Consider the following 56,119-nt stretch of genomic DNA (forward strand, 5'->3'; position numbering starts at 1 on the left):
GCCAAATCCAGCGCCTCCGGCGTTTGAGGAGCAGGGGTCCGGGGCGCAGCCCCGGGGAACGGGCGAAGGGCGGGTAGGGGACTCGGTGCCGCGCAGCGGCCGAGGGCGGCGCGCACGGTTCCGGGAGGCGGGCGCCTCCTGAAGGCTCAGGCGGGTTCACGCCGGTGCGGCGGCCGCGCGTTTGGGGTCCCGGATCGCGTGCCAGGGATGGGGACATGTCACAGCACACAGCATCCGCACCCACCCCGCCGCCCTCGACCGGAGCGCTCCCGGTCCCGGTCCTGTCCGAGGAGGTGCGCGAGGCGCTCGACCGCGGCCGGCCCGTCGTGGCCCTGGAGTCGACGATCCTCGCCCACGGTCTGCCCCGCCCCCGCAATCTGGCGGTGGGTCTGGAACTGGAGGAGCTGGTCCGGGCGGAGGGGGCCGTTCCGGCGACCGTCGCGGTCGTCGACGGGGTGGCGTACGCCGGGCTGGACAAGGCCCGGCTGGAGCGGATCGCGGGCGGCGAGGGCGTGCGCAAGCTCGGCCACCGGGATCTGGCCCCCGCCCTCGCCACCGGGGCGACGGGTGCGACGACCGTTTCGGCGACGGCCTTCCTGGCCGCGCGGGCGGGGCTGCGGGTGTTCGCCACCGGCGGGCTGGGCGGCGTACACCGTGACTGGACCCGGTCGCAGGACGAGTCGGCGGACCTCGCGCTGCTGGCGCGGACCCGGATCACGGTCGTGTGCGCGGGGGTGAAGTCGATCCTGGACGTGCCCGCGACGCTCCAGCGGCTGGAAACGCTGGGGGTGACGGTCCTCGGGTTCGGGACGGATCGTTTCCCCGGGTTCTACCTGGCCGATTCCGGCGAACCCGTGGACTGGACGGTCCACCGGCCCGAGGAGGTGGCGGCGGTGATGGCCGCTCAGGACCTCCTCGGCGGTGCGGAGTCGGCGCTGCTCGTGGCCAACCCCGTGGCGCGCGAGCACCAGCTCGACCCGGAGCTCCACGACCGGGTGCTGGCCGAGGCCCTGTCGGAGTGCCGGGAACGGGGCATCACGGGGCAGGCGGTGACACCGTTCCTGCTGGGGTTCCTGGTGCGCGCGACGGGCGGCGCCTCCCTGGAGGCCAACCTCGCGGCGGTACGGGGCAACGTGCGCCTCGGGGCCCGGATCGCCCGGGCCTGGGCGGCGCGGCCGTGACCGCGGCACCGGCCGCTCCCCCCGGGCCGGGGGCCCTGCTGGTCGTCGGGGACGTGGTGACGGACGTCGTGGCGGTGCACGGGGAGCCGCTGGCTCCGGGTACCGACACCCCGGCCCGGATCCGGACCCTGCCGGGCGGCGCCGGGGCCAACGCGGCCTGCTGGGCGGCCCGTGCGGGCGCCCCGGAGGTACGCCTCCTCGCGCGGGTCGGCGCCGACTCGGCCGGGTGGCACGAGCGGGCGCTGCTCGACGCGGGGGTCCGGCCGAGGCTGGTGGTCGATCCCGCCGAGCCGACCGGAACGGTGGTCGCGCTGGTCGGAGCCGACGCCGAGCGGACCTTCCTGACCGACAGCGGGGCCTCGCTGCGGCTCTCCCCCGCCGACTGGGATCCCGGGCTCCTGGACGGGGTCGCCCATCTCCACCTGTCGGGCTACCTGTTCTTCACCGACGCGAGCCGGGAGCTGGCCCTGGTCGCGCTACGGGCCGCCCGCGCCCGGAACGTACCGGTGAGCGTGGACCCGGCCTCGGCGGGGTTCCTGGCCGCGCTGGGCCCGCAGCGGTTCCTGGCCGCCGCGGCGGGGGCCGGCGTGCTGCTGCCGAACGAGGACGAGGCGCTGCTGCTCGCGGGGGCACAGGGGGCGGACGGGGCACAAGGGCCGGCCCGGGCGGCCGCGGTGGCGCGGGCGGCGGCGGAACTGAGCCGGCGGGTGCCGCTGGTGGTGGTCACCCGGGGCGGGGCCGGGGCGCTCATCGCCGAGGACGGCCGGGTGACGGCCGAGGTCGCGGCGGAGAGCGCCGAGGCGGTGGATTCCACGGGCGCCGGCGACGCCTTCACCGGCGCCTTCCTCGCGGCCCGGCTGGCGGGAGCGGGCTCGGCCTGGGCCGCGGGGGCCGGCTGCCGGGCGGCCGCGGTGGCGGTGACCCGGCTGGGCGGACGGCCGTAGGAAACGGAACGGGATCAGGAGGTGTCAGGAGGTGTACTGCTGGTCGAGGGAGTCGATGACGCCCGCACCGTCGAGGTGGTAGCGGAAGACGCGGCCCTGGTTCGGGTGGGCGATCAGCCAGTCGATGAGCTGCTGGAGCGTGATCGACTGGCTCACGGTGCTCGCCACGACGGGGGTGACGGCCGTGATCTTGGCGTCGTCGGCGATGTTGAGGAAGGTTTCCTTGCCGGTGGTCTCGAAGGGGGCCGCGTCCGCGCCCGGGGCTGCGCAGCCCCAGTTGCCGTGCTTGATGATCAGGCTGTGGACCCCGCCCTCGGGGGTGTAGCGGTAGACGGCGACCTCGTCGGGCGAGATCGGCATCTTGTGGTCGCAGGTGGAGCCGGGCGCCGGAGGCTTCTTCGTGCCCGCCGGGGTGGCGCTCGAAGTGGAGCCGGGCGCGGGCTTCTTCGACGGGGCCGAAGGGGACGGGGCCGAGGAGGGCGGGGCCGAGGCCGACGGGGAGGGGCTGCCGGTGGCCGTCGCGCCGGCGGAGGGGCTCGCGGGGCTGCCGGCCGCACCCGTCCCGTCGTCGCGGTTGCACGCCGTGAGGGCCAGGGTCCCGCACAGGGCCAGCGCGGCGAGCGCCGCCTGGGTGCGCAACCGTCTCGCGTCCCGAACCACCGTGCCGTGTCCGCGCATTGCCTTCTCCCTCTGCCAAGGCGCCACCGGGGTGGCCGCCGTCGAAGCGTGCCGTCAACGTAGCGCCGGGTTCCGGCCGGAGCGATGGCCGGAACCGATCGTCACCGTGCCGGAATCACCCTGTTGCGTTTCCCGTACCTCCGTGACGCGGAGGGGGTCCGCAGCAGTGCGCGCGACGGCCCCCGGCGTCAGCCGGCGGGGCCGGAGCGCAGGCCCGTCCAGGCCGGGTGGCGCGGATCGTCGGCCCGGACCAGGGCGTCGGCCCGGTCCGCCGGGCCGGTCTCGGCCTCGTAGCGCGCGAAGGCGGGGAGGGTCCAGCGGGCGGACTCCTCGGTGCGGCGGGCGAGGGCGCCCGGGGAGAGCCCGATGTGGACGCTGAGGTCGAAGGGGAACCAGTGCCCCAGCAGCAGCGGGCCGTGCACGATCAGCACGCCGCCGGGCGGGAGTTCGGCGTAGGGGCTGCGGGTCGCCCGGTCGGTGACCGGGTCCCAGAGGTCGGGCAGCACCCGGCCGGTGCCGCCGGGGTCGGTCGGGCCGAAGACCTCCCGCCAGAGCGCCGCCGTGTCGTACCAGCCGTCGAGGTAGGAGTCCACGTCCTCGCGGCCGAACTCGAAGCGGAGGGAGGCCGGGCGCAGGAAGCCCTCGGCCGCCACCACCAGGACCGAACGCCCGCGCAGGCGCAGCGCGTCGGCGAGCTCCCCGGCGAGCACGCCGGTACGGGCGGCGGGCGCCCCGTCGATGCCCACCCGGCGCCATCGACCCTCCGGGCCGGTCCCGGCGTCGCCGCCGGCCTTCCCGCCGCCCTTCCCGTCGTCCTTCCCCTGGTCCTTCCCGTCGTCCTCCGCTTCGCCCTGCGCTTCGTCGTCGAGGTGACCGGCGAGCCGCTCGGCCATCCGCTGCCATGTGATCGCTTCCAGCTGCACCAGCCCATTGTCAGTGGTGGCCCCTAACGTTTTTCAGGAGGGATCACCGGCGCACAGGGGCCGGCGGCCCGGCCTTGGGGAGGGGTCTGTCATGGCTCGGGAGACGACGTATCTGGAGCTGTCCCAGGAGGACGGCGGTGCCCACAAGTTCTACGAGGTCACCGTCGACGGGACCTCCGTCTCGGTGCGGTACGGCCGCATCGGAGCGGACGGCCAGCTGCAGAGCTCCTCCTTCCCGAGCATCGAGAAGGCGCGGGCGGCGGCCGCCAAGAAGGTCGGGGAGAAGGTCCGCAAGGGGTACGCCCCGGCGGTGCGGGGAGGCCGCGCCGCCCGGTCGGTGACGCGCCGCCAGGTGACCTCCACCCCGTCCACCGCGCGCGCCGCGGCCCCGGTGCTGTGGCGGTTCCGTACGGGGTCCTCCGCCTTCGGGATCCACGTGGACGAGGACCGCTGCTGGGTCGGCAACCAGGCCGGAGACGTCTACACCGTGAGCCACGACGGCGAGGTGCTCGCCCGGTACCAGCTGCCGGACGGGGTGAAGTGCCTGGTGGCGGACGAGTTCTGGATCTACGCGGGCTGCGACGACGGCACGGTGTACGACCTGTCCTCGAAGGTGCCGTTCGGGGCGTACGACATCGCGGCCGACGTGGACATCTTCTGGCTGGACATCCGCGAGGGCGTGCTGAACGTGTCCGACCGCAACGGCGGGCTGACGGTCATCGACCACGAGGACGAGTTCCAGTGGTCGCGGCGCTCGGCCGGTCCGAACGCGTGGATGGTGCGCGCGGACGAGCGGGCGGTCTACCACGGCCACGGCAAGGGGGTCACGGCCTACGCCCCGGACGGCGGCCGGGAGTTGTGGCACACGCAGACGGACGGGTCGGTGCTGTTCGGCTGGCAGGAGGACCACGCGGTGTACGCGGGGACCGGCCGCAACACCGTGCAGCGGCTGTCGAAGGCGACGGGCGCCCTGGAGGCCACGTACCGGTGCGACGCGGCGGTCTACTCGTGCGCGACCTCGCCGGACGGCCGGCACGTCTTCGCCGGCGACCTCGCCTCGTCCGTGTACTGCTTCGACGCCGACGGGCGGCGGCTGTGGAAGCTGGGTACCGGCAGCGGGGCCGCACTGTCGATGCAGTATCTGGACGAGCGGCTGTACCTGGTGACCACGGACGGTTCGCTGGTGTGCGTGGACGCGAGCGAGGCCGCGATCGCGGCCGCCCGGGAGGGATCGGTCCCGACGGCGGTGGACGTGAAGTCGGCGGCCGCCCTGCCCGTCTTCACCCCGGCCGCCACCCCCGCCGCGGTGGCGACGGTGTCCGTGGCCTCGGTGCCCGCGGGCGGTGTGGTCGTCGAGTGCGTGCAGCAGGGCCAGCGGATGCGCGTACAGGTGGTGTCGGGCGGGTTCGAGTCCTCCTGGAACGTGCAGTTCCCGCGCGGGATCCGGGAGCCCGGAGCCCGGTACGTGGTGGACGGCCTGCATCCGGCGGCCGGTGGCTTCTACCGCGTGCGCGGGGAGATCCGCCGACTCGTCTGAGCGGTGGCCCGGTTCACGGGGGCGGGGTCCCTGCGCCGGCCCTCACCGCGTCCGCGTGGGGCACGCGCAGGGTGTGGCCCTCGGCGGGGCCTCGGCGGGCAGCGCGAAGGGGTCGCCCTCGGCGAGGGCGGCGGTCACGCAGAGCACGACCCGCTCGGTGCCGAGGTTGTGGCCGAGGTGGACGTGGCGCCGGCCGGCGGGCTCGACGAAGCTCGTGCCGGTGTGGTGCACCTCGACCGTGCCGTCGCGCAGGATCCGGGTCAGCGTGCCGGACTTGACCACCGCCATCAGCGGGACGCGGTGGTAGTGCCAGCCCGTGCAGCCACCGGGCTCTATCGCGACCTCCCTCATCACGAGATCGGAGGCCACCTCCGCTTTCGGACGCCGGCCCGCAGTCCTCGGGCGCCCGGCCGTCGCCTGCCGTCCAGCCATGTTTCCCCTCCTCCATGGGCCGGCTGCGGCCCACTCGACCCACGGTAGGAGGACACCATGAGGTCAGGGAAGAGTCTGTGAAACCACAACTACCCGCTCCTACAAGGTGATATACGGCCGGAACGGCGGTATCACTTCGGCATGAGTCTGGTCGTTTTCGAGTCGACGAAGCAGATCCACTGCGCGGACTGCAGGCAGGGGCCGCTGCGCCGCCTCGTCCGCGAGGCGGGCGTGCCCCGCTGCCTGGACTGCGCCGAACTCGGACATCTCGTCTACCTGCCGCGCGGCGACACCGCCCTGACCCGCCGGGCCCACGAGGCCAGTTCGCTGTCGGCCGTCGTGGTCCGCTTCCACCGGCGCCGTCGGCGCTACGAGCGCATGGGGATCCTCGTCGAGGACGCCGCGCTGGCCCGGGCCGAGCGGGCCTGCCTCGCGGACGCCGAGGCGCGGGCCCGGCGCCGGGAGCGCGACCGGCTGCGCCGGGCGGCCGAGGACACCCGGTTCACGGCCGCCTTCGCCGCGGAGATCCTGCGCCTGTTCCCCGGGTGCCCCTCCGGCCGGGCCCGGGCCATCGCCGCGCACGCCTCGGTGCGCGGCAGCGGCCGGGTGGGGCGCAGCGCGGCCGGCCGGGCCCTGGACCCGCCGGCCGTGTACGCGGCGGTACGGGCGGCCGTGCGGCACCTCGACACCGAGTACGACTCCCTGCTGATGGGGGGCGTGCCCCGGTTCGCGGCCCGGGCCCGGCTGGCACCCCGGATCGACGCGATCCTGGACGGCTGGCGGACGGCCTCCGACACGTCCGACACGTCCGGCCCGTACGACGCGTCCGGCCCGTACGACGCGTCCGCGCGGGCTAGTTGAGCCGGAACCGGCGGTAGAGCAGCACCCCGCCGAGCAGCATCGCGCCGCCGCCGGACAGCAGGTAGCCGGCTCCCTCGGCCCCGGTGTGCGCGAGCGCCGCGGGGTGGTTGCGCGGCGGGGCCGGCGGGGTGACCGGCCGTACGGCTACGGGCGGCAGGACGGGCGGCTGAACGGGCTTGTCGACGACGGGCGCCGGCCCGTTGACCGAGGTGTTGCCCGAGGAGGCATTGCCGATGCCCACGACGCTCACCGAGTTGCCGCTGATGTTGAGCGGCAACTCGACGGGAAGCTGGAGTCCGTTGCCGGACAGCAGCCCCGGAGAATCCTTTCCGCGCCCATCGGCGACCGCACCCCGGCCGGGCCCTGCGTGGCCGCTGCCTGCGCCGTCACCGCCGTGCCCGCCGTGACCGCTCTGGCCGCCGTTCCCCGCACCGTTTCCGGCGCCGGGTTTTGACGGGTGCGAGGAGTGCGGCCCGGGATGGCCCGGCTGCCCCTGATTCCCCCCGCCCTGCGAGGCGTTGACACACCGGTTCCCGGTCGCCGAGTTGAGGACGCCGACCACGCTCACGGTGTTCCCGCACGCGTTCACCGGGGCGTGCACCGGCAGTTGCAGCAGGTTCCCCGACAGCACCCCCGGCGACCGCACGGCCTGCCCGCCCGCCTCCGCGTCGGCGTAGGCGAAGCCGCCCGCACCCGCGACCGCGAGTCCACCCCCCGCAACCACCGCCGCGATCAAGCCATTCCGACGACTGTGACGCATCAGATTTCCTGCCTTCCGGAAGGGTCCACGGGCTGTGCACCCGTACCGGAAACAACGCTGTAACCCCATTTGGGTTATAGCGCCGGTAGGCATTTCACTCCATCGTGTACTGGGTAATCCCTACTTCATGACTCGCCCGCTGCTCCTCCTCGACGTGGACGGCCCCCTCAACCCCTTCCGGTCCCGGCTCGCCGGGCTCCGCGGGTACACCAGCCACCGGATGCGTCCGAGCATCTGGCTGTCCTACCGCGAACCGGAATCCCGCAGTGCCAGGCGCGGCCTGCGGGTGCGCCTGCACCCGGCCCACGGTGCCCGGCTGCTGGCCCTGCCCTACGAACTCGCCTGGGCCACCGCCTGGACCCACGAGGCCAACACGCTGATCTCCCCGCGCATCGGACTACCCGCTGATCTTCCTGTCATCGATTGGCCGGAACCCTTCACCCGCGACCCCGACGGCCTGTTCTGGAAGACCCGCCCCCTCCTGGAGTGGGCGGCCGGCCGGCCCTTCGCCTGGGTCGACGACCTGATCACGCCCCGGGACCGCGCCTGGGTCGCCGCCCACCACCCTGCCCCGGCCCTGCTCCTGCGCATCCACCCCCGCCACGGCCTGCGCCCGCAGGACTTCGCCACCCTCGAACGCTGGGCCGCCGGGCTCAGCCCAGCAGGGCCGTGACCGGGTCCGGGGAGGGGGCGCGGCCCGTGGGCCACCAGTCGTCGTCCCCCAGGCGGTTCTCGTAGGAGTACCAGAGGGCGTCCCGGCCGAGCCGGAGCTGCTGGTAGGAGCCCGTGAGCCGGTTGCGGTCCGGGCGGAACGAGCCCTGGGCGGCGGCGAGGAGGGCCGGGCGGGCCCGGTCGAAGGGGCCCGCGGGCGGATCCCAGGGCTCTTCGAGGGCGAGCAGCCCGGGCAGACCGCCCTGCCGCCAGGCGGCCGCCCCCCGGGCCAGGTCGGTGGTGCTGCGCCCCGTGGCGCGGGCCAGCTCGCGGTAGAGCGTGCGGGCGGCTCCGGTGAGCCCGGCCGTGGGGTGGGCCGAGGCCAGCCGGACGGCGTCCTGCCAGCGGCTCAGCCCGGCCATCGGATCCTCGCCGGTGCGCAGCAGTGCCAGGGCGCGGGCGGCCGCGTCCCCGGCGAGCTGGTCCAGGGCGAGCGGGTCCGGGGCCGCCGGGTCGGCCGGATACGCCGGTGGCAGCCCGACCGCGGAGGGCGCCGCCAGCGGGGCGGGCAGCGGCGGCAGCACGGTGCGGACGAGCGCGGCACGGGCCGGAACACCGGGGAAGTCCGGTGTCCCGTCGGGCTGTTCGCGTGCGGCTTGGGCGGCGTTGCGCCGGGTGAGCTCCTCCAGCAGCTCCCGCTCACCGCGGCCGCGCAGCAGGAGCAGGACGAAGGGATCGGCGTCCAGGAGGCGGGCCGCGCGGTAGCACAGGGCCGCGGCGTGCTTGCAGGGCGGACGCGCGACGTCCGGGCAGGAGCAGCGCGGCACGAGCTCTCCCGCACCGGGCAGGACCGACTCGGAGAGGGACTCCGGAACCTCGCGCTCCAGCAGCGCGGCGAGCGCCGTCGGATCGGCCACCACCGCTTCCAGCAGCTCGCTCCACTCGGAGTCCGAGAGGGCGGGCAGGGACAGTTCGGTACGGTACGGCCGCGGCCGGCTGCCCCGTACGTAGGCCACGATCCGGCCCGGGGTGATGGTGACGGCGTCGACGTGGCCCTCGGCGGCGTACGTCCGGCCCCGGGCCAGGCGGGCTCCGTCGCGGGCCACCGTCTCCAGGGCGGACACCCAGGCCCGGCCCCACCAGCTGACGGCCTCCACCCCCGGCGGCACGGTCTCGAAGGTGCGGCGGCGGTCGTCGCGCGCGGTGATCATGCGGGCCTGCGCAGGGAGACGAGGTCGGCCAGCTCGCGGTCGGTGAGCTCGGTCAGCGCCGTCTCCCCGGAGCCGAGGACGGCGTCGGCCAGCGCCCGCTTGGCCTCCAGCATTTCGGCGATGCGGTCTTCGACGGTGCCTTCGGCGATGATGCGGTGGACCTGGACGGGCTGGGTCTGGCCGATGCGGTAGGCGCGGTCGGTGGCCTGTTCCTCGACGGCCGGGTTCCACCAGCGGTCGTAGTGGATGACGTGCCCGGCGCGGGTCAGGTTGAGGCCGGTGCCCGCCGCCTTGAGGGACAGCAGGAACACGGGGACCTCGCCCGCCTGGAAGCGGTCCACGAGCTCCTCGCGGCGCGGCACGGGCGTGCCGCCGTGCAGCAGTTGGTGGGAGATCCCGCGCGCCGTGAGGTGGCGCTCGATGATGCGGGCCATCGTCACGTACTGCGTGAACACCAGCACCGAGCCGCCCTCGGCCAGGATCGTGTCGAGCAGCTCGTCGAGCAGGGCCAGTTTCCCGGAACGGTGCGCGATCCGGGGCTCGTCCTCTTTCAAATACTGGGCGGGGTGGTTGCAGATCTGCTTCAGCGAGGCCAGCAGCTTCATGATCATGCCGCGCCGCTCGATGCCCTCGCTCGCGCCGATCACGGCCATCGCCTCGTCGACCGCCGCCTGGTAGAGGGAGGCCTGCTCGCGGGTGAGGGACACGGGGTGGTCGGTCTCCGTCTTCGGCGGCAGTTCGGGCGCGATCCCGGGATCGGACTTCTTGCGCCGCAGCAGGAACGGCCGGACCAGCGCGGCCAGTCGGGCGACCGCGGCCGCGTTGCCCCCGTCCTCCTCCGTCTGGTGCTCCACGGGCCGGGCGTGCCGGGCCCGGAACGCGGTGAGCGGGCCGAGCAGTCCGGGCGTGGTCCAGTCGAGGAGCGCCCACAGCTCGGAGAGGTTGTTCTCCACCGGGGTGCCGGTCAGCGCCACCCGCGCGGGCGCCGGGATCGTGCGCAGCGCCTTCGCGGTCGCCGAGTGCGGATTCTTCACGTGCTGGGCCTCGTCGGCGACGACCATGCCCCAGGGCTGTTCGGCCAGCCGGGCCGCTCCCGCGCGCATGGTCCCGTACGTGGTGAGGACGAATCCCCCGACGGGCCGGCTCCCGGCGGATTCGCCCCCGGCGGAGGGGCCGGCCAGGCCTTCGAGGCTGCGGCCGGCGCCGTGGTAGCGGCGCACGGGCGTACCGGGGGCGAACCTCTCGATCTCCCGCTGCCAGTTGCCCAGCAGCGAGGCCGGGCAGACCACCAGCGTCGGCTCGGGGCGGTCGCGGTGCAGGTGGAGCGCGATGAGGGTGACGGTCTTGCCCAGGCCCATGTCGTCGGCGAGGCAGCCGCCGAGTCCGAGCGAGGTCATGAGGTCCAGCCAGGCCAGGCCGCGGGCCTGGTAGTCGCGCAGGGTGGCCTTGAGGCCGGCCGGCTGGGGCAGCGGGGCCAGCTCCCCGGTCAGCCGGTCCCGCAGGGCGGCCAGCGCCCCCACGGGGACCGCGGCCACCGGCTCCCCCGCCACCTCGGCCGTGCCCGTCAGGACGGCCGCCAGCGCGTCGACCGGATCCAGCAGGCCCAGCTCCCGCTTGCGCGCCTTGCGCACCAGCTCCGGATCGACCCGCACCCACTGGTCGCGCAGCCGCACCACGGGCCGGTGGGCCTGCGCGAGCGCGTCCATCTCCCCCGGGGTGAGCCGGTCGCCGCCGAGCGCCAGCTCCCAGGAGAAGGCGAAGAGGTGCTCGGCGTCGAAGAACGCGGTGCCGTCGGTGGCGGAACCGGGCGCGGTGGACCGTACGACCGCGGTCGCGCTGAGCGTACGAGCCAGCTCGCGCGGCCAGTGGACCAGGACTCCGGCCTCCGCCAGCCGGGTCGCGGCCCGGCCCAGCAGGTCTTCGAGCTCGGGGTCCGAGAGGGCCAGGACATCGGGGACGGGCTGGTCCAGCAGCCGCAGCAGCGGCGGCCAGACCCGGGCCGCCCGGCGCAGCGCGAGGACGGCGTCGATCCGGGCACGGGGTCCGAAGCCGGCCGCGGCGGCGCCCGCCCAGAGCATCGCGGCATCCGTGACCAGGGTCGGGTCGGCGAGGCTGTGGACCTGGACGACGGCGGCCCCGGCACGGCGCACGTCTTCCTCCGGATCGATCCCGCTCTCGGCCTCGTCGAAGAGGCGGAAGGAGGACAGGTCGAGGCGGAGCGAGATCCCGACCCCGGTGTCCGCGCCCGAGGCGACCTGCGCGGCCCAGTCCCGTATCCCCGGTACCTGCTGCGGCTCCCGGGCCGCGAACGGCCGGCCCGCGGCGAAGGGCGCCGCGGGGGTCCGGGGCAGACCGTCGGCGACGGCGTCGAGGAAGGCCCTGACCAGCGCCTCCGGTTCGGGCAGGTGGAGCGGTCGGCGTCCGGCGAGCGGGGTGGCGTATCCCTCGTGGGGCAGGGCGGCGGCCACCGCGCGCAGGTGCGCGATGTCGGCGGCGTCCAGGGGCCCGGCCCGCCAGGCGTCCACCCCTTCGGGGGTCAGCCCGGGCAGCAGCCGGCCCCGCGCGACCAGGGACAGCGCCTGGACGGCGGCGGTCCCCCAGGCGCGGGTCGCGGGATGCGTGCCGTGCCCGCGGACGGCGCGCACGAGCACGGGCAGGGCGGCGGTGACCGTCAGCATGACGGCGGGCACCGTGCGGGTACGGACGCCCTCGCCGTGCGGACGGACCACCTGGAGCGTGCCCGGGACGCCTTCGGCGGGCAGGGCGTCCCCGTCTGGGGCCCAGAACGCGATGCGGCTCTCGCGGGGCACGGCGGCCGGCAGGAACACGGCGGCATGGCGCGGCAGCGCGGAAACCGGCACGGTCGCCTGCGCCGCCGCGTACCGCGTCGTCGGCATGGCTGCCATCGTGTCCCCCTCTCGCGCTCCCCGCGGCGTTCCCGGTCGACACGGTCTGCGTCGGCACCCTCGCGGTCAGACGGATCCCGTCTGCCGCCGAGTCTAGGCGGGACCACTGACAATGCCGCTGAGCTGCGCATTTCCCGGAGCTTCGGGAACGCGGGTCAGCGGGTCAGCAGGTCGGCGGGCTAGCGGATCCAGCGGGACTGTTCGTGGGCGTAGCCGTAGACCGAGCGGTTGGGGGCGACGGCGGAGAGCCGCCAGGGGCGGCCGGACTCGTCCAGGCGGAGGGTGCCGGAACCGGTGGGGCCGCTCCAGCGGAGGTCCAGGTACCAGTCGCAATCGCATCCGGTGCTGCTCGCCACCACCCGCAGGACGGCCGGTTCGGCGGCCGAGACCCGCATCGGGAAAGCGGGGGCCTCGATCTTCTCCCCCTGGTCGTTGCCGGCCGCCGGCCGGGCCAGCGGGCGCGGAGCGTCCAGGTTGACCGTGAACCCGGCCGGGGTGAGCCCTCCGCCGCAGCCCTGCGACATCTCGTACACGTTCCACGCCAGCGGGGCCCGCCGCCCCGCCACCCGTACCTCCAGAGCCTCCAGGACCACCGGGTCCGGCCCCTTGCCCAGCAGGGTGACCTCCACGATCTGCGTCCCCGCGTGGACGGCCCGGCGCCCCGCCGCCCACGCGGGCGCGTCCGCCTCCACCGGTGGCGGGGGCACCGCCGAGGGCGCAGGCGCGGCGAGGTACGCGTGATCGCAGCCCGCCGCCCACACGTGCGACCGTACGGACGCCCTCAGGGGCTGGGCCGCCGGGGCGGGGCCACCCGTTGCCGCGGGCCCGGTCGGCGCTCCCGTCGCCGTGCCGGTCTCCGCCCGCGTCGGTGCGGGAGCGGCCGGTGCTCCCGGCGTGGCCTCCGGCCCGGTCTCCGGCGCCGTCGGGTCGGCCGCCGGGCCCGTCCCCTCGGCGCCGCCCGTGGGCGTGCCCGTGGTCGCCGCCGTCGGTCCGGCCTGGGGCGCCCGGCCGTCCCGGCCCGTCTGCGGAAACCACCAGACGCCTACCGCGAGGGCCACGACCGCGGCCGCCGCCACCCCGGCGAGCATCAGGCGGCGCCCGGCCCGGGGAGGCGCGGGCGCATCCGGCGCATCCTGAACAGCCCGGACAACCGGAGCCGACGAAGCAGCCGGAGACGCCGGAGCCGCCAGAGCCGCCGGAAGAACCGGATCCGCAGCCACCGCCTCCCGGTCCCCCACGTCCACCGGCAGCGCTGCCACCGGCGGCGCTTCCACCACCGCCCGCCGCCGTGCGTCCGCCAGCAGCCAGGCCCGGTGCAGTTCCACCGCCTCCGCCGGTGTCGCCCCGCAGGCCCGGGCGAAGCGGTCGACCACCACGAACTCCGCCGGCAGCGCCTCACCGCTGCAGTACCGGTGCAAGGTCGACGTGCTCGTGTGGAGGACCCGCGCGAGAGCTCCGTAGCTCCGCCCTGCGCGCTCCTTCAGTTCCCTCATCGACCGGGCGAACGCCTGCGCCTCGGCCGATCTCCCCGTCCCGGAGTTCCGTTCCATGCCAAGGATGTTCCCGCAGCTGAGGGCCCGTACGGCCGTTCCATTGTCCCGAGTTCGTCCCGAAGCGTCGGCACGGGCCCGGGCCGGGGTACAGCCTTCTCCAGAAGCACCGCCACACAGACCGTCACGGACCACACGGGGAGTACCGACCATGTTCCGACGCACCGCCCGCACCGCCGCCGCCCTCGCGGCCACCGCGGCCGCCGCCACCGCCCTCGTCCTCACCGCCTCCGCCACCTCCACGGCCGCCGTCACCGCGCCCGGGTTCCTGGCCGGGGCCGACCTGCCCCCGCACCCCGGCTCCCCCTGGTACGCCGGGAAGGTCACCAAGGGGCTGCCCGAGTTCGCGCCGTTCTGCGTGGAGGGCGTGCTCCCCACCGCCGGGAGCTGGTACCGCGACTTCTCCACCGAGTTCGACACGGGCGCGGTGCAGGTGTCCGTACGTACGTCCTCCGACGCGGCGGCCGTCAAGCTCGCGGCGGCCCTGGAGCGCAAGGTGGCGGCCTGCGCCGCCGACTGGCTGCGCAAGACCCCGGGCGGTACGGCCTCCTGGCAGGACTACGGGAAGCTCACTGTCGAGGAGGGCGCGCACGTCTACGGGGTACACACCTCCATGCCGGAATCCGAGCCCGGCGTGCACCTGTACGGCATCGGCCGCGACGGCTCCACCGTGACCGTCGTGAAGTGGGGGCAGATGGGGTACCTGAACGAGGCCCCCCTCCCGGCCTTCAAGAAGACGACCGTCAAGGCCGTCAACAAGCTCAACCCCTGACGCCCCACCCCCGGTCCCGGCGGGGTGGGACCATGGAAGGAGCGGGGAGACCGGGGCGGGGGACGACCTGGAGGCGGTGATGGCCGTGCGCACCGGAAACGAGCCGGTGACCGCCCGCAGCGCGCTGCGGCTGCGCTTCTGGCTGAGCCTGTGGGGGATGGTCTGGTCCGGCGCCGGGGCGGCGGCGTTCTCGCTCGCCGCCCGGCCCGGGTGGGCCGCGGCCTGCGCCGTCGTCACCGTGCTCGCGGCCGTGGACCTGGCCGTGGTGCTGCACCGCATGCGTCAGGGCCCGCACTACCAGCCGGGCCGCGACGTCCCCCCGTACGAACCCCCCGGCCACTAGGCCCCCGGGCCTGCCCCGGCCCCGGCCCCGCCCGGCTACTTCTCGAAGCGGGCCGCCGCCAGGTAGTCCGGCTGGGGGTCGAGGGCGGCCGCGAGCCGGAAGTGCTTGCGGGCCTGGTCGGGCCGGCCGGCGCGCTCGTAGGTGCGGGCCAGCGCGAAGTGGGCGAACGCGTTGTCCGGCTCCCGCTCCAGCACGATCTCGAACTCCAGCTCCGCCGGCCGCAATTGGGCGGCGGCGAAGAAGGCCCGGGCGCGCAGCAGCCGGGCCGCGGTGTTCTCCGGGTGGGCGGCTATGACCGAGTCGAGCAACTTCACCGCACCGCGCGGGTCGCGCGCGGCGAGGAGTTGCTCCGCGGCCCGGTAGTCGATGACGTGCGTCTCGGGCGACGAGGACCGCGAGGGCGGCGGGAGCTGCGGCGTGGTGTCGGACACGGTCTGTTCCTTCCCTCTACAGGCGCGTTCAACGCCCCGCACACCGCCCGCTATTCCGTGAACACGTCACGGGTCATGCCTCACACGTCATGCCTCACGGGTCATCCGTCAGGCCGCGCCGCCCGCCGCCCGCGCCGTGAGCTCCTCCCACACCTTGCGCACCTGCGGCTCCAGCGCCTCCAGCGGCCCGTCGTTGTCGATCACGAGCGTGGCCACGGCCAGCCGCTGTTCCCGCGTGGCCTGCGCGGCCATCCGGGCCCGGGCTTCCGACTCCTGCATGCCCCGCAGCTCCGTGAGCCGGGTGAGCTGGGTGGCGGGAGCCGCGTCCACGACGACGACCAGGTCGTACAGCGGCGCGAGCCCGTTCTCCGCGAGCAGCGGTACGTCGTGCACCACGATCGCGTCGGGCCCCGCGGCGGCTTCCAGCTCGGCGGACCGGGCCCCGACCAGCGGGTGCACGATCCCGTTGAGGATCCTGAGCTTCTCCGGGTCCGCGAACACGATCGACCCCAGCCCGGGCCGGTCCAGCCCGCCCTCCGGGGTCAGCACGGACTCCCCGAAGGCGGCCACCACCGCCGCGAGCCCGGGCGTACCCGGCTCCACGACCTCCCGCGCGATCCGGTCGGCGTCCACGACGACCGCCCCGTACCCCGCCAGCAGCCGCGAGACCTCGCTCTTGCCGGCGCCGATTCCGCCTGTCAGACCAACTTTCAACATGCCCGGCAGACTAACCCCCGCGTCCTGGGCCCCGTACAGACCCCCGACGAGAACCCGCGGCCGGAACCACGGCCGGGCCCGCCGGCCGGGGCCCGCCGGCCAAGGCCCCCCAGCCAGAAACCCCGGCCGGAGGACCCGCCCTCAGCCCTCGCCCTCGCGCTCCGCCAGGAACCGCTCGAACTCGAGGCCGATCTCGTCCGCGGACGGGATCTCCGCGGGCTCCGCGATCATGTTGCCCCGGGTCTCGGCGCCGGCCGCCGCGTCGTACTGGTGCTCCAGCCCCTGCACCAGGCTGACCAGTTCCTCGTCGCCCTCCCGGATCTGCCGGTCGATCTCCGTCTGGGTACGGTGCGCTTCGGTGCGCAGCGCGTGCGCGACCGACGGCAGGACCAGCCCCGTCGCGGCGGTGATCGCCTCCAGGGCGGTCAGCGCGGCGTCGGGGTACGGGGAGCGGGCCACGTAGTGCGGTACGTGGGCGGCGACGCCCAGCACGTCGTGCCCGGCCTGGCCGAGGCGGAACTCGACCAGCGACTCGGCGCTGCCGGGGACCTGGGCCTCGTCGAAGGGGCTCCGGTGTCCCGGCATGAGGTCGGTCCGGTTGCCGTGCGGGGTGATCCCGACGGGACGGGTGTGCGGGACGCCCATGGGAATGCCGTGGAAGTTGACCGAGAGCCGCACGCCCAGGCGCTCGACGATCTGCCGGACGGCGACGCAGAAGCGCTCCCACTCCACGTCCGGCTCGGGGCCGGACAGCAGCAGGAAGGGCGCGCCCGTGGCGTCCTGGACGAGGCGCACCTCGAGCGCGGGCTCCTCGAACTCCGTCCAGTGGTCGCGCTGGAAGGTGAGTAGCGGACGGCGTGCCCGGTAGTCCACCAGGCGGTCCGCGTCGAACCGGGCCACGACCTGGTGGGGCAGCGTGTCGAGCAGCCGCTCGACGATCTGCTCGCCGGTTTCGCCCGCGTCTATGTACCCCTCGAAGTGGTAGAGCATGACCAGCCCGGCCGAGTCCTGGGCGAGCGCCAGGTCGGCCACCGCCAGGCCCTTGGCGTCCCATTCGTACAAACCTTGTGGATCAAGCACCGCCACCACTCCTCCTCCGCCGCGTTCTCTGGCAAGAACGTCCAAGGACCCGTGACCATTCCCCAGTTGACGGTATTGACCGGAGCGGTCGGTATTCGCCGGAGCGGGCGGTGCCAACGCGGCAAGGCCCGCCCCCCTGAGGGGACGGGCCTTGTCGGTGAAGATCAGCTCAGCTCACGCTGCGCTGCTGCGATCAGCTCTGGCCGCCGGCCAGCTTCTCGCGGAGCGCGGCGAGGGCCTCGTCCGACGCCAGGGCGCCAGAGGTCTCGTCCGCACCCTCGGAGGAGTACGAACCACCCGAGATGCCCGCACCGGCGCTGCTGCTGCTGCTGCCCGCGGCCGGAGCGGCCGCACCCTCGGCAGCGGCGGCCTCGTCGGCCTCGCGGCTCTTGATGACCTGGGCCTGGTGCTGCTCGAAGCGCGTCTGCGCCTCGGCGTACTGGCCCTCCCAGGCTTCGCGCTGCTTGTCGAAGCCCTCGAGCCAGTCGTTGGTCTCGGGGTCGAAGCCCTCGGGGTAGATGTAGTTCCCCTGGTCGTCGTAAGACGCGGCCATGCCGTACAGGGTCGGGTCGAACTCGACCGACGCCGGGTCGGCACCGAAGGACTCGTTGGCCTGCTTCAGCGACAGCGAGATCCGGCGACGCTCAAGGTCGATGTCGATGACCTTGACGAAGATCTCGTCGTTGACCTGGACGACCTGCTCCGGGATCTCCACGTGGCGCTCGGCCAGCTCGGAGATGTGGACCAGACCCTCGATGCCCTCGTCCACGCGGACGAACGCACCGAACGGAACCAGCTTGGTGACCTTACCCGGGACGACCTGACCGATCTGGTGCGTCCGGGCGAACTGCTGCCACGGGTCTTCCTGCGTCGCCTTCAGCGACAGGGAGACGCGCTCGCGGTCCATGTCCACGTCGAGAACCTCGACGGTGACTTCCTGGCCGACCTCGACAACCTCGGACGGGTGGTCGATGTGCTTCCAGGACAGCTCGGAGACGTGCACGAGACCGTCGACGCCACCCAGGTCCACGAAGGCACCGAAGTTGACGATCGAGGAAACGACGCCGGAGCGGACCTGACCCTTCTGCAGGGTGGTGAGGAACGTCTGGCGAACCTCGGACTGGGTCTGCTCGAGCCAGGCACGGCGGGACAGGACCACGTTGTTGCGGTTCTTGTCCAGCTCGATGATCTTCGCCTCGAGCTCCTTGCCCACGTAGGGCTGGAGGTCGCGGACGCGACGCATCTCGACGAGAGAGGCCGGCAGGAAGCCGCGGAGGCCGATGTCCAGGATGAGACCACCCTTGACGACCTCGATGACGGTACCGGTGACGATGCCGTCTTCTTCCTTGATCTTCTCGATGGTGCCCCAGGCACGCTCGTACTGAGCGCGCTTCTTCGAGAGGATCAGGCGGCCTTCCTTGTCCTCCTTCTGGAGAACCAGGGCCTCGATCTCGTCGCCGACCTTGACGACCTCGTTCGGGTCGACGTCGTGCTTGATCGAGAGCTCGCGGCTCGGGATGACGCCTTCGGTCTTGTAACCGATGTCGAGGAGAACCTCGTCCCGGTCAACCTTGACGATGACGCCGTCGACGATGTCGCCATCGTTGAAGTACTTGATCGTCGCGTCGATCGCCGCGAGGAACGCGTCCGCGTCGCCGATGTCGTTGACCGCAACCTGCGGGGTGGTTGCGGTGGTCTCGGTGCTGCTCGTCATGTGGGTAAGGGCTCCGGTTACGGACAGAAAGTCGTAGGTACTGCTACGCCGGGAGCCCTTATCGGCATCTGCCGAAGAAGCCGGACAGCCAAGGAAGCCCCAGTTCCGCGAAATGCGGGGTGGGGGCCTCGAAAACCGAGGGGACATCAACAGATACAAGCGCAGCCTGCTAGGTCTGAGGAGCACAGGCTCGCAGCGCAACTTGTAGCATACGGGGGCAGCCGGACAGGGTCAATGCGCGAAGGCGCACACCCCGGGCGGATCACCGCACAACCGGCACAATTAGCGGGCGGGCAGGCGCCGATGGCCCTTCCAGCCCGCTTTCCGCAGACATTCGCAGACTACGACGACGGGCCCCATGAACCAAGAGGACTGCGCCCCCCAAGAGGCGTACGAGGCCGGATCGGCCGCCGAGGACGATTCCGAGGCCACGCGGCGTGACGCGGGCGAAGCGGAGAGCAGCCGGGCGAGCCGGAGCTGGTGGGACCGCAACGCCGACGACTACCAGAGCGAGCACGGAGCCTTCCTCGGCGACGACCGCTTCGTCTGGGGACCCGAGGGCCTGGACGAGGCGGAGGCGGCGCTGCTCGGCCCCGTCTCCTCCCTGAAGGGCAAGGACGTCCTGGAGATCGGCGCCGGCGCCGCCCAGTGCTCGCGCTGGCTGGCCGCCCAGGGCGCCCGCCCCGTCGCCCTGGACCTCTCGCACCGCCAGCTCCAGCACGCCCTGCGGATCGGCGAGGACGTCCCCCTGGTCGAGGCCGACGCCGGACGCCTCCCCTTCCGCGACGGCTCCTTCGACCTCGCCTGCTCCGCCTACGGGGCCGTCCCCTTCGTCGCCGACCCGGTGAACGTCATGCGCGAGGTGCGCCGCGTCCTGCGTCCCGGCGGCCGCTGGGTCTTCTCCGTCACCCATCCCGTCCGCTGGGCCTTCCCCGACGAGCCGGGTCCCGAGGGGCTGTCCGTCGCGGCCTCCTACTTCGACCGCACCCCGTACGTCGAGCAGGACGAGCAGGGCCGCGCCGTATATGTGGAGCACCACCGCACCCTCGGCGACCGGGTACGGGACGTGGTCGCGGGCGGCTTCCGCCTCGTCGACCTGGTCGAGCCGGAATGGCCCGCGTGGAACAGCCAGGAGTGGGGCGGCTGGTCCCCGCTGCGCGGCAACCTGATCCCCGGTACGGCGATCTTCGTCTGCGAGCGAGACTGAGCGCATGACGCGCACGCCCGAGCCCCGCACGGCCGACCTCGACTCCCTCCCCGTACGGGAAGCGGTGCCCGAGCTCGTCGCCGCGCTGGACGCCCGCGGCACCGCCGTCCTGTGCGCCCCGCCCGGCACCGGCAAGACCACGCTGGTGCCCCTGGTGCTGGCGGGGCTGGTGGGACCGGCGGGCAGTGGATCGGCCCCCGGCCCCCGCCGCCGGGTCGTGGTCGCCGAACCCCGCCGGATCGCGGCCCGCGCCGCGGCCCGGCGGATGGCCTGGCTGCTGGGCGAGCAGGTCGGAGCCTCGGTGGGCTTCACGGTGCGCGGGGAGCGGGTGGTCGGGCCGTCCACCGTGATCGAGGTGGTCACCACCGGGGTGCTGCTCCAGCGACTCCAGCGCGACCAGGAGCTCTCCGGAACCGACCTGGTGATCCTGGACGAGTGCCACGAGCGGCACCTGGACGCCGACACGGTCGCCGCCTTCCTCCTGGACGTACGGGAGACCCTGCGCCCGGAGCTGCGGCTCCTCGCCGCGTCGGCGACCACGGACGCGGCCGGCTGGGCCCGCCTCCTGGGGGACGCCCCCGTCGTGGAGGCCGCCGGGGTCTCCCACCCGGTGGAGACCGTGTGGGCACCGCCGGTCCGCCCGGTGCGGCCGCCGCACGGGATGCGGGTGGATCCGGCGCAGCTGACGCACGTGGCCTCGGTGGTGCGGCGGGCGCTGGCGGAACGTTCCGGCGACCTGCTGTGCTTCCTGCCCGGCGTCGGTGAGATCGCCCGGGTCGCCGGGCAGCTCGGCGGCGTCGACGCGGAGGTGCTCCAGATGCACGGGCGCGCTCCGGCCTCCGTCCAGGACGCGGCGCTGTCCCCCGCGCCGCACCGCCGGGTCATCCTGTCCACCGCCGTCGCGGAGTCCAGCCTGACCGTGCCCGGCGTACGGATCGTCGTGGACTCGGGGCTGGCCCGCGAACCCCGGGTGGACCACGCCCGGGGCCTGGGCGCGCTGGCCACCGTACGGGCGTCCCGCGCGGCCGGCCGCCAGCGTGCGGGCCGGGCCGGGCGCGAGGCCCCGGGCACGGTGTACCGGTGCTGGGCCGAAGCGGAGGACGGGCGGCTCCCCGCGTACCCCTCCCCCGAGATCCGGATCGCGGACCTCGCGCAGTTCGCCCTCCAGGCCGCCTGCTGGGGCGACCCGGACGCGACCGGCCTGGCCCTGCTCGATCCGCCGCCGGCCGGAGCGATGGCCGCGGCCCGGGAGGTGCTGCTCGCGGTGGGCGCGGTGTCCCCGGCCGGGCGGCCGACCCCGCGCGGACTGCGGATGGCCCGGCTCGGCCTGCACCCGCGCCTGGCCCGGGCCCTGCTCGACGGCTCCGCCGCGCTGGGCCCCCGGCGGGCGGCGGAACTGGTGGCCCTGCTGAGCGAGGAGCCGCCGCGCGAGTACGGCGACGACCTGGCCGCGGCCTGGCGCCGCGCCCTGGCGGGCGGCGACCCGTACGCATCCCGCTGGCGCGCGGAGGCCAGACGCCTGGAGCGCGCGGCGGGTGAGCGCGGCCCTGCGACGGGGCTGGAGAATCCAGCCCGCCCGGCGTTCGAGGGCACGGGCGCGCAGCGCACGTCCGGGGTCCGGGGCGGAGCCCCCGTTTCGGGAAGGGGCGGGGTGGGGGAAAGCCCCGCAGGGCCCGTCCCCCACGACGCCGCCGCCGGGCTGGTTGCCGCGCTGGCGTTCCCGGAGCGGGTGGCGAGGGCCAAGGGCCAGGGCGCCTTCCTCATGGCCTCCGGGACCGGGGCCGAGCTCGGCGAGGGGTCGGGGCTGCGCAGCGCGCCCTGGCTGGCCGTCGCCGTCGCCGACAGGCCCCCGCACTCCGCCTCCGCAGGGGTCCGGCTGGCCGCACTCATCGACGAGGACACCGCGCGCACCGCGGCGGGTCACCTGTTCCGCGAGGGCGAAGAGGTGCACTGGGAGGACGGCGACCTCGTGGCCCGCAGGGTCACCCGGCTCGGCGCCATCGAGCTGACCGCCCGGCCCCTGCGCGACCCCGACCGCGCCCTCGTCCGGGCCGCCCTGATCGAGGGACTCCGCACCGAGGGGCTCGGCCTGCTGCGCTGGACCCCGGATTCCCGGGCGCTGCGGGACCGGCTCGGCTTCCTGCACCGCACGCTCGGCCCGCCCTGGCCCGATGTGGCGGACGACGGGGAGCTGCTGGAGCGGGCCGACGCCTGGCTGGAGCCCGAGCTGTCGCGGGCCCGCCGTCGCGGGGACCTCGCGCGGATCGAGGCCGGGCAGGCGCTGAACCGGCTGCTGCCCTGGGCCACGGGCGAGGCCGCCCGGCTCGACGAGCTGGCTCCGGAGCGGATCGAGGTGCCGAGCGGCTCCCGGATCCGCGTCGACTACGGCGCCGAGCACGGGCAGCCTGTACTCGCGGTCAAGCTGCAGGAGCTGTTCGGGCTGGCCGAGACCCCGCGGGTGGCGGGGGTCCCCGTACTCGTCCATCTCCTGTCGCCCGCCGGGCGGCCCGCCGCGGTCACCGCCGATCTGGCGTCGTTCTGGCAGGGCGGCTACCGCGCCGTCCGCGCCGAGCTCCGCGGCCGCTATCCCAAGCACCCGTGGCCCGAGGACCCGGCGACCGCCGAGCCCACCCGGTACACGAACGCCCGGCTCAAGCGGTGAACGGCTCCTCGTCGCGGGGGCGCCGGCCGCGGGCCTCCAGCCAGAGCGCCAGCGCGAAGAGCGCGAGCCCGCCGGCCGCCAGGCCGATCGGGGCGTATGTGTGCAGCGCGAGGACCATGACCCGGTTCGATTTGACCAGGTCGACGGTGTAGTCGCTGTAGTCCTCGCGGATCTTCACGTGCCCGGCGAAGACGGTGAGCTTCCCGTCGGGCGCGTTGCCCGCGATGCTCCCGCCGCGCATCTCCTGCTGGATCTCCTGCTCGGCGTTGACGGGCGCCCCGGTCACCGGGTCGACCCAGAACATCGCCTTGGTCGTGTACCAGAGGCTGGTTCCGGTGGTCTGCTCGAACGTCGCCGGGTCGATGGCCTCGATCGGCATCTTCTTCGGCAGCCCGACCTTCGTCCACGGCACGGTCTGCTCGAAGTAGTAGACGTCCATGCCCTTGAACTTGCGCGGGCCCACGTAGTGGATGGGCGAGGAGGTACGGGTCTGCGCGTCGAAGTAGAGGTAGTCCCGCGGCTCGGTGAAGAAGGGCCACTTGAACTCGATGCCCTCGCGCTTGACCGGGTCCCCGTCCACGGCCTCGCCGGTGGCGTGCACCGGGTCCTGGCTGTGGGCGTCGAAGATGTAGCGCTCGGGGATCTGGGAGACCATCTTCCCGTCCGGATCCATGATGTACGTCAGGGTGTCCCAGACCACGACGTCCTTGCCGGCGCTGGCCTCGATCTCCTTCGACGCCTCGACGTTGCCCTTGAGGGTCTGGACGATGGTGACCTTGTCGACCTTCTTCGGCTGCAGGGTGGAGTAGTCGACGAGGGTCGCGTCCTTCGCCTCCAGCACCATCTCCTGGTACTGGTTCGGCGGGATCTTCGCGAGCCTGGGGTACGCGTACCAGCGCAGCAGCGGTGCGAGGGCTGCACAGAACACGGCTACGGCTAGCAGGACGAGGCTTGCTCTGCGTCGCATGGCCGGGCCCTCCTCTACTTTCCGGGCGCGGCGGGCGCGGTGGTGAGCAGGGGCTTCGGTGAGGTCTTGCCTTCCGGCGCCCCCGTCGCCGTGATGGCGAAGACGAGGAGCGCCGCGAGGACGAGACCGCTGGCGGCGGCGACGAATGCGCGCATGCCGGGGCCTCCGGAATCTGATGGGGTGTCAGGGCGGTGGCACCGTAGCAATGCGGGTGACAGATGAGAACCGTTTGCGCCACTGCTCGCGCGCTGACCTCGCGGCGGCCCGCTCGCGGCCCGGCGGCGGGACCCTCGCTCCGAACGGGCGGGCACGCCGAAGCCCCGCCCCCGCTCGGAGCGGGGGCGGGGCGGCTGCGTGCGTCAGGGGGTCGCCGTGGGCGCCGGACCGGCGGCGGGCGCGGACGGCGACGCGGAGGGCTTGGCCGACGGCTTGGGCTTCGGCGACGGGGAGACCGAAGCCGTGGGCTTCGCGGACGGCGTAGGCGACGGGGTCGGGGTCGGCTTCGGACTCGGGGTGGGGCTCGGGGTCGGCTTCGGGGTGGGCGTGGGAGTCGGGGTGGGGGTCGGCGTGGGGGTCGGACTCGGCGTGGGCGTCGGGCTCGGCGTGGGGGTGGGCGTCGGCTTCGGCGTGGGCGTCGGGCTCGGAGTCGGCGTCGGCGTCGGCGTCGGGCTCGGCGTCGGCTTCGGCGAAGGCGTCGGGGTGGGTGTCGGCTTAGGGGTGGGGGTGGGCGTAGGGCTCGGGCTCGGCTTCGGAGGTGTCACCACCGGGGTGCCGCCGTTCCCGTTCCCGTTCCCGCTGCCGCTCCCGCCGCCCCGGCCGTCCGGGACCTCGTGCGCACCCTTCAGGTAATAGGTGAACCACGACCGCACCGTCCGCAGGTACGCGGAGGACTGGTTGTACGACAGCACGGCCCGGTCCAGATCCGCGTCCACCCGCAGGTCACGCGTACCGGCGCAGAGGTAGCGGCCCGCCGCGAGGGCGGCGTCGTGCACGTTGTTGGGGTCGCGCCGGCCGTCGCCGTTGGCGTCCTGGCCCCACGAGGCCCACGTGGACGGGATGAACTGCATCGGCCCGACCGCACGGTCGTAGCGGGGGTCCCCGTCGTAGGTCCCGCCGTCGGTGTCCGAGATGTTCGCGAAGCCGTTGCCGTCGAGCACGGGCCCCAGGATCGGCCGCAGCGTCGTACCGGCGGAGTCGACCTGCCCGCCGCGCGCCTGCCCGGACTCGACCTTGCCGATCGCCGCGAGGAGCTGCCAGCGCAGTCCGCATCCGGGGTCGTTCCGGGCGACCGTCTGCTCCGCGCCCCGGTACGCGGCGAGCACGCTCGCCGGTATCCCCTGGGCGCCCTCGGCCCCGCCCGTGGCCGCGGGCTCGGTGCGCGGTCCCGGATCCGCGGCGGCCGGTACGACGGGCGGCGCCGCCACCGCCCCGTCCTCGGGCAGCAGCACGGCCGGCGGCTCGGGGCTCAGCAGCGGTGGCAGGGCGGTGAAGTAGGAACTGTCCCCCGCGGAGCCGTCGGGCACGGGTGCGGGCGCGGGCTCCGCGACCGGTGAGGCATCGGCGCCGGCCGCGAGCGGCCCCTGCGAGGCGGTCAGCACCGCGGCCACGACGGCGGAGACGAGCACGGCCGCCCCACCCTTGCGCACCACCCGGCCGAACCGCGTGGATATCCCCGCGGATGCGCCTGCCGGTATACGAATCCGAGCCGCCATCAGCCGGACCCCCCTCCCCCTCGACGTCCGCGTGACCCTACGTCAACTCGCTGGACAGGGCACGCATCGCGAGCCGGAATTCACGATTTCCTCATGAGTTCCGCAGACCACCCATACTGGACGCAGTCCATGAGCCGAGCCCCGGAGACAGGTTCCATGCCGTTCACCCTCAGCCACGCGGCCGCCGTACTTCCGGCCGTCCGCCGGTCCGGCCGTGCGCGCGGCCCCCTGGTCGGCTCGGCGCTGATCCTCGGGTCGTTCGCTCCGGACACCTTCTACTTCGCCGACGCGGTCGTCCCGGGGCTCAGGCCGTACGGCACGTTCACGCACTCCCTGCCCGGCGTGCTGACCGCCGACGCGGTACTGACCGCCGTCCTCGCGGGGTGCTGGCTGCTGCTGCGCGAGCCGCTGATCGCACTGCTGCCCCGCGCCCGGCAGGGCAGGGTGCACGCCTTCGTCCGGGGCGAGGAGTGGCGCGGGCGCCGACTGCCCGCGCTGGCCCTCTGGTTCTACCTCTCGGCGGTCATCGGCTCCCTCACGCACGTGGTGTGGGACGGCTTCACGCACGTCGACCGCTTCGGGACGCGCACCCTGCCGGAGCTGGGCGAGCCGCTGGCCTTCGGGCTGCCCCTCTACTCGTACCTGCAGTACGGGACTTCGGCGCTCTCGGCCTGCTTCCTGGTGTGGTTCACGGTGACCGCGCTGCGCCGGCTGCCGGACGCGCCGGCCCCCGTGTCCGTCCCGGTGCTGGACCGGGCCGGGGTGTGGGGCGCGCTCGCGCTGGTCCTCGGCTGCGCGGCGGTCGGGGTCACCCTGCGCGTGCTGCGCTTCTTCACCTTCTTCGACCGGATCCGCACCCCGCTCGACATCATCCCGACCATCTGTTTCGGCGCGGGCGGCGGACTCGCCGTGGGGCTGCTGCTGTACGGGGCCCTCGTGCGCCTGCACCAACGGCGGGTCCGCGCCCGCTCGTCCGCGGGAGCGGGCCCGGCCGGGGACACGGACGCGGACGCGAAAACGCCCGTCCCCACCGCGTAGGCGGGGACGGGCGCTGCCCGGACCACGGGCCCGGGCACGGGCGCTCAGTGCGCGGCGGACTCCCAGTCGGGGCCGACGCCCACGGACACGTCCAGCGGGGCCCGCAGGTCGACGGCGGCGGCCATCTCGCGGCGCACCAGTTCCTCCACCTGCTTGCGTTCCCCGGGGGCGATCTCCAGCACGATTTCGTCGTGGACCTGGAGCAGCATCCGCGACTTCAGTCCGGCCCCGGTGATCGCCTTGTCCACGCGCAGCATCGCGACCTTGACGATGTCGGCGGCGGTGCCCTGGATCGGGGCGTTCAGCGCCATCCGCTCGGCGGCCTCGCGGCGCTGGCGGTTGTCGCTGTTGAGGTCCGGGAGGTAGCGGCGGCGGCCGAAGACCGTGGCCGTGTAGCCGGTCGCGCGGGCCTCCTCGACCACGCGGCCCAGGTAGTCCCGGACCCCGCCGAAGCGCTCGAAGAAGGTCTCCATCAGGCCGCGGGCCTCGCCGGGCTCGATGTTCAGCTGCTGGGCGAGGCCGAACGCGGAGAGCCCGTAGGCCAGGCCGTAGGACATGGCCTTGATCTTGCGCCGCATCTCGGCGTCGACCTCGGAGCGCTCGACGCCGAACACCTGGGAGGCGACGGTGGTGTGCAGGTCCTCGCCCGACTGGAAGGCTTCGAGGAGGCCCGCGTCCTCGGAGAGGTGCGCCATGACGCGCAGCTCGATCTGGCTGTAGTCCGCGGTCATGAGGGACTCGTAGCCCTCGCCGACGACGAAGCCGCGGCGGATGGCCCGGCCCTCGTCGGTGCGCACCGGCACGTTCTGCAGGTTGGGGTCGGTGGAGGACAGCCGGCCGGTCGCGGCGACGGTCTGGCTGAAGCTGGTGTGCACCCGGCCGTCGGCGGCGATCATCTTGACCAGGCCCTCGACGGTGACCCGCAGCTTGGCCTGCTCGCGGTGGCGGAGCATGAGCACGGGCAGTTCGTGGTCGGTCTGGGTGGCCAGCCAGGCGAGCGCGTCGGCGTCGGTGGTGTAGCCGGTCTTGGTCTTCTTCGTCTTCGGCAGGTCCAGCTCGCCGAAGAACACCTCCTGGAGCTGCTTGGGCGAGCCGAGGTTGAACTCGTGGCCCACCGCCGCGTGCGCCTCCTTCACCGCCTGCTGCACGGCCGCGGCGAACTGCTGCTCCATCGCTTCGAGGTGGCTCTGGTCGACGGCGATGCCGGCCCGCTCCAGCCGGGCGAGCAGCTCGGAGGTGGGCAGCTCCATGTCGTGGAGCAGCTCGGCGGCGCCCAGCTCGGGCAGTTTCACCGCGAAGGCGTCGCCGAGGTCCAGGACGGCGCGGGCCTGCGCCATCAGGGCTTCGGCCTCGGCGGTGTCGTCGGCGCCGAAGGCGAGCTGCCCGTCGGCGGCGGCGGGCGCCAGCTCCCGGTGCAGGTACTCCTGGGAGAGCACGTCCAGCGCGAAGGAGCGGCGGCCGGGCTTGACCAGGTAGGCGGCGAGCGCGGTGTCCATGGCGACCCCGGCCAGGGTCCAGCCGTGCTCGGGGAAGACCCGCATGAGGGCCTTGGCGTTGTGCACCACCTTGGGCCTGGCGGCGTCGGCGGCCCAGGCGGCGAAGGCCCGCTCGTCGGCCTCGTCCAGCGCGGACGGCTCGAACCAGGCGGCGGCGCCGCCGGCCGAGGCCAGCGCGATCTCGGAGACGTTGCCGGTGCCGAGCGCCCAGGTGTCGACGGTGGAGATGCCGAGCGGGGCGCCCGCGTGGTTCTCCAGCCACGGCGCGAGCTCGCCGGCGCCGAGCACGGAGCCGTCCAGCTCGACCGCGGCGGCGGCCGGGGCCGGGGCCTCCTGCTCGGCCGCGCCCGGGTCGACGGCGAGCAGCCGCTCGCGCAGGGAGGCGTTGCGGATCTCCAGTACGTCCAGGACTCCGGTGACGGCCGTCCGGTCGTAGGGGGCGCGGGCCAGGTCGGCGGGGGTCTTGGGCAGGGCGACGTCCTTGACCATCTCGGTCAGCACCCGGTTGAGCTTCACGGCGTCCAGGTGGTCGCGGAAGTTCTGCCCGGCCTTGCCCTTGACCTCTTCGGCGCGCTCGACGAGCTCCGCGAACGACCCGAACTGGGTGATCCACTTGGCGGCGGTCTTCTCGCCGACGCCCGGGATGCCGGGGAGGTTGTCGGACGGGTCGCCGCGCAGGGCCGCGAAGTCCGGGTACTGCTGGGGGGTGAGCCCGTACTTCTCCTCGACCTTCTCGGGGGTGAAGCGGGTGAGCTCCGAGACGCCCTTGGTCGGGTAGAGCACCGTGGTGTGCTCGGAGACGAGCTGGAAGGAGTCCCGGTCGCCGGTGACGATCAGCACGTCGAAGCCGAGGGCCTCGGCCTGGGTGGCGAGCGTCGCGATCACGTCGTCGGCCTCGAAGCCGTCGACCGCGAAGCGCGGCACGCTCATCGCGTCGAGGAGCTCGCCGATCAGCTCCACCTGCCCCTTGAACTCGTCGGGGGTCTTGGAACGGTTCGCCTTGTACTCGGGGAACTCCGCCGAGCGCCACGTCTTGCGCGATACGTCGAACGCCACCGCGAAGTGCGTGGGCGCCTCGTCGCGCAGCGTGTTCGCCAGCATCGACGCGAACCCGTAGATGGCGTTGGTCGGCTGCCCCGTCGCGGTGGTGAAGTTCTCCGCGGGCAGGGCGAAGAACGCCCGGTACGCCAAGGAGTGCCCGTCCATGAGCATCAGGCGGGGGCGGTCCGCTGCGGTCGGCTGGTCGGTCTTCTTCGATGCTGAATCTGCCACGCCCCCGATCCTAGGCGCCGCCACCGACAAATCCGGCCGGGCTGCGCGGCGGGGCAAAGAGGCGGGGCAAAGAGGCAGGGCGAAGAGGCGGGGCGAAGAGGCCGGCCGGCGAGGCCGGGCGAAGGGCCCGGGCGAAGGGCCGGCGAAATCCGGCTTCGGCGCCGCGGACGGAGCGTGACAGGATCGGAGGTGTAGACAGCGGACTGCTCAAAGGGGAGCGACATGGCCACCAAGCCGCCCACAGGGGATCCCGTACAGGACGCACCCCAGGTGACGCCCCCCAAGCACGCGGCCGCCGGCCTGCCCGCGATCGGGCACACCCTGAGGATCGCGCAGGAGCAGATGGGCCTGGCCCGTACCGCCCGCACCCTCCTCAAGGTCAACCAGAAGAACGGCTTCGACTGCCCCGGCTGCGCCTGGCCCGAGGGCGACAAGCGGCACGCCGCCGAGTTCTGCGAGAACGGCGCCAAGGCCGTCGCGGAGGAAGCCACCCTGCGCCGGGTCACCCCCGCGTTCTTCGCCGAGCACCCGCTCGCCGACCTGGAGACGCGCTCGGGCTACTGGCTCGGCCAGCAGGGCCGCATCACGCAGCCGATGTACCTGGCGGAAGGCTCCGGCCGGTACGAGGCCGTGAGCTGGGAGCGGGCCTTCACGATCATCGCCGAGGAGCTGAAGGCCCTCGCCTCCCCCGACGAGGCCCTCTTCTACACCTCGGGCCGCACCAGCAACGAAGCGGCCTTCCTCTTCCAGCTGTTCGTCCGCGAGTTCGGCACCAACAACCTGCCCGACTGCTCGAACATGTGCCACGAGTCCTCGGGCTCCGCACTGAACGAGACCATCGGCATCGGCAAGGGCAGCGTCTCCCTCGAAGACCTCCACCAGGCCGACCTGATCATCGTCGCCGGGCAGAACCCGGGCACCAACCACCCCCGCATGCTCTCCGCCCTGGAGAAGGCCAAGTCCGCCGGCGCGAAGATCATCTCGGTGAACCCGCTGCCCGAGGCCGGCATGGAGCGGTTCAAGAACCCGCAGACGCCCCTCGGCATGCTCAAGGGCACCGCCCTCAACGACCTGTTCCTCCAGATCCGCATCGGCGGCGACCAGGCCCTCTTCCGCCTCCTGAACAAGCTGGTCATCGAGGCGGGCGGCGCCACCGACGAGGAGTTCATCCGCGAACACACCCACGGTTACGAGGAGTTCGCGGCCGCCGCCAAGGACACCGACTGGGACGCGACCCTCACCGCCACCGGCCTGAGCCGCCCCGACATCGAGCGCGCCCTGGCCATGATCCTGGCCTCGAAGCGCACCATCGTCTGCTGGGCCATGGGCCTGACCCAGCACAAGCACTCCGTCGCCACCATCCGCGAGGTCGTCAACCTGCTGCTGCTGCGCGGCAACATCGGCCGCCCCGGCGCCGGCGTCTGCCCCGTCCGCGGCCACTCCAACGTCCAGGGCGACCGCACCATGGGGATCTTCGAGCGCCCCGCACCCGCCTTCCTCGACGCGCTCGACAAGGAATTCGGCATCACCTCGCCCCGCGAGCACGGCTTCGACGTGGTCCGCTCCATCCAGGCCCTGCGCGACGGCGAGGCCAAGGTGCTCTTCGCCATGGGCGGCAACTTCGTCGGCGCCACCCCCGACACCGAGGTCACCGAGGCCGCGATCCGCCGCGCCTCCCTGACCGTCCACGTCTCCACCAAGCTCAACCGCTCCCACGCGGTCACCGGCCGGCGCGCCCTGATCCTGCCCACCCTCGGCCGCACCGACAAGGACGTCCAGGCGTCAGGCAAACAGTTCGTCACCGTCGAGGACTCCATGGGCATGGTCCACGCCTCCCGCGGCAACCTCGCCCCGGCCTCCCCGCACCTGATCTCCGAACCGGCGATCGTGGCCCGCATGGCCCGCGCCGTCCTCGGCGAGGCCTCCGCGACCCCCTGGGAGGAGTTCGAGCGGGACTACGCGGCCATCCGCGACCGGATCTCCCGCGTCGTCCCCGGCTTCGAGGACTTCAACGCCCGCGCCTCCCGCCCCGGCGGCTTCCAGCTCCCGCACGCCCCGCGCGACGAGCGCCGCTTCCCCACGAAGACCGGCAAGGCGAACTTCACCGCCGCCCCCGTGGAGTACCCGCACCTCCCGCCGGGGCGCCTGCTCCTGCAGACCCTGCGCAGCCACGACCAGTACAACACCACCATCTACGGCCTCGACGACCGCTACCGCGGGATCACCGGCGGCCGCCGCGTGGTCATGGTCAACCCCGAGGACGCCGCCGAACTCGGGCTCGCCGACGGCTCGTACACCGACCTCGTCGGCGAGTGGCGCGACGGCGTGGAGCGGCGCGCCCCCGGCTTCCGCGTCGTGCACTACCCGACCGCCCGCGGCTGCGCCGCCGCCTACTACCCCGAGACCAACGTGCTGGTGCCCCTCGACTCCACGGCGGACACCAGCAATACCCCGGCGAGCAAGTCCGTCGTCGTGCGCTTCGAGCCGTCCTGATAGAACGCTCCCAGGACAAGATGGTTAACGAACGTTGACGAACGGAGTAGGCCCATGGGCGAGCAGCAGCACGCGGTGAAGTTCCCGCAGGAGGTCCTCGACGAGTACACGGCCCTGGGCATCGACCTGCCCGCGCTGTTCTCGGCGGGCGACCTCGGCAAGCGGATGGACATCCGCATCCTGGAGGCCTCCGCCGAGCGCGTCGTCGCCACCATGCCCGTCGAGGGCAACACCCAGCCCTACGGCCTCCTCCACGGCGGGGCCTCCGCCGTGCTCGCCGAGACCATCGGCTCGGTCGGCGCGATGATGCACGGCGGCATCACCAAGGTCGCCGTCGGCGTCGACCTGAACTGCACCCACCACCGCGGCGCCCGCTCCGGCCTCGTCACCGGCGTCGCCACCCCCGTGCACCGGGGCCGCTCCACCGCCACCTACGAGGTGGTCATCACGGACGAACAGGACCGCCGGGTCTGCACCGCCCGCCTGACCTGCCTGCTGCGCGACGCGAACCCGCAACAGGACGGCAACAACTAGCCGTTGCCCTCGCCGCGGCGCCCGTCTAGCGTTCCCCGCATGGGATCCGGACCGGCGCCGCGGCGCGCCTTGGCCGCGGCGGCGACGACGGCGCTGCTGGCCGCCGCACCGCTCGGCTGCGCCGGCGGCGGGCCCGCCACCCCACGCCCCACGGCCTCCGCGCCACCGGCGCCCCAGGACCTCTGCACCCGCCTGATCACCCACTGGGCGGGCGTGGTCCTCGACGCGGGCGAGGGCAAGGACGCCGTCCACCTCGACTACCAGGCCATGGGCCTGTCCGGCGGCCAGAACGACATCCTGCGCGCCGTCCTCGCCGACGCCCGCGCCGAGCGCGACGCCAAGGGCCCGGCGGCCGCGCACGAGCTCACCGCCCGGGAGGCGGAGCGCCGCTGCGCGGACCGCTACCGGTCGGGCGCCCCGACGGACGGTCCCTGGCAGTGAGCGGCGGCATCGGCCCGGTGGAGCCCGGGGAGGGCACCGAGTCCCTCGACGGCCACGGGAGCCCGCACACCGCCCCCCGGCCGCCGCGCACGCCCCCGGCCGTCCGGCGGGTCCGCGAGGCCTACGAGGGCCACCGGCGGGCCGTCCTGGCCCTCGGGGCGCTGACCTGCGTGTCCGCCGTCCTCGCCGGCGGCGCCGCGCTGTACGCGGCCCGGCCGCGCCCCGCCCCGTACAGGCCGCCCGCGCCCTCGCAGGCGTTCTCCCTCGCGTACGCCGGTCCGGCCGCGCAGGAGCCCGCGCAGGAGCCCGCGCCGGGGCCCGCGCCGGGCTCGGCGCAGGACCCCTCCGCCGCGGTGTTCGAGTTCACCGTCCGTGTGCGCGCCTCGGCCGGTCCGGCCATCACCCTGGAGCGGCTGGAGCAGCCCTCGCGGGCGCTGACGCTGGAGGTCAGGCCACCACTTCCGGCCACGCTCGCCCCGGGCGAGGCCCGTGACCTCGCCGTACGGATTCGGGTCACAGACTGCGTGCATGTGGCACGGAATTCCGGACTCCCATTCCTCGAAGTAACCCTAAGTAATGGGTTTGAAAAAGAGGATCACAGCTACATCCCCGGTGACCGTTATGCGAAGGATCTCTCCACCGCCCTGACCAGGGCCTGTCCCGAAGATCGAGACGCGAGCACCCCTCCGCCGTCATGACCAAAAGGGCCCAGAGTCCTGGCGTGACAGTACTCAAACCACTCAACGGTCCTCACCCGTCTCAGCATGCGGACAAGACGAACCGGCCGGATTTCCCCCTTTCCACCCGCAGAGATCCGCTATGTATTACGCCGTGGCATAACAAGAGAGTCACATCATTGGCCTCAGCCCTCCATAACGTCCCAAGACCCGCTTAGAGTCACGGCCAGTCACCGCGACCAGCCGGATTCCTTTCAGTTCGGTTCCCCGCGTTCGACACGGTGCGTCCCACGGGGGACGCAGTGCCAGGAAAGGACTGATCGTGCGTCAGCGTTCTCTCATTGCCGTGACCGCCGCGCTCGCCGCGGGCGCCCTCACCCTCACCGCCTGCGGATCGCGCGGAGACAAGGCCAACGACGCCGCCAGCGGCGACACCACGGTCGTCATCGGCGTCGACGCCCCGCTGACCGGCGACCTCTCCGCCCTCGGCCTCGGCATCAAGAACTCCGCGGACCTCGCCGCCAAGCAGGCCAACGAGAAGAAGTACGTCAAGGGCGTCACCTTCAAGATCCAGGCCCTCGACGACCAGGCCCAGGCCTCCTCCGGCCAGCAGAACGCCACCAAGCTCACCGCCGACAAGGACGTCCTCGGCGTCGTCGGCCCGCTGAACTCCTCCGTCTCGGAGTCCATGCAGAAGGTCTTCGACGACGCCAAGCTCGTCCAGATCTCCCCCGCCAACACCAGCCCCTCCCTCACCCAGGGACCGAAGTGGGCGACCGGCGAGAAGGTCCGCACCTACAAGAGCTACTTCCGCACCGCCACCACGGACGCCATCCAGGGCCCGTTCGCGGCGCAGTACCTCTTCAACAAGGCCGGCAAGAAGAACGTCTTCATCATCGATGACAAGAAGACGTACGGCGCCGGCCTCGCGGGCACCTTCAAGGGCGAGTTCACCAAGCTCGGCGGCAAGATCGCCGGCGAAGGCCACATCGACCCGGAGAGCACCGACTTCGGCGCCATCGTGACCCAGGTCAAGAGCTCCGGCGCCGACGTCGTCTACTACGGCGGCGAGTACCCCGCGGCCGGCCCGCTCTCCAAGCAGATCAAGGCCTCCGGCGCCAACATCCCGCTCGTCGGAGGTGACGGCATCTACGACAAGAAGTACGTCGAGCTCGCCGGCGCCGGCGCCGCGGGCGACCTCGCCACCTCGGTCGGCGCCCCGGTCGAGAGCCTGCCGTCCGCCAAGGACTTCGTCGCCAACTACACCAAGGCCGGATACAAGGAGCCCTTCGCCGCGTACGGCGGCTACTCCTACGACTCCGCCTGGGCGATCATCGAGGCCGTCAAGGCCACCGTCGACGCCAACAACGGCAAGCTCCCCGCCGACGCCCGCGCCAAGGTCCTCGCCGCAGTCCAGGGCGTCTCCTTCGACGGTGTGACCGGCAAGGTCTCCTTCGACGAGTTCGGTGACGCCACCAACAAGCAGCTCACCGTCTACAAGGTCGAGGGCACCGAGTGGAAGTCCGTCGAGTCGGGCACCCTCGGCGGCTGACCCTCACCGGTCACCCACCCCACCCGTAGCCGGTAGTCCGCTCGAACGGCCGGCCACGGGAGCACCACCAACCTGCCGCGCGGGGCGCGCACAAAGCGCCCCGCGCGGAGTCACATCCGTCGAAAGACTCGGAGGACCTGCGGTGCACGAACTGCCGCAACAGCTGGTCAACGGCCTGCTACTGGGATCCATGTACGGGCTCGTCGCCATCGGCTACACGATGGTCTATGGCATCGTCCAGCTCATCAACTTCGCGCATGGCGAGATCTTCATGACCGGCGGATTCGGGGCCCTCACCGTCTGGACCATGCTCCCCGGCGGCACCACCATGTGGGTCGCCCTCCCGCTCATGCTCATAGGCGCGATCATCGTCGCCACGCTCATAGCCGTCGGCGCCGAACGATTCGCCTACCGCCCCCTGCGCAGCGCCCCCCGCCTGGCCCCGCTCATCACCGCCATCGGCCTCTCCCTCGCACTCCAGCAGGCCGTATGGGCCTGGTACCCCGGCGCGAAGTCGAAGGTCGTCTTCCCCGAGATCCCCGGCGGCCCCTTCCACCTCGGCAGCATCACCATCCAGACCGGTGACGTCTTCCTCCTGCTCGCCGCCCCCATCTCCATGGCCATCCTCGGCTTCTTCGTCAAGAAGACCCGCACCGGCCGCGGCATGCAGGCCACCTCGCAGGACCCCGACACCGCCAAGCTCATGGGCATCAACACCGACCGCATCATCACGGTCGCGTTCGCCCTCGGCGCCGCCTTCGCCGCAGTCGGAGCCGTCGCCTACGGCCTCAAGTACGGCGAAGTCAACTTCAAGATGGGCTTCCTGCTCGGCCTCAAGGCCTTCACCGCAGCAGTCCTCGGCGGCATCGGCAACATCTACGGCGCCATGATCGGCGGACTCGTCCTCGGCCTCGCCGAGACCCTCACCACCGCCTACGTCGCCGACATCCCCGGCTTCGAACAGCTCGGCGGACAGACCTGGGGCAACACCTGGGCGTTCGTCCTCCTCATCCTCGTCCTCCTCTTCAGGCCACAAGGCCTGCTGGGCGAGCGCGTCGCGGACAGGGCGTGATGACCATGACGACCACCACCACGGACACCACGACCATGAACGCAGAGCCCACCAAGGCCAAGGGATTCATCCCCCTCCCGGAGAAGACCGGCCGCGCCCTCGCGACCGCAGGCGGCGCCCTCACCGTCGTCTCCTGCTTCCTCCCCTGGACCTGGACCACCGCCTTCCCCGGCGACCTCACCGTCGTCGGATACCCCGGCGGACTCCAGTGGCTCGTCCTCGTCGGCGGCCTCCTCACCGCCCTCTTCGGCCTCTCCTCCTACGGGATCAAGGGCCTGGGCTGGCTGACCCCCGCAGGCGCCGACGCCGCGATCAAGCTCTCGGCCCTCGCCGCGTTCGTCACCACCTGGTACACGGTCTTCTCGATCGTCAGCCTCAACGGCGTCATCGTCGACCTCGAACCCGGGGCCGGCATCGCCGCCATCGTCACCCTGCTCGCCCTCGCCGGCGCCCTCGCGCTCCCCTTCGAACGCCCCGTCCTCGAAGGACCCGACCCCGACGACAGCAGCTGGGAACAGTCCAAGCACAACGCGCGCAACAAGGTCACCAGCGCCAAGGCCGCCTTCACCTCCGGCCCGGCCAAGCCCGCCCGCGCGCTCCCCGCCTGGACCGAGATCCTCATCATCGCCGGCGTCCTCGCCGTCGGCCTGGGCGTCTTCACGTACGGCATCACCACCCCGTACCAGGAACTCTTCATCGGCTTCCTGATCACCGCCTCGTTCGGCTTCGCCGCCTTCAACAAGGCCGGCCTCATGGCCCGCATCACCACCCTCACCACCCGCCACCGCAACGTCGCCCTCGTCGGCGCCTTCGCAGCAGCGGCCGCCTTCCCCTTCACCCAGTCCGACGACCAGTACGCGACCCTCGGCGTCAACATCCTCATCTTCGCCACCGTCGCCCTCGGCCTGAACATCGTCGTCGGCCTCACCGGCCTCCTCGACCTCGGCTACGTCGCCTTCCTCGGCGTCGGCGCCTACACCGCGGCCCTGGTCTCCGGCTCCCCCAACTCCCCCTTCGGAGTGCAGCTCCCCTTCTGGGCCGCCATCCTCATCGGCGCCGCCGCCTCCATGGTCTTCGGCGTCCTCATCGGCGCACCCACCCTGCGACTGCGCGGCGACTACCTCGCCATCGTGACGCTCGGCTTCGGTGAGATCTTCCGCATCTCCATGAACAACCTCGACGGCGTCTCCGGCCCCGACATCACCAACGGGCCCAACGGCATCGCCAACATCCCCAACGTCGACCTCTTCGGATTCGACTTCGGCGCCCCCCACACCATCGCCGGCTTCACCATCGGACGCTTCGCCAACTACTTCTTCCTGATGCTCCTGATCACCCTCATCGTGGTCATGGTCTTCCGACGAAGCTCCGAATCCCGCATCGGCCGCGCCTGGGTCGCCATCCGCGAAGACGAGACCGCCGCCGAAGCCATGGGCATCAACGGCTTCCGCGTCAAGCTCATCGCCTTCGCCCTCGGCGCCACCCTCGCCGGACTCGCAGGCGCCGTACAGGCCCACGTGAACTACACCGTCACCCCGGACCAGTACGTCTTCGCCAACGCCGTACCCCCGAACTCCGCCTTCCTGCTCGCCGCAGTCGTCCTCGGCGGCATGGGAACCATCTCCGGCCCCCTCGTCGGCGGATCACTGCTCTTCCTGCTCCCCAACAAGCTCCAGTTCCTGGGCGAGTACCAGCTCCTCGCCTTCGGCGTCGCCCTCATCATCCTGATGCGCCTGCGCCCCGAAGGTCTCATCCCCAACAAGCGCAACCAGCTCGAACTCCACAAGGACATGGAAGCGCCCACGGTCCTCGGCAAGGCAGGGGTCTGACCCATGACGACCACCACCACCGAAACCCCCGCCACCACGGCGGAGACCGTCCTCGACGCACGAGGCGTCACGATGCGCTTCGGCGGCCTCACCGCCGTCAAGAACGTCGACCTCACCGTGCGCAGCGGCGAAATCGTCGGCCTCATCGGCCCCAACGGCGCCGGCAAGACCACCTTCTTCAACTGCCTCACCGGCCTCTACATCCCCACCGAGGGAGAAGTCCGGTACAAGGGCACGGTCCTGCCCCCCAAGTCGTACAAGGTCACGAAGGCCGGCATTGCCCGCACCTTCCAGAACATCCGTCTCTTCAACAACATGACGGTCCTGGAAAACGTCCTCGTCGGCCGCCACACCCGCACCAAGGTCGGCCTCTGGTCCTCCCTCCTGCGCCTCCCCAACTTCAGCCGGGAAGAAGCAGCGAGCCGCAAGCGGTCCATGGAACTCCTCGAGTTCATCGGCCTCGCCGACAAGGCCGAACACCTCGCCCGCAACCTCCCCTACGGCGACCAGCGCAAGCTCGAAATCGCCCGCGCGCTGGCCAGCGACCCCGGTCTCATCCTCCTGGACGAGCCCACCGCCGGCATGAACCCGCAGGAGACCCGGACCACCGAAGAACTCATCTTCGCCATCCGGGACCAGGGCATCGCCGTCCTCGTCATCGAGCACGACATGCGCTTCATCTTCAACCTCTGCGACCGCGTCGCCTGCCTCGTCCAGGGCGAAAAGCTCATCGAAGGCACCGCCGCCGAGGTCCAGGGCGACGAGCGCGTCATCGCCGCCTACCTCGGCGAACCCTTCGAAGGCGCCCCCGGCGCCGAAGAACTCGCCGAAGTCGAAGCAGCCGAAGCACACAGCGAAGCCGCACACGGCGAGGCGGCCGCGGCCGACACCGCGGCGGACGAGGCGACGGACAGCACGACCAGCGCGACCAGCACGGACGGAGAAGACCGGTGACCGCACTCCTCGAGGTCGAGGACCTCCGCGTCGCCTACGGCAAGATCGAAGCCGTCAAGGGCATCACCTTCAGCGTCGACGCCGGCCAGATCGTCACCCTCATCGGCACCAACGGCGCCGGCAAGACGACGACCCTGCGCACCCTGTCGGGCCTGATCAAACCGCGCGGCGGCCAGATCAAGTTCCAGGGCAAGTCCCTCAAGAAGATCCCCGCGCACGACATCGTCGCGCTCGGACTCGCCCACTCCCCCGAGGGGCGGCACATCTTCCCGCGCATGACCATCGAGGACAACCTCCTCCTCGGCGCCTTCCTCCGTAAGGACAAGGACGGCATCCAGAAGGACGTCCAGCGCGCCTACGACCTCTTCCCGATCCTGGGAGAGCGCCGCAAGCAGGCCGCCGGCACCCTCTCGGGCGGCGAGCAGCAGATGCTCGCCATGGGCCGCGCGCTCATGTCCCGCCCGAAGCTGCTCATGCTCGACGAGCCCTCCATGGGCCTCTCGCCGATCATGATGCAGAAGATCATGGCGACCATCGCCGAGCTCAAGTCCCAGGGCACGACCATCCTCCTGGTCGAGCAGAACGCCCAGGCGGCGCTCTCCCTGGCCGACCAGGGCCACGTGATGGAGATCGGCAAGGTCGTCCTGTCGGGCCCGGGCCGCGAACTCCTGGTCAACGAGGACGTCCGCAAGGCGTACCTCGGCGAGGACTGAGCACCCCCCTTCGGTACGAGTGAGGCCCCCTCCGGATCCTGGATCCGGAGGGGGCCTCACTCTTTGCCGTACTACGGGCTGCTACTCGCCCTTGCCCGCGGCGGCCTTCTTCTCCTCGGCGTCCTCGATGACGGCCTCGGCGACCTGCTGCATGGACATCCGGCGGTCCATGGAGGTCTTCTGGATCCACCGGAAGGCGGCCGGCTCGGAGAGCCCGTACTGCGTCTGCAGGATGCTCTTGGCGCGGTCCACGAGCTTGCGCGTCTCCAGGCGCAGCGAGAGGTCGGCGACCTCCTTCTCCAGCGCACGGAGCTCGGCGAAGCGGGACACGGCCATCTCGATGGCGGGGACGACATCGCTCTTGCTGAAGGGCTTCACGAGATAGGCCATGGCCCCGGCGTCGCGCGCCCGCTCGACCAGGTCGCGCTGCGAGAACGCGGTGAGCATCAGCACGGGGGCGATGGACTCCTCCGCGATCTTCTCGGCGGCGGAGATCCCGTCCAGGACGGGCATCTTCACGTCAAGGATGACCAGGTCGGGACGGTGCTCCCGGGCCAGCTCGACGGCGGTCTGGCCGTCTCCGGCCTCACCGACAACGGCGTAGCCCTCTTCCTCAAGCATCTCCTTGAGGTCGAGACGGATGAGCGCCTCGTCCTCGGCGATGACGACACGCGTCGTCAGCGGCGGAACGTGCGACTGGTCGGCGTCGGGCGTGGGCGTCGACTCGTGCTCGGCGGTCACGGGGGGCTCCTTGGTGCAAGGCGATTCAGCTCCCCCGAGCCTACCTAGCTCCTGTATGTTTGTGACACGGAGGGTATTAGGTATCCTTCGTTTCGAAGGGGCCCCGATAGCCCAGCGGTAGAGGCCATGGATTCAAAACCCATTCAGCGTCGGTTCGAATCCGACTCGGGGCACTTCTCCTTCGTTTCCAAGGTCGCCAAGCAATTTTATGATCTTCACTCGTCACAGTGAACGCAGCTTCGAATTGCGACCAACTGGACGAACAGCGACGAAGCTCCCGAGTGTGGAGCACAATCCTTCGATACGCGAAGAAGCAGTCCTGCTGATGCGCCGGGGCGTGACCAATCGAGTGGTCGCCGAACACCTGGGCATACCGCGCGGCACCATCGGCTGGTGGCGGTCCGAGGACCGAAGACACCGGGGTGAGGCGTTCGTCCGCCCGACCGACTGCCCAAGATGTACCGGCCACGAAGTCGACCAACCCGCATACGCCTACCTACTGGGCCTCTACCTCGGTGACGGCCACATCGTCTCCAAGTACAAGCAGCATCACCTGTCCGTCTACTGCGACGCCTCCTGGCCCGGCCTCATCGACGCCGCCGAAGCGGCGATGCACCTCGTCATGTCCTTGCCCAAGGTGGGACGGGTCCAACGGCAAGGCTGCGTGGAGGTCAAGTCCTACACCCACCATTGGACCTGCCTGTTCCCGCAGCACGGACCCGGCAAGAAGCATGATCGGCGCATCGTCCTTGAGGACTGGCAGCAGACCATCGTCGACGCCCACCCGTGGGAGTTCATCCGGGGGCTGATCCACTCCGACGGGTGCCGGGTCACCAACTGGACCGTCCGGAACGGGAAGCGCTACGAGTACCCCCGGTACTTCTTCACGAACAAATCCGACGACATCCGGAAGCTCTGCACGGACACGCTCGCCAAGGTAGGCGTCCAGTGGACGATCCTGGCCCGGGGCTGCGACCCCTTCAACGTATCGATCGCCCGCAAGGACTCCGTCGCGCTCATGGACGCCCACATCGGGCCGAAGCACTAACCCGGCAGGTCCCCGCTGCCGCCCAGGCTGGTGACCGTGCGGCGCAGGCTGCCGGGAGGCTACGACCTCAAGTCGGCGCGCGGTCAAGGGGACTTCGTGCCTGCCAGGCCGTGCAGGACGGTCGTCACGTGGGCTTCGGCGTCGGCCGGGTCGAGAGGTGCGTGGGCGATGAGGAGGCGGTACCAGAACGGGCCGAAGACCAGGTCGATGGCGTGGTCGAGGTCCGTGCCGGCGGGGAGTTCCTCGCGGGCGGCCGCCCTCGTCAGGAGCGTGGCGACGACATCGCGGCGGGTGGCGACCCAGGCGCGGAAGGGGTCGGCGAAGGCGGGGTCGAGCTGGGCTTCGGCCATGAGGCCGGTGAGGGCTTTGGCGCGGACGGGGTCGCGGCCGATGCGGTAGAGGTCGGTGACGAAGGCGGTGAGGTCGCCGGTGAGGGTGCCGGTGTCGGGTTCGGGGACGCGGGCGGCGGTTTCGTGGGCGTAGGCGTCCATGACGAGGGCGGGCTTGGATTTCCACCAGCGGTAGACGGTGCTCTTGGCGACGTTGGCGCGCTTGGCGACGCCTTCGATGGTGAGGGCGCCGTAGCCGTTCTCGACGAGGAGTGCGGCGGTGGCTTCGAGGACGGAGTGGTGGGCGTCTTCGTTGCGGAGGCGGCCGCCGGTGCGGGGCGGGGTGCTCGAAGAGTTGCTCGAAGGAGTGATTGACACGGCTTCACGATAGCCCTAGCGTTTTATCGAAACGCTGCGTAGCGTTTCGATTGAAGGATCGACTACGGGATACGGGGGCGGAGCCATGGGCAAGATCGTGATCGCGCACGGGTACGGGATGGGTGCCGGGGAGCACTGGTACACGGCGACGGGTGAGGAGTTCGCTTCGGAGGGGCACGAGGTGCGGATCCCGAACTTCCCCGAGCCGTTCGCTCCGGAGGCGGGTGTGTGGCTGAAGGAGCTGCAGGCCGCGGCGGCGGGCGGTGCGCCGGCCGGTGAGACGGTGCTGGTGGGTCACAGTCTGGGTGGGGTGAATGTGCTGCGGCTGCTTCAGGAGCACGACACGGAGGCGGAGGGGGCTTTCGCGGGGGTGGTGTTCGTGGCGTCGATGTCGGGCGAGGTGGGGTATGGGGCGTTGGCGCCGTTCTTCTCGCCGGAGTTCGACTGGCAGCGGATCCGTAGGGCTGCGCGGGAGTTCCGGGTGCTGCACGCGGCGGATGACCCGGTGACCGGGGAGGCGACGGGTGAGCATGTGCTGCGGTTCGTGCGGGAGCTGGGTGCGGAGGCGCGGGTGACCGCGTCGGGCGGGCACTTCCCGAGTACGGGTGAGAGCCGGTTGGTGTTGCCCGACGCGGTGCGTCTTATACGTGAGGTGCTGTAGTCGCCGGTGTCGCCTGTGGGCGGTGTCAGCGGACTGCGTCGCCGATGTGGTGGATGCGGACGAGGTTGGTGGATCCGCTGACGCCGGGGGGTGAGCCGGCGGTGATGACGACGACGTCTCCGGGTACGCAGCGGCCGATGCGCAGGAGTTCTTCTTCGACCTGGGCGACCATGGCGTCGGTGGAGTCGACGTGGGGGCCGAGGAAGGTTTCGACGCCCCAGGTGAGGTTGAGCTGGGAGCGGGTGGCGGGGTCGGGGGTGAAGGCGAGGAGGGGGATGGGTGAGCGGTAGCGGGAGAGCCGGCGGACGGTGTCTCCGCTCTGGGTGAAGGCGACGAGGAATTTCGCGCCGAGGAAGTCGCCCATTTCGGCGGCGGCGCGGGCGACTGCTCCGCCTTGGGTGCGGGGCTTGTTGCGGTCGGTGAGTGGGGGGAGGCCCTTGGCGAGGATGTCTTCTTCGGCGGCTTCGACGATGCGGGACATGGTGCGGACGGTCTCGATGGCGTATTTGCCGACGCTGGTTTCGCCGGAGAGCATGACGGCGTCGGTGCCGTCGATGATGGCGTTGGCGACGTCGGAGGCTTCGGCGCGGGTGGGCCGGGAGTTCTCGATCATCGAGTCGAGCATTTGGGTGGCGACGATGACGGGCTTGGCGTTGCGCTTGGCGAGCTTGACGGCTCGCTTCTGGACGATGGGGACCTGTTCCAGGGGCATTTCGACGCCGAGGTCTCCGCGGGCGACCATGATGCCGTCGAAGGCGGCGACGATGTCGTCGATGTTTTCGACTGCCTGGGGCTTTTCGACCTTGGCGATGACGGGGAGGCGTCGGCCTTCTTCGTCCATGATGCGGTGGACGTCTTCGATGTCGCTTCCGCTGCGGACGAAGGAGAGGGCGATGATGTCGGCGCCGATGCGCAGGGCCCAGCGGAGGTCTTCGATGTCTTTTTCGGAGAGGGCGGGTACGGAGACTGCGACGCCGGGGAGGTTGAGTCCCTTGTTGTCGGAGACCATGCCGCCTTCGATGACGCGGGTGTGGACGCGGGGGCCGTCGACGGCGGTGACTTCGAGGGTGACGCGGCCGTCGTCTACGAGGATGCGTTCGCCGGTGGTGACGTCTCCGGCGAGGCCTTTGTAGGTGGTGCCGCAGGTGTGGCGGTCGCCTTCGTGGTCTTCGACGGTGATGGTGAATTCGTCGCCGCGTTCAAGGAGTACGGGGCCTTCGGCGAAGCGGCCCAGGCGGATCTTCGGGCCTTGAAGGTCCGCGAGGATGCCGACGCTGCGGCCGGTTTCGTCGGCAGCCTTGCGGACGCGCTGGTAGCGGTCCTCGTGTTCGGCGTAGGTGCCGTGGCTGAGGTTGAAGCGGGCGATGTCCATTCCGGCTTCGACCAGGGCTTTGATCTGGTCGTATGAGTCGGTGGCGGGGCCCAGGGTACATACGATTTTCGCTCGGCGCATGGAGCGAGCGTATGCCCCTACCAGGGAGTAGGAAATTGGTTCCGGGTGTCCACTCAACAACCTTTGAGCAAAAGGTTGTTGACAATTGTTGAATGTGCATGGGGGTGCTCTGATGAGCACCCCCGGGGGTCCCGGTGGTGCGGTTTTTCAGAGCTGGGGAGGGGTCATCGTGAAGCGTGCGTTCACCTGCGCGTAGACGGTCTGGCGCTGGGGTTCGAGGTCGAGTGCGGGGGCGCCGGTGTCTTCGGCGGCGCTGAAGGCCATGGTGCGCATGCCTGCGCCGGCGGCCTGGAAGGGGGCGGGGGCGTTCTCGGCTCCGAGGTCGGCGAGTTCGATGAGGGCGGCGAGGTCGGCTCCGAGGGCGGCGGCGTATTCGCGGGCGCGCTGGACGGCTTCGAGTACGGCTTGGCGGCGGGCTTCGCCGTGGGCGGGTGAGGTGGGGCGCAGGGCCCACCAGGGTCCGTCGACTTGGGTGAGTTCGAGGTCGGCGAGGCGGGTGGTGAGTTCGCCGAGAGTGGTGAAGTCGTTGAGTTCGGCGGTGAGGTGGACGCGTCCGTGGTAGGCGCGGATGCGTTCGCCGCGGCCGTGGCGGGTGAGTTCGGGGGTGATGGAGAAGGCGCCGGTTTCGAGTTTTTCGACGGGGTCGCCGTAGCTTTTGACGAGGTCGAGGACGGCGTTGTTGCGGCGGGTGAGGTCTTCGAGGGCGGTGCGCCGGTCGGTGCCGCGGGCGCTGACGGTGATGCCGATGCGGGCGATTTCGGGGTCGACTTCGAGGGTGGCTTCGCCGCGGACTGCGACGCGGGGGACTTCGGGGGTTCCGTAGGGCTGGTGCGATGCGTCGTGGGTCATGGATTCACTCTCGCACTGCTGCTCGTACGGGGGTGGTCATCGGATTGAAACCTGGTGGGGGTGTTGCGGCTTGTTACTGCTGGGTCAGAATCTACGCGCGTTGCCTATCTGTACACACGCACCTCACAAGGGGAGATGGCATGGCGTTCGACCGTAGGACATTTTTGGGCACTTCGGCTGCGACGGGTGCGGCTGTGGCGTTGGCGGGGGCCACGAGCACCCCGGCCGCCGCAGCTGAGGCGGCGGCCGGCGGCGGTTCCGGCGGGGCGTCGAGGACGTACGCGTTCACGGTGATGGGGACGACGGACCTGCACGGGAACGTTTTCAACTGGGACTACTTCACGGACAAGGAGTTCGACGACAAGGCGCACAACGACGTCGGTCTGGCGAAGATCTCCACGCTGGTGAACCAGGTGCGGGCGGAGAAGGGGCGGCGCAATACGCTGCTGATCGACGCCGGGGACACCATTCAGGGGACGCAGCTTTCGTACTACTACGCGAAGGTGGATCCGATCACCGCGCGGCGTGGTCCGGTGCATCCGATGGCGCAGGCGATGAACGCGATCGGTTATGACGCGGCGGCGCTGGGGAACCACGAGTTCAATTACGGCATTCCGGTGCTGCGGAAGTTCGAGGAGCAGTGCGATTTCCCGCTGCTGGGGGCGAACGCGCTGGATGCGAAGACGCTGCGGCCGGCGTTCCCGCCGTACAGCATGCACCGGCTGCGTACGCCGCACGGGCGGGACGTGAAGGTGGCGGTGCTGGGTCTGACGAATCCGGGGATCGCGATCTGGGACAAGGCGAACGTGCAGGGGAAGATGACGTTCCCGGGGCTTGAGGAGCAGGCTGCGAAGTACGTGCCGCGGCTGCGGTCGCTGGGTGCGGACGTGGTGATCGTGTCGGCGCATTCGGGTTCGAGCGGTACGTCGAGTTACGGGGACCAGCTGCCGTACATCGAGAACGCGGCGGGTCTGGTGGCGGAGCAGGTGCCGGGGATCGACGCGATCCTGGTGGGTCACGCGCACACGGAGATCCCGGAGTACCGGGTGCGGAACAAGGCGACGGGCAAGGACGTGGTGCTGTCCGAGCCGCTGAAGTGGGGGCAGCGGCTGACGCTGTTCGACTTCGAGCTGACGTGGGCGAAGGGCTGCTGGTCGGTGTCGAAGGTGTCGGCCCGGGTGCTGAATTCGAGTACGGCGGCGGAGGACCCGAAGATAGTCCGGCTGCTGTCGGACGAGCACCGCAAGGTCGTGGCGTATGTGAACCAGGTGATCGGTACGTCGACGCAGGCGATGTCCTCGGCGGACGGTCCGGTCAAGGACGTGGCCATCATCGATCTGATCAGCCACGTGCAGGCGGAGACGGTGAAGGGCGCGCTGGCGGGTACGGAGTGGGCCGCGCTGCCGGTGCTGTCACAGGCTTCGTGTTTCTCGCGGACGGCGGCGATTCCGGCCGGGCAGGTGACGATCCGGGATGCGGCGGGTCTGTATCCGTTCGAGAACACGCTGGAGGCTCGGCTGCTGACGGGTGCACAGGTCAAGGACTACCTGGAGTACTCGGCGAGGTACTACGTGCGGACGGCCCCCGGCGAGGTGGTGGATCCGGCGAAGCTGACGAACTCGGAAGCCATTCCGGACTACAACTACGACGCCGTGTACGGGTTGACGTACGACATCGATGTGTCCGAGCCGGTGGGTTCGCGGATCTCAGGGCTGTCGTTCCAGGGGAAGCCGGTGGATCCGGCGGCGCAGTTCGTGCTGGCGGTGAACAACTACCGGGCTTCGGGTGGCGGCAACTTCCCGCACGTTCCGCAGTCCAAGCAGCTGTGGGCGAACTCGGATGAAATACGCAACACGATCATCCAGTGGGTGAAGGCGAAGGGGACGGTGGACCCGGCGCAGTTCGCGTCCGTGGACTGGCGGCTGACCCGAGCCGGGACACCTGTCTTCTAGGCGGTGTTCTAAACGTTTCTCCTTACGGGTGCTCGACCAGTGGGAGCAGTTCGCCGGCCGGTTGGGGCCGGGTGTGCTCCCGCTGTTCGAGGCCGAAGGTGGTGAAGGCCGTGCGGGCGGGCTGGGGGTAGGGCTCTTTGCCCGTCAGGGTGTTCAGGATGGCGGCGCTGCGCCAGGCGGCGAGGCCGAGGTCGGGGGCTCCGACGCCGTGGGTGTGGCGTTCGCCGTTCTGGACGAAGACGCTGCCGGTGACGGCGGGGTCGGTGATCATCCGGTAGCGGTCGTCGATGCGGGGGCGGCCGGAGGAGTCCTTGCGCAGGTAGGGGTCGAGTCCGGCGAGGAGGCGGGCGAGGGGGCGTTCGCGGTAGCCGGTGGCGAGGACGACGGCGTCGGTGGTGAGGCGTGAGCGGGCGCCTTGGTCCACGTGTTCGAGGTGGAGTTCGACCTTGGTGGTGGCGACGCGGCCGGCGGTGCGGACGCTGACGCCGGGGGTGAGGACGGCGTCGGGCCAGCCTCCGTCGAGGGTGCGGCGGTAGAGCTCCTCGTGGATGGCGGCGATGGTGGCGGCGTCGATGCCCTTGTGGAGCTGCCACTGGGCGGGGACGAGGCGGTCGCGGACCGGTTCGCGGAGGGAGTGGAAGTAGCGGGTGTAGTCGGGGGTGAAGTGTTCCAGGCCGAGCTTGGAGTACTCCATGGGGGCGAAGGAGGGGGTGCGGGCGAGCCAGGTGAGGCGTTCGCGGCCGGCGGGGCGGGAGCGGAGGAGGTCGAGGAAGACTTCGGCTCCGGACTGGCCCGATCCGATGACGGTGACGTGGTCGGCGCCGAGGATGCGCTGGCGGTTGTCGAGGTACTCGGAGGAGTGGATCACCGGGACGGTGGGGGCTTCGGCGAGGGGGCGCAGCGGTTCGGGGACGTAGGGGGCGGTGCCGATGCCGAGCGCGAGGTTGCGGGTGTAGGTGCGGCCGAGGGCTTCGGCTTCTCCTTCGGCGTCGACTTGGGTGAAGTCGACTTCGAAGAGGTCGCGTTCGGGGTTCCAGCGGACGGCGTCGACCTGGTGGCCGAAGTGGAGTCCGGGCAGGCGGCCGGCGACCCAGCGGCAGTAGGCGTCGTATTCGGCGCGCTGGATGTGGAAGCTCTCGGCGAAGTAGAAGGGGAAGAGGCGTTCCTTGTGCTTGAGGTAGCTGAGGAATGACCAGGGGCTGGAGGGGTCGGCGAGGGTGACGAGGTCGGCGAGGAAGGGGACTTGGAGGGTGGCTCCGTCGATGAGGAGTCCTGGGTGCCAGCGGAAGTCGCGGCGCTGGTCGTAGAAGGCGGTGGCGAGTTCCGGGGCGCCTTGCTGGGGCAGGCCGTGGGCGAGTGCGGCGAGGGAGAGATTGAAGGGGCCGATGCCGATTCCGACGAGGTCGTGGGGTGCATCGTGCTGGGCGGTCATCGCTGGGTGCTGCCTTCCAGGAGGTTCACGAGGGCGTCCAGGTCCTCCGCCGTGGTGTGGGGGTTGAGCAGGGTGGCCTTGAGCCAGAGGCGGCCGTCGGCGGTGGCCCGGCCCAGTACGGCGGTGCCGCTCTGGAGGAGGGTGCGGCGGAGGGTGGCGAGTGCGGTGTCGTCGGCGTCGGTGGGCCGGAACAGGACGGTGCTGATGGTGGGCGCCGCGTGGAGTTCGAAGGCGGGGTGTGCTTCGAGGAGCCGGGCGAGCTGGTCTGCGCGGGCGCAGGTGCGGTCGATGAGGTGGGTGAGGCCGTCGCGTCCGAGGGAGCGCAGGGTGGCGGCGATCTTGAGGGCGTCTGCGCGGCGGGTGGTGCGCAGGGAGCGGCCGAGGAGGTCGGGGAGGCCGGCTCGGGTGTCGTCGGGGGCGTTGAGGTAGTCGGCCTGGTGGGCGAGGGGGGTGAGGAGGGTGGTGTCGGGGACGGTGAGGAGTCCCGCGGCGATGGGTTGCCAGCCGAGTTTGTGCAGGTCGAGGGTGATCGACCGGGCGCGGTGCAGGCCGGCGAGTTTGGGGCGGTGGCGGGGGCTGAGGTGGAGGAGGCCGCCGTAGGCGGCGTCGATGTGGAGGTCGGCGCCGTGCTGGTCGCAGAGGTCGGCGAGGGCGTCGAGGGGGTCGATGAGGCCGGCGTCGGTGGTGCCGGCGGTGGCGGTGACGAGGACGGGGCCGGTGGTGGCGGCGAGGGCCTCGGCGAGGGTGGCGGGGGTGAGGGTGCCGGTGGGGGTGGGGAGGCTGCGGGCAGGGGGCAGGCCGAGGAGCCAGGCGGCGCGCGGGATGGAGTGGTGGGCGTTGGCGCCGTGCAGGACGGTGAGGTGGGGGCCGTGGCGTTCGCGGGCGAGGAGGAGGGCGAGGTGGTTGGCTTCGGTGCCGCCGGTGGTGAGGACGGCGTCGGGGTGGGGGGTGTCGTGGAACTCGGCGGCGAGGGTGCGGGTGAGGAGGGCTTCGAGGGCGGAGGCGGCGGGGGCCTGGTCCCAGGAGTCGAGGGAGGCGTTGAGGGCGCTGGCGGCGAGGTCTGCGGCGGCTGCGACGGCGAGGGGCGGGCAGTGCAGGTGGGCTGCGCACAGGGGGTCGGCGGGGTCGGCGGCGCCGGCGGTGAGGGTGTGGACGAGGGTCCGTAGTGCTTCGTGGTCGCCGTGTCCGTGGTCGGGGAACACGTCGCCGAGTGCGGCGGTGAGGCGGGCGGTGACGGCCTCGGGTCCGCCGGCCGGGAGCGGTCCGCCGCGGGCGCGGGCTCCGGTGCGCAGGGCGTCGAGGACGATGGCGAGGAGTGGTTGCAGCGCGTCGGGGCCGTGGGGTCCGCCGGCGAGCGGGGCGGCGCCGCGTCTGCCTGTGCCGGGGGGCGCTGTCATGCGGTTGTCCTCACGGGAACGGTTCGGGCTGGGGTCGGGCACCCGGGGGTACAACGATCCGACCCGAATGGGGTAACCGCCCGGGTTTATGAGTGGTTGATTTCAAGCCGCCGGGGGTGGCCGGGAGGAGTGGGTGAGTGACGGGGGCGCAAGGGAGCGGCGGCACCGGTCTCGGCTCGAAGTGTGGCTGCCGGTCGGGTACGTGACGCTGGTGCTCGCCGTGCGGGCCTGGGTGGAGGCGGTGACCCGGCGGACCGGGGACGTGTGGTGCGCCAGGGTGTGGCCGCTGTTGCTCAGCGCTCCGTGTTTCGTGGTGGCGGACGCGGGGGCGCTGGTCGCGCCGGAAACGCCAGTCCACCCGGCTCCGGAGCCCGCGTCGCCCCCTGTCGGGGAGGTGGCGGATCCCGTCGGCGTTCGGATCGCCGGGGTCGGGGGGCCCATGGGGCTTCTACGGGTGCGCTGCTGGTCGGTGCGCTGCTCAACGCGGTGGCGATCTGGGGGGGTGGTGCGGCTGCTGATGCCGGCGGGGCGCCGACTGGCCTCCCGGCGGGCGGAGTTGCACCGGCCAGCATGCGGGGCCCGCTCGGGGACGGGCTCTCCCGCCGCCCCGGCGGGCTTGGCCCGGGACTTGGCCCGGGGCTTGGGGCCGGGGCTTGGCCCGGGGCTTGGGGCCGGGGCTTGGCCCGGGGCTTGGGGCCGGGGCTTGGGGCCGGGGCTTGGGGCCGGGGCTTGGCCCGGGGCCGGGCAGGGCAGGACCGGTCCTGTCCGGGTGGACCGGGCATCCGGCCCCCAGCCGCTGTCGGGGTGGGGGCCGGGTCGGCCGGTGCTGGCCCTCTCGGTACTGGGGGGCGACACCAGGGAGGCCGGGCGCCCCAGGCCCTGGCCGAAGGGGTGGCTGGGCGTCTGGCCGCCGTTCCTGGTCGGGGAGGGAGCTGGGCGTCCGGCCACCACCCCTGGCCGAGGGGAGAGCTAGGCATCCGGCGGCCGCCTCTAGGCGAGGCGGAGGCCAGGCGTTCAGCCACCGGCCCTGGTCGGAGTGGAAGCAGGCGTTCGGCCACCGGCCCTGGTCGGAGCGGAGGTCAGGCGTTCAGCCACCGCCCATTTCCGAGGCGGAGGCCAGGCGTTCAGCCACCGGCCCTGGTCGGAGTGGAAGCAGGCGTTCGGCCACCGGCCCTGGTCGGAGCGGAGGTCAGGCGTTCAGCCACCGCCCATTTCCGAGGCGGAGGCCAGGCGTTCAGCCACCGGCCCTGGTCGGAGTGGAAGCAGGCGTTCGGCCACCGCCCCTGGTCGGAGTGGAGGTCAGGCGTTCAGCCACCGGCCATTTTCGAGGTGGAGGCCAGGCGTTCGGTCGGTGGTCCTGGTCGGGGTGGGGGGGTGGGGGTTAGTGGCGGGCTCGTAGGGCTCGGGTGAGGTCGGCGAGGTGGTCTGCGAGTTTGCGGTGGAGGAGGGGGGTGATGTCGGGGGACGTTAGGGCTGCGCGGCCGGCCTTGAGGTTGGTCTCGGTGATTTCGTGGCCCGGGAGGGCCCAGCGGCCTGCGGCTTCGGCGATGGCGGGGCCGCGGCGGGCTGCGAGGGTGACGGCCTCCGGGTATGCGCGGGGTACGTAGTCCCGTACCAGGTCGGCCTGTTCGGGCTGCCAGAAGCCCTGGGCGGTGGCGGTGAAGAGGTAGTTGGACAGGGAGTCGTCGTGGAAGAGGCTCTCCCAGGCGGCGGCCTTGGCCTCGGCCGTCGGGAGGGCGGCCCGGCAGCGGGCGGCGCCTTCGCGGCCGGTGGCGCTGGGGTCGGCGGCGAGGGCTGCGTCGATGTCGGCTTCGCCGGCCGCGCCGAGGACGGAGAGGCGGGCGAGGATGCGCCAGCGCAGTTCGGGGTCGAGTTCGGGGCCGCCGGGGACGGTGCCTTCGGCGAGCCAGCCGCCGATGGTGTCGGGCTGGGTGGCGCTGTCGATGAGGGTGCGGACGGCGAGGAGCCGCAGGCCGGGGTCGGTGCCGTCCTCGGTGCGTCGCAGCAGGTCGCGGGTGATGGTGGTGAGGGTGGTGAGGGCGTCGCCCCGGCGGTCCGGGGTGAGGTAGCGGTCGGCGATCTGGGCGCGGGTGAAGGACAGGACGCCTTGGACGATCGCGAGGTCCGATTCCTCGGGGATGTGGGCTTCGGCGGTGGCCAGGTAGTCGGCGGCGGCCAGTTCGCCGTCGCGGACCATGTCGCGCAGGGAGTTCCAGACGACGGCGCGGGTGAGCGGGTCGGGGATCCGGGAGACGCCGCGCAGGGCGGTTTCCAGGGAGGTCGCGTCGAGGCGGACCTTGGCGTAGGTGAGGTCTCCGTCGTTGAGGACGAGGAGGGCGGGGCGCGGGCCGCTCACGGAGAGGATCTCGTCGGAGGGGACGTCGAGGGCGAGGACCTCGCGGGGTTCGATGACGCCGTCGGGGGCGCGGTCGTAGAGGCCGGCGGCGATGTGGTGGGGGCGGTTGCCGGTGCGGTCGACGGTGAGGGTCCAGCCTCCGTGGCTCTCTTCGAGGCGCGGGGTGAGGGTGTCGACTCCGGTGGTGCGCAGCCAGGTCTCGGCCCAGGTGTGGACGTCGCGGTCGGTGTGGGCGGCGAGGGAGTCGACGAAGTCGGCGAGGGAGGCGTTGGCGAACTTGTGGCGGGCGAAGTGGGTGTTGATGCCGGCCAGGAAGTCCTTCTCGCCGAGCCAGGCGACGAGTTGGCGCAGGGCGGAGGCGCCCTTGGCGTAGGAGATGCCGTCGAAGTTGAGGAGGGCGGAGGCGGTGTCGGGGACGGCGGAGGCGTCGGGGGCGACGGCGTGGGTGGAGGGGCGCTGGTCGGCGTCGTAGCCCCAGGGCTTGCGTTCCATGGCGAATCCGGTCCAGGTCTCGGTGAAGCGGGTCGCTTCGATGAGGGTCTGGTAGCCCATGAACTCGGCGAAGGATTCGTTCAGCCAGATGTCGTCCCACCAGCTGAGGGTGACGAGGTCGCCGAACCACATGTGGGCCATCTCGTGCGCGATGGTGACGGCGCGGCGCTGGCGTTCGGCGTCGGTGACGGCGGAGCGGAAGACGTAGTCGTCGCGGAAGGTGACCAGGCCGGGGTTCTCCATGGCGCCGGCGTTGAACTCGGGTACGAAGGCCTGGTCGTAGGAGTCGAAGGGGTAGGGCTCGGCGAACTTCTCGTGGTAGCGGTCGTAGCAGGCGGTGGTGAGGTCGAGGATCTCCTGCGCGTCGGCGTCGAGGTGGGGGGCGAGGGAGCGGCGGCAGTGGATTCCGAAGGGGAGTCCGGCGTGTTCGGTGCGGACGCTGTGCCAGGGGCCGGCGGCGACGGCGGCGAGGTAGGTGGAGATGACGGGGGTGGGGGCGGAGGTCCAGATGCCGGCCTCGGAGGTGGAGGCGGAGCCTTCGCCCGAGCCGCCGCCGTTGTCGTTGTCGCTGCCGTTGGCGCTGTTGCTGTCGCCGGGGCGTTCGCCGATGCGGGTGGTGATGCCGTTGGCGAGGACGGTCCAGTGGGCGGGGGCGGTGACGGTGAACTCGAACACGGCCTTGAGGTCGGGCTGGTCGAAGGCCGGGAAGACGCGCTGGACGTCGTCGAGGAACATCTGGGTGTAGACGTACGTCTCCCCGTCCGCGGGGTCGGTGAAGCGGTGCAGGCCTTCGCCGGTGCGGGAGTAGCGCATGCGGGCGGCGATGCGGAGCTCGTGGGGGCCTTCGGTGAGGCCGGCGAGGGGGAGGCGGCCGTCGGTGAGGGTGGCCGGGTCCAGGGGGTGTCCGTCGAGGGCGGCGGAGCGCAGTTCGTCCGGTTTCAGCTCGACGAAGGTGTCACCGGCGGTGCGTGCGGTGAACCGGATGACGGTGCGGGACTCGAAGGTCTCGTCGCCGGTGGTGAGGTCGAGGGCGACCTCGTAGTGCTGGACCTCGATGAGCTGGGCTCGGAGCTGCGCTTCGTTGCGCGTCAGTGCGGACATGGGGCCCATGCTGCCGGATGGCGGCGCCGGGCCCCAGCTCCTATTCTCCGCTCCTGCTGTCGTCGGCGCCGTCGTCGGCGCTGTCGCCCTCGGCGTCGCCCGTGCTGTCGCCCTCGCCCGCGGCGATCGTCTCGTGGTGGCGGATGACCTCGGCGATGATGAAGTTGAGGAGCTTCTCGGCGAAGGCCGGGTCGAGCTTGGCGTTCTCGGCGAGCTGGCGCAGCCGGGCGATCTGGCTGGCCTCGCGGCCCGGGTCGGCCGGGGGCAGCTGGTGGCGGGCCTTGAGGTGGCCGACCTGCTGGGTGCACTTGAACCGCTCGGCGAGCATGTGGACCACGGCCGCGTCGATGTTGTCGATGCTGTCCCTGAGCCGGGCGAGCTCGGCGGTCACGTTGTCGTCGATGTCCCTGGTGTTCATGGTCACCGAGAATACGTGGCGCGCGCGGTCGGTTCCTCGGCCGATCGACCACTGAGACGGCGGGCCCCGCCCGGCTCAAGCCGGCTCGGCGGCGCGGTCGTGGGTGATCAGGTCTCCGGGCTGGCACTGGAGGACGTCGCAGATCCGGGACAGGGTGGAGAAGCGGATGGCCTTGGCCCGCCCGTTCTTGAGCACGGACAGGTTGACGACGGTGATGCCGACCTGTGCGGACAGTTCGGTGAGCGTCATGCCGCGCTCGGCGAGGACGCGGTCGAGGTGGATCCGGATCGTGTGGAGTTCCTCTTCGGGCATCAGATGGTCCCTTCGAGGTCCTCTCGCATGCGCACGCCCTCGCGCATGATCTTCCCCATGATGACGGCGGCGAGGCCCGCGAGGATGAGTACCTGCGGATCGGACACCTCCGGCCCGGAGCCGATCATGGGCACCATGCTGCCGACGAGCCAGGACTGCGACCAGCCTACGGCGAGGCCCGCGAGCGGTGTGCCCAGGGTGACGAACCAGCCGAGGACGGTGAGGCGTCGGGCCACCTCGTCGGTGAACGGCCCCCGGGACAGGACGGCCTTCAGCAGCCGGGAGAAGAACAGCAGGGCGAGGGAGGCGAACAGCAGCCAGGGCAGTTGGCCTCCGAGGTCGGCGGCGCGCTGTGCCGTGGAGGGGCTGTTCTGGCAGAGCCGGGTGGTGCTGCTGGACGCCTCCACGCCCTGGCCGACCGGCAGGCCGCCCTCCAGGGAGGCGTTGGCCCAGAAGCCCGTCTTCACGCAGACCGCGCCGTCGTCGACCATGTGCGAGATGCCCGTGCCGACGAAGAGGAGCCCCCAGAGCACCGCCAGCCCGAAGGTCACTGAAGCCAGGATCTTGATGAGTCGCGTGTTCACGGCATTCCCCCTTATCGACTTTCGATATGCCGAAGACTAGAGGGTCATATCGATAATCGACAAGTAGGTGACCGTCAGAGGGGCAGGAGCGCCGTCACCAGCCAGCCGCCCTCGGGGGCGGGTCCGGCGGTGAGGGAGCCACCGAGGGCCTCGGCGCGTTCGGCCATGCCCACGAGGCCGTAGCCTCCGCCGCGGGCGTTCTCGGAGAGTTTCGCGGGGCGGCCGCCGTCGTCGGCGATGCGGACCTCCAGGCCCGCCGGGACGGTGCGCAGGCCGACCCGGACGGCGGTGGCGGTGGCGGCGTGCTTCCCGATGTTGGTGAGGGCTTCGAGCACGATGCGGTGGGCGGTGGCGGCGACGTCGGCGGGGAGCCGGGCCTCCAGGCCCTCCTCCACGTAGAGGACTACGGGCGGTCCGGTGGCGGCGAAGCGTTCCGTCAGCCCGCGGATCTCCCGGAGGCCGGCAACGGGGGCCGTACCGGCCGAGCCGCCCGCCTGGCCGGCGGCCTTGCCCGTCTCCGGGCCGGTGTCGGCGGCGCCCTCGCGGAGGATCTTGACCAGGCGGCGCATGGAGCCGAGCGCCTCGTCCCCGGCGACCTCGATGCGGCCGAAGATCTCGGCGGCGCGTTCGGCGGAGACCTTGGTGTAACGGGCGGCCCGCGCCTCCACGACGATCCCCGTCACGTGGTGCGCGACGAGGTCGTGGAGCTCCCGGGCCAGCTCCAGGCGCTCGGCGCTGCGTACGGCGCGCAGCTCGCGGACCCGCTGCACGGACTGGAGGCGCAGCAGCAGGGAGTACGCGGTGACGACGACGGCGAGCACGGAGAAGAGCAGCGTGAAACGGCCCGGGTCCGCGTCGCGCACGGGCGCCGCCATGGAGCCGAGGGCGAGGAGGGGGCCGAGGACGGCGGCGGTGCGGGCGGGGGCGTGGAGCAGGACCTGGGTGAGGAGGACGAGCAGGGCGACGGCCTCGCCTCCGCCCCAGACGACGAGGGGGTGGCTGCTGAAGATCAGGGAGAGGGTGACCGTCCAGGTGACGGCGGAGGCGAACCAGGCGCGGGCGAGGAGCGGGATGCGCGGCCAGGGCGCGGCGCAGAGGCAGACGAGGATGCCGGACACCCAGACGGCGGCGTGCGGGGTGCTGGGCTGGCGGGCCAGGACGACCCCCTCGAAGGTGACGAGGGAGAGGAGGGTGACGGAGAGCAGGATGCGGATCCAGTCCGCGGCGTAGGGGTGGCGGCGGGCCCATGGCCCCAGGGGGCTCATGCCGGGGCCCGATCGGCCCTGCGAGTGGCTCCGCCGGCTGT

The 56,119-nt window shown here is 72.1% G+C and carries 48 protein-coding genes and 1 tRNA gene; 23 read left to right on the forward strand and 26 right to left on the reverse strand.

The window, feature by feature from the left end:
- Positions 1–215 precede the first annotated feature (215 nt).
- Both ACFWNV_RS19560 and ACFWNV_RS19565 read left to right on the forward strand, forming a co-directional pair.
- The gene (locus ACFWNV_RS19560) at positions 216–1,181 is read left to right on the forward strand and encodes a pseudouridine-5'-phosphate glycosidase (RefSeq protein WP_383948280.1); all 966 of its coding nucleotides are present in this window, start codon (positions 216–218) and stop codon (positions 1,179–1,181) included.
- Positions 1,178–2,125: a carbohydrate kinase family protein gene (locus tag ACFWNV_RS19565; protein ID WP_383948283.1), complete on the forward strand. Its 948-nt coding sequence runs from the start codon at positions 1,178–1,180 to the stop codon at positions 2,123–2,125. The genes ACFWNV_RS19560 and ACFWNV_RS19565 overlap by 4 nt, the downstream gene beginning before the upstream one ends.
- 24 nt (positions 2,126–2,149) lie before the next feature.
- On the opposite strand, the gene ACFWNV_RS19570 is transcribed toward ACFWNV_RS19565, so the two are convergent.
- Both ACFWNV_RS19570 and ACFWNV_RS19575 read right to left on the reverse strand, forming a co-directional pair.
- Entirely contained in the window at positions 2,150–2,803 is a 654-nt protein-coding gene (locus tag ACFWNV_RS19570) for a hypothetical protein (protein ID WP_383948286.1), read from the reverse strand.
- Positions 2,804–2,991: 188 nt separating this feature from the next.
- The gene (locus tag ACFWNV_RS19575) at positions 2,992–3,726 is read right to left on the reverse strand and encodes a uridine kinase (protein ID WP_383948289.1); all 735 of its coding nucleotides are present in this window, start codon (positions 3,724–3,726) and stop codon (positions 2,992–2,994) included.
- A gap of 91 nt (positions 3,727–3,817) precedes the next feature.
- On the opposite strand from ACFWNV_RS19575, the gene ACFWNV_RS19580 reads away from it, so the two are divergent.
- Positions 3,818–5,263 (forward strand): WGR domain-containing protein, encoded by a 1,446-nt coding sequence (locus ACFWNV_RS19580; RefSeq protein ID WP_383948292.1) that lies wholly within the window; start codon positions 3,818–3,820, stop codon positions 5,261–5,263.
- Between the two features lie 42 nt (positions 5,264–5,305).
- Here the strand turns inward: ACFWNV_RS19580 and ACFWNV_RS19585 are convergent, their stop codons facing one another.
- Positions 5,306–5,614 (reverse strand): cupin domain-containing protein, encoded by a 309-nt coding sequence (locus ACFWNV_RS19585; RefSeq protein ID WP_383948294.1) that lies wholly within the window; start codon positions 5,612–5,614, stop codon positions 5,306–5,308.
- Positions 5,615–5,836: 222 nt separating this feature from the next.
- Here ACFWNV_RS19585 and ACFWNV_RS19590 point away from each other — a divergent pair, with 222 nt between their 5' ends.
- Positions 5,837–6,556: a DUF2293 domain-containing protein gene (locus tag ACFWNV_RS19590; RefSeq protein ID WP_383948297.1), complete on the forward strand. Its 720-nt coding sequence runs from the start codon at positions 5,837–5,839 to the stop codon at positions 6,554–6,556.
- Here ACFWNV_RS19590 and ACFWNV_RS19595 read toward each other — a convergent pair.
- Positions 6,549–7,280 carry a chaplin gene (locus ACFWNV_RS19595; protein WP_383948300.1) on the reverse strand — a complete coding sequence of 244 codons (732 nt, stop codon included), beginning with the start codon at positions 7,278–7,280 and terminating at the stop codon, positions 6,549–6,551. The genes ACFWNV_RS19590 and ACFWNV_RS19595 overlap by 8 nt on opposite strands.
- 163 nt (positions 7,281–7,443) lie before the next feature.
- On the opposite strand from ACFWNV_RS19595, the gene ACFWNV_RS19600 reads away from it, so the two are divergent.
- Positions 7,444–7,989 (forward strand): hypothetical protein, encoded by a 546-nt coding sequence (locus tag ACFWNV_RS19600; RefSeq protein WP_383948303.1) that lies wholly within the window; start codon positions 7,444–7,446, stop codon positions 7,987–7,989.
- Here the strand turns inward: ACFWNV_RS19600 and ACFWNV_RS19605 are convergent.
- The 3 genes from ACFWNV_RS19605 to ACFWNV_RS19615 form a co-directional block, all read right to left on the reverse strand.
- Positions 7,970–9,178 (reverse strand): SWIM zinc finger family protein, encoded by a 1,209-nt coding sequence (locus ACFWNV_RS19605; RefSeq protein WP_383948306.1) that lies wholly within the window; start codon positions 9,176–9,178, stop codon positions 7,970–7,972. The genes ACFWNV_RS19600 and ACFWNV_RS19605 overlap by 20 nt on opposite strands.
- Positions 9,175–12,075 carry a DEAD/DEAH box helicase gene (locus ACFWNV_RS19610; RefSeq protein ID WP_383948308.1) on the reverse strand — a complete coding sequence of 967 codons (2,901 nt, stop codon included), beginning with the start codon at positions 12,073–12,075 and terminating at the stop codon, positions 9,175–9,177. Before ACFWNV_RS19610 ends, ACFWNV_RS19605 begins: the two co-directional genes overlap by 4 nt.
- Before the next feature lie 188 nt (positions 12,076–12,263).
- Complete coding sequence (locus ACFWNV_RS19615) at positions 12,264–13,634, reverse strand: helix-turn-helix domain-containing protein (protein WP_383948311.1); 1,371 nt, start codon at positions 13,632–13,634, stop codon at positions 12,264–12,266.
- Positions 13,635–13,785: 151 nt separating this feature from the next.
- Between ACFWNV_RS19615 and ACFWNV_RS19620 the strand changes: the two genes are divergently transcribed.
- Positions 13,786–14,406 (forward strand): hypothetical protein, encoded by a 621-nt coding sequence (locus ACFWNV_RS19620; RefSeq protein ID WP_383948314.1) that lies wholly within the window; start codon positions 13,786–13,788, stop codon positions 14,404–14,406.
- A 79-nt stretch (positions 14,407–14,485) separates the two neighbouring features.
- The gene (locus ACFWNV_RS19625) at positions 14,486–14,749 is read left to right on the forward strand and encodes a DUF6343 family protein (protein ID WP_383948317.1); all 264 of its coding nucleotides are present in this window, start codon (positions 14,486–14,488) and stop codon (positions 14,747–14,749) included.
- Positions 14,750–14,784: 35 nt separating this feature from the next.
- Here the strand turns inward: ACFWNV_RS19625 and ACFWNV_RS19630 are convergent, their stop codons facing one another.
- The 4 genes from ACFWNV_RS19630 to rpsA form a co-directional block, all read right to left on the reverse strand.
- On the reverse strand, positions 14,785–15,180 hold the full coding sequence (locus ACFWNV_RS19630) for a tetratricopeptide repeat protein (protein WP_383948320.1): 396 nt from the start codon (positions 15,178–15,180) through the stop codon (positions 14,785–14,787).
- Positions 15,181–15,288: 108 nt separating this feature from the next.
- Positions 15,289–15,897 carry a dephospho-CoA kinase gene (gene coaE, locus ACFWNV_RS19635; protein ID WP_383948323.1) on the reverse strand — a complete coding sequence of 203 codons (609 nt, stop codon included), beginning with the start codon at positions 15,895–15,897 and terminating at the stop codon, positions 15,289–15,291.
- 141 nt (positions 15,898–16,038) lie between these two features.
- On the reverse strand, positions 16,039–16,977 hold the full coding sequence (locus ACFWNV_RS19640; RefSeq protein WP_383948326.1) for a PAC2 family protein: 939 nt from the start codon (positions 16,975–16,977) through the stop codon (positions 16,039–16,041).
- 193 nt (positions 16,978–17,170) lie between these two features.
- Complete coding sequence (rpsA, locus tag ACFWNV_RS19645; RefSeq protein ID WP_383948329.1) at positions 17,171–18,691, reverse strand: 30S ribosomal protein S1; 1,521 nt, start codon at positions 18,689–18,691, stop codon at positions 17,171–17,173.
- Between the two features lie 358 nt (positions 18,692–19,049).
- Here rpsA and ACFWNV_RS19650 point away from each other — a divergent pair, with 358 nt between their 5' ends.
- Positions 19,050–19,898 (forward strand): class I SAM-dependent methyltransferase, encoded by an 849-nt coding sequence (locus tag ACFWNV_RS19650; RefSeq protein ID WP_383948332.1) that lies wholly within the window; start codon positions 19,050–19,052, stop codon positions 19,896–19,898.
- 4 nt (positions 19,899–19,902) lie between these two features.
- Entirely contained in the window at positions 19,903–22,560 is a 2,658-nt protein-coding gene (locus ACFWNV_RS19655) for an ATP-dependent RNA helicase (protein ID WP_383948335.1), read from the forward strand.
- On the opposite strand, the gene ACFWNV_RS19660 is transcribed toward ACFWNV_RS19655, so the two are convergent.
- The 3 genes from ACFWNV_RS19660 to ACFWNV_RS19670 all read right to left on the reverse strand — a co-directional run bounded on the left by ACFWNV_RS19660 (position 22,550) and on the right by ACFWNV_RS19670 (position 25,239).
- Positions 22,550–23,527 (reverse strand): DUF3068 domain-containing protein, encoded by a 978-nt coding sequence (locus ACFWNV_RS19660; RefSeq protein WP_383948338.1) that lies wholly within the window; start codon positions 23,525–23,527, stop codon positions 22,550–22,552. The genes ACFWNV_RS19655 and ACFWNV_RS19660 overlap by 11 nt on opposite strands.
- Positions 23,528–23,541: 14 nt before the next feature.
- Positions 23,542–23,682 (reverse strand): SPW_0924 family protein, encoded by a 141-nt coding sequence (locus ACFWNV_RS19665; RefSeq protein WP_250744997.1) that lies wholly within the window; start codon positions 23,680–23,682, stop codon positions 23,542–23,544.
- Between the two features lie 204 nt (positions 23,683–23,886).
- On the reverse strand, positions 23,887–25,239 hold the full coding sequence (locus ACFWNV_RS19670; protein ID WP_383948341.1) for a lytic transglycosylase domain-containing protein: 1,353 nt from the start codon (positions 25,237–25,239) through the stop codon (positions 23,887–23,889).
- Between the two features lie 93 nt (positions 25,240–25,332).
- Between ACFWNV_RS19670 and ACFWNV_RS19675 the strand changes: the two genes are divergently transcribed.
- Positions 25,333–26,277 (forward strand): DUF4184 family protein, encoded by a 945-nt coding sequence (locus tag ACFWNV_RS19675; RefSeq protein ID WP_383948344.1) that lies wholly within the window; start codon positions 25,333–25,335, stop codon positions 26,275–26,277.
- A 44-nt stretch (positions 26,278–26,321) separates the two neighbouring features.
- Here ACFWNV_RS19675 and polA read toward each other — a convergent pair whose 3' ends face one another.
- Positions 26,322–29,045 (reverse strand): DNA polymerase I, encoded by a 2,724-nt coding sequence (gene polA, locus ACFWNV_RS19680; protein ID WP_383948347.1) that lies wholly within the window; start codon positions 29,043–29,045, stop codon positions 26,322–26,324.
- Positions 29,046–29,267: 222 nt separating this feature from the next.
- Here polA and ACFWNV_RS19685 point away from each other — a divergent pair, with 222 nt between their 5' ends.
- From ACFWNV_RS19685 to ACFWNV_RS19725, 9 genes are all read left to right on the forward strand, one after another.
- Positions 29,268–31,538 (forward strand): FdhF/YdeP family oxidoreductase, encoded by a 2,271-nt coding sequence (locus ACFWNV_RS19685; protein WP_383948350.1) that lies wholly within the window; start codon positions 29,268–29,270, stop codon positions 31,536–31,538.
- Positions 31,539–31,592: 54 nt separating this feature from the next.
- Positions 31,593–32,072, forward strand: coding sequence for a PaaI family thioesterase (locus ACFWNV_RS19690; RefSeq protein WP_383948353.1), 480 nt, complete (start codon positions 31,593–31,595; stop codon positions 32,070–32,072).
- A 39-nt stretch (positions 32,073–32,111) separates the two neighbouring features.
- Complete coding sequence (locus ACFWNV_RS19695) at positions 32,112–32,513, forward strand: hypothetical protein (RefSeq protein ID WP_383948356.1); 402 nt, start codon at positions 32,112–32,114, stop codon at positions 32,511–32,513.
- Positions 32,510–33,211 (forward strand): Tat pathway signal sequence domain protein, encoded by a 702-nt coding sequence (locus ACFWNV_RS19700; RefSeq protein WP_383948359.1) that lies wholly within the window; start codon positions 32,510–32,512, stop codon positions 33,209–33,211. The genes ACFWNV_RS19695 and ACFWNV_RS19700 overlap by 4 nt, the downstream gene beginning before the upstream one ends.
- A 301-nt stretch (positions 33,212–33,512) precedes the next feature.
- Positions 33,513–34,742: a branched-chain amino acid ABC transporter substrate-binding protein gene (locus ACFWNV_RS19705; protein ID WP_383948361.1), complete on the forward strand. Its 1,230-nt coding sequence runs from the start codon at positions 33,513–33,515 to the stop codon at positions 34,740–34,742.
- A gap of 142 nt (positions 34,743–34,884) precedes the next feature.
- Positions 34,885–35,814, forward strand: a complete 930-nt coding sequence (locus tag ACFWNV_RS19710) for a branched-chain amino acid ABC transporter permease (protein WP_383948364.1) — start codon at positions 34,885–34,887, stop codon at positions 35,812–35,814.
- 5 nt (positions 35,815–35,819) lie between these two features.
- The gene (locus ACFWNV_RS19715) at positions 35,820–37,643 is read left to right on the forward strand and encodes a branched-chain amino acid ABC transporter permease (protein ID WP_383948367.1); all 1,824 of its coding nucleotides are present in this window, start codon (positions 35,820–35,822) and stop codon (positions 37,641–37,643) included.
- A 3-nt stretch (positions 37,644–37,646) separates the two neighbouring features.
- Positions 37,647–38,597, forward strand: a complete 951-nt coding sequence (locus ACFWNV_RS19720; protein ID WP_383948370.1) for an ABC transporter ATP-binding protein — start codon at positions 37,647–37,649, stop codon at positions 38,595–38,597.
- On the forward strand, positions 38,594–39,310 hold the full coding sequence (locus tag ACFWNV_RS19725) for an ABC transporter ATP-binding protein (protein WP_383948373.1): 717 nt from the start codon (positions 38,594–38,596) through the stop codon (positions 39,308–39,310). Before ACFWNV_RS19720 ends, ACFWNV_RS19725 begins: the two co-directional genes overlap by 4 nt.
- An 81-nt stretch (positions 39,311–39,391) precedes the next feature.
- On the opposite strand, the gene ACFWNV_RS19730 is transcribed toward ACFWNV_RS19725, so the two are convergent.
- Positions 39,392–40,051 carry an ANTAR domain-containing response regulator gene (locus ACFWNV_RS19730; protein ID WP_250744985.1) on the reverse strand — a complete coding sequence of 220 codons (660 nt, stop codon included), beginning with the start codon at positions 40,049–40,051 and terminating at the stop codon, positions 39,392–39,394.
- A 100-nt stretch (positions 40,052–40,151) separates the two neighbouring features.
- Here ACFWNV_RS19730 and ACFWNV_RS19735 point away from each other — a divergent pair.
- Both ACFWNV_RS19735 and ACFWNV_RS19740 read left to right on the forward strand, forming a co-directional pair.
- Positions 40,152–40,224: transfer RNA gene (locus ACFWNV_RS19735), tRNA-Leu, on the forward strand.
- A 152-nt stretch (positions 40,225–40,376) separates the two neighbouring features.
- The gene (locus ACFWNV_RS19740) at positions 40,377–41,099 is read left to right on the forward strand and encodes a helix-turn-helix domain-containing protein (RefSeq protein ID WP_383948411.1); all 723 of its coding nucleotides are present in this window, start codon (positions 40,377–40,379) and stop codon (positions 41,097–41,099) included.
- An 83-nt stretch (positions 41,100–41,182) separates the two neighbouring features.
- Here the strand turns inward: ACFWNV_RS19740 and ACFWNV_RS19745 are convergent, their stop codons facing one another.
- A complete protein-coding gene (locus tag ACFWNV_RS19745) occupies positions 41,183–41,806 on the reverse strand; it encodes a TetR/AcrR family transcriptional regulator (protein ID WP_383948376.1) in 624 nt (207 codons plus the stop codon).
- Between the two features lie 85 nt (positions 41,807–41,891).
- On the opposite strand from ACFWNV_RS19745, the gene ACFWNV_RS19750 reads away from it, so the two are divergent.
- Positions 41,892–42,467: an alpha/beta fold hydrolase gene (locus tag ACFWNV_RS19750; protein WP_383948379.1), complete on the forward strand. Its 576-nt coding sequence runs from the start codon at positions 41,892–41,894 to the stop codon at positions 42,465–42,467.
- 25 nt (positions 42,468–42,492) lie between these two features.
- Here ACFWNV_RS19750 and pyk read toward each other — a convergent pair whose 3' ends face one another.
- Together pyk and ACFWNV_RS19760 are read right to left on the reverse strand one after the other, a co-directional pair.
- Positions 42,493–43,920 carry a pyruvate kinase gene (gene pyk / locus ACFWNV_RS19755; protein ID WP_383948382.1) on the reverse strand — a complete coding sequence of 476 codons (1,428 nt, stop codon included), beginning with the start codon at positions 43,918–43,920 and terminating at the stop codon, positions 42,493–42,495.
- A gap of 147 nt (positions 43,921–44,067) precedes the next feature.
- Positions 44,068–44,769 carry an SIMPL domain-containing protein gene (locus ACFWNV_RS19760; RefSeq protein WP_383948385.1) on the reverse strand — a complete coding sequence of 234 codons (702 nt, stop codon included), beginning with the start codon at positions 44,767–44,769 and terminating at the stop codon, positions 44,068–44,070.
- A 140-nt stretch (positions 44,770–44,909) separates the two neighbouring features.
- On the opposite strand from ACFWNV_RS19760, the gene ACFWNV_RS19765 reads away from it, so the two are divergent.
- Complete coding sequence (locus tag ACFWNV_RS19765; protein ID WP_383948388.1) at positions 44,910–46,721, forward strand: bifunctional metallophosphatase/5'-nucleotidase; 1,812 nt, start codon at positions 44,910–44,912, stop codon at positions 46,719–46,721.
- Positions 46,722–46,743: 22 nt separating this feature from the next.
- Here the strand turns inward: ACFWNV_RS19765 and ACFWNV_RS19770 are convergent, their stop codons facing one another.
- The 7 genes from ACFWNV_RS19770 to ACFWNV_RS19800 form a co-directional block, all read right to left on the reverse strand.
- Positions 46,744–48,153, reverse strand: a complete 1,410-nt coding sequence (locus ACFWNV_RS19770; RefSeq protein ID WP_383948390.1) for a lysine N(6)-hydroxylase/L-ornithine N(5)-oxygenase family protein — start codon at positions 48,151–48,153, stop codon at positions 46,744–46,746.
- On the reverse strand, positions 48,150–49,550 hold the full coding sequence (locus ACFWNV_RS19775) for a pyridoxal phosphate-dependent decarboxylase family protein (protein ID WP_383948392.1): 1,401 nt from the start codon (positions 49,548–49,550) through the stop codon (positions 48,150–48,152). The genes ACFWNV_RS19770 and ACFWNV_RS19775 overlap by 4 nt, the downstream gene beginning before the upstream one ends.
- A 1,381-nt stretch (positions 49,551–50,931) precedes the next feature.
- Positions 50,932–53,499, reverse strand: a complete 2,568-nt coding sequence (gene pepN, locus ACFWNV_RS19780) for an aminopeptidase N (RefSeq protein ID WP_383948395.1) — start codon at positions 53,497–53,499, stop codon at positions 50,932–50,934.
- Positions 53,500–53,539: 40 nt separating this feature from the next.
- Complete coding sequence (locus tag ACFWNV_RS19785) at positions 53,540–53,917, reverse strand: chorismate mutase (protein WP_383948399.1); 378 nt, start codon at positions 53,915–53,917, stop codon at positions 53,540–53,542.
- A gap of 75 nt (positions 53,918–53,992) precedes the next feature.
- Positions 53,993–54,229 carry a helix-turn-helix domain-containing protein gene (locus tag ACFWNV_RS19790; protein WP_383948402.1) on the reverse strand — a complete coding sequence of 79 codons (237 nt, stop codon included), beginning with the start codon at positions 54,227–54,229 and terminating at the stop codon, positions 53,993–53,995.
- Positions 54,229–54,813, reverse strand: coding sequence for a DUF2975 domain-containing protein (locus tag ACFWNV_RS19795; RefSeq protein WP_383948405.1), 585 nt, complete (start codon positions 54,811–54,813; stop codon positions 54,229–54,231). The genes ACFWNV_RS19790 and ACFWNV_RS19795 overlap by 1 nt, the downstream gene beginning before the upstream one ends.
- 74 nt (positions 54,814–54,887) lie before the next feature.
- Entirely contained in the window at positions 54,888–56,078 is a 1,191-nt protein-coding gene (locus ACFWNV_RS19800; protein ID WP_383948408.1) for a sensor histidine kinase, read from the reverse strand.
- Positions 56,079–56,119 lie beyond the last annotated feature (41 nt).

The organism is Streptomyces sp. NPDC058401 (assembly GCF_042722885.1).
In the GTDB taxonomy this organism is placed as follows: Bacteria; Actinomycetota; Actinomycetes; order Streptomycetales; family Streptomycetaceae; genus Streptomyces.

Excerpts from the sequence above, each read along its gene's own strand:
- ACFWNV_RS19610 (WP_383948308.1), bottom strand. The coding sequence starts at position 12,075 with ATGCCGACGACGCGGTACGCGGCGGCGCAGGCGACCGTGCCGGTTTCC.
- ACFWNV_RS19665 (WP_250744997.1), bottom strand. The coding sequence starts at position 23,682 with ATGCGCGCATTCGTCGCCGCCGCCAGCGGTCTCGTCCTCGCGGCGCTC.
- ACFWNV_RS19655 (WP_383948335.1), top strand. The coding sequence starts at position 19,903 with ATGACGCGCACGCCCGAGCCCCGCACGGCCGACCTCGACTCCCTCCCC.
- ACFWNV_RS19620 (WP_383948314.1), top strand. The coding sequence starts at position 13,786 with ATGTTCCGACGCACCGCCCGCACCGCCGCCGCCCTCGCGGCCACCGCG.
- coaE (WP_383948323.1), bottom strand. The coding sequence starts at position 15,897 with ATGTTGAAAGTTGGTCTGACAGGCGGAATCGGCGCCGGCAAGAGCGAG.
- ACFWNV_RS19790 (WP_383948402.1), bottom strand. The coding sequence starts at position 54,229 with ATGCCCGAAGAGGAACTCCACACGATCCGGATCCACCTCGACCGCGTC.
- ACFWNV_RS19685 (WP_383948350.1), top strand. The coding sequence starts at position 29,268 with ATGGCCACCAAGCCGCCCACAGGGGATCCCGTACAGGACGCACCCCAG.
- ACFWNV_RS19785 (WP_383948399.1), bottom strand. The coding sequence starts at position 53,917 with ATGAACACCAGGGACATCGACGACAACGTGACCGCCGAGCTCGCCCGG.
- ACFWNV_RS19590 (WP_383948297.1), top strand. The coding sequence starts at position 5,837 with ATGAGTCTGGTCGTTTTCGAGTCGACGAAGCAGATCCACTGCGCGGAC.
- ACFWNV_RS19760 (WP_383948385.1), bottom strand. The coding sequence starts at position 44,769 with ATGACCCACGACGCATCGCACCAGCCCTACGGAACCCCCGAAGTCCCC.
- ACFWNV_RS19605 (WP_383948306.1), bottom strand. The coding sequence starts at position 9,178 with ATGATCACCGCGCGCGACGACCGCCGCCGCACCTTCGAGACCGTGCCG.
- pepN (WP_383948395.1), bottom strand. The coding sequence starts at position 53,499 with ATGTCCGCACTGACGCGCAACGAAGCGCAGCTCCGAGCCCAGCTCATC.
- pyk (WP_383948382.1), bottom strand. The coding sequence starts at position 43,920 with ATGCGCCGAGCGAAAATCGTATGTACCCTGGGCCCCGCCACCGACTCA.
- ACFWNV_RS19690 (WP_383948353.1), top strand. The coding sequence starts at position 31,593 with ATGGGCGAGCAGCAGCACGCGGTGAAGTTCCCGCAGGAGGTCCTCGAC.
- ACFWNV_RS19715 (WP_383948367.1), top strand. The coding sequence starts at position 35,820 with ATGACGACCACCACCACGGACACCACGACCATGAACGCAGAGCCCACC.
- ACFWNV_RS19615 (WP_383948311.1), bottom strand. The coding sequence starts at position 13,634 with ATGGAACGGAACTCCGGGACGGGGAGATCGGCCGAGGCGCAGGCGTTC.
- ACFWNV_RS19570 (WP_383948286.1), bottom strand. The coding sequence starts at position 2,803 with ATGCGCGGACACGGCACGGTGGTTCGGGACGCGAGACGGTTGCGCACC.
- ACFWNV_RS19775 (WP_383948392.1), bottom strand. The coding sequence starts at position 49,550 with ATGACAGCGCCCCCCGGCACAGGCAGACGCGGCGCCGCCCCGCTCGCC.
- ACFWNV_RS19695 (WP_383948356.1), top strand. The coding sequence starts at position 32,112 with ATGGGATCCGGACCGGCGCCGCGGCGCGCCTTGGCCGCGGCGGCGACG.
- ACFWNV_RS19675 (WP_383948344.1), top strand. The coding sequence starts at position 25,333 with ATGAGTTCCGCAGACCACCCATACTGGACGCAGTCCATGAGCCGAGCC.
- ACFWNV_RS19750 (WP_383948379.1), top strand. The coding sequence starts at position 41,892 with ATGGGCAAGATCGTGATCGCGCACGGGTACGGGATGGGTGCCGGGGAG.
- ACFWNV_RS19720 (WP_383948370.1), top strand. The coding sequence starts at position 37,647 with ATGACGACCACCACCACCGAAACCCCCGCCACCACGGCGGAGACCGTC.
- ACFWNV_RS19765 (WP_383948388.1), top strand. The coding sequence starts at position 44,910 with ATGGCGTTCGACCGTAGGACATTTTTGGGCACTTCGGCTGCGACGGGT.
- ACFWNV_RS19585 (WP_383948294.1), bottom strand. The coding sequence starts at position 5,614 with ATGAGGGAGGTCGCGATAGAGCCCGGTGGCTGCACGGGCTGGCACTAC.
- ACFWNV_RS19650 (WP_383948332.1), top strand. The coding sequence starts at position 19,050 with ATGAACCAAGAGGACTGCGCCCCCCAAGAGGCGTACGAGGCCGGATCG.
- ACFWNV_RS19560 (WP_383948280.1), top strand. The coding sequence starts at position 216 with ATGTCACAGCACACAGCATCCGCACCCACCCCGCCGCCCTCGACCGGA.
- ACFWNV_RS19580 (WP_383948292.1), top strand. The coding sequence starts at position 3,818 with ATGGCTCGGGAGACGACGTATCTGGAGCTGTCCCAGGAGGACGGCGGT.
- ACFWNV_RS19670 (WP_383948341.1), bottom strand. The coding sequence starts at position 25,239 with ATGGCGGCTCGGATTCGTATACCGGCAGGCGCATCCGCGGGGATATCC.
- rpsA (WP_383948329.1), bottom strand. The coding sequence starts at position 18,691 with ATGACGAGCAGCACCGAGACCACCGCAACCACCCCGCAGGTTGCGGTC.
- ACFWNV_RS19660 (WP_383948338.1), bottom strand. The coding sequence starts at position 23,527 with ATGCGACGCAGAGCAAGCCTCGTCCTGCTAGCCGTAGCCGTGTTCTGT.
- ACFWNV_RS19770 (WP_383948390.1), bottom strand. The coding sequence starts at position 48,153 with ATGACCGCCCAGCACGATGCACCCCACGACCTCGTCGGAATCGGCATC.
- ACFWNV_RS19800 (WP_383948408.1), bottom strand. The coding sequence starts at position 56,078 with ATGAGCCCCCTGGGGCCATGGGCCCGCCGCCACCCCTACGCCGCGGAC.
- ACFWNV_RS19740 (WP_383948411.1), top strand. The coding sequence starts at position 40,377 with ATGCGCCGGGGCGTGACCAATCGAGTGGTCGCCGAACACCTGGGCATA.
- ACFWNV_RS19600 (WP_383948303.1), top strand. The coding sequence starts at position 7,444 with ATGACTCGCCCGCTGCTCCTCCTCGACGTGGACGGCCCCCTCAACCCC.
- ACFWNV_RS19625 (WP_383948317.1), top strand. The coding sequence starts at position 14,486 with ATGGCCGTGCGCACCGGAAACGAGCCGGTGACCGCCCGCAGCGCGCTG.